Origin of the sequence: Nocardioides sp. (genome assembly GCF_031397825.1) — a bacterium.
GTDB lineage: Bacteria > Actinomycetota > Actinomycetes > Propionibacteriales > Nocardioidaceae > Nocardioides.
On record NZ_JANNML010000078.1, the window covers coordinates 1 to 57,671 of the forward strand.

At 72.7% G+C, this 57,671-nt stretch carries 49 protein-coding genes and 1 riboswitch (1 of these 50 running past the window's edge); of the genes, 33 read left to right on the forward strand and 16 right to left on the reverse strand.

Annotation, left to right across the window (positions count from 1 at the left end; translation table 11 throughout):
* The first annotated feature begins 86 nt into the window (after positions 1–86).
* A complete protein-coding gene (locus tag RMN98_RS06385) occupies positions 87–1,334 on the forward strand; it encodes an AGE family epimerase/isomerase (RefSeq protein WP_309647969.1) in 1,248 nt (415 codons plus the stop codon).
* Positions 1,335–1,359: 25 nt separating this feature from the next.
* Here RMN98_RS06385 and RMN98_RS06390 read toward each other — a convergent pair whose 3' ends face one another.
* A complete protein-coding gene (locus RMN98_RS06390) occupies positions 1,360–2,112 on the reverse strand; it encodes a BTAD domain-containing putative transcriptional regulator (protein WP_309647970.1) in 753 nt (250 codons plus the stop codon).
* Between the two features lie 305 nt (positions 2,113–2,417).
* Between RMN98_RS06390 and RMN98_RS06395 the strand changes: the two genes are divergently transcribed.
* The 5 genes from RMN98_RS06395 to RMN98_RS06415 are packed head-to-tail and all read left to right on the forward strand — an operon-like array spanning position 2,418 to position 8,991.
* Positions 2,418–3,935, forward strand: a complete 1,518-nt coding sequence (locus RMN98_RS06395) for a hypothetical protein (protein ID WP_309647971.1) — start codon at positions 2,418–2,420, stop codon at positions 3,933–3,935.
* Complete coding sequence (locus tag RMN98_RS06400; protein ID WP_309647972.1) at positions 3,925–5,517, forward strand: lipopolysaccharide biosynthesis protein; 1,593 nt, start codon at positions 3,925–3,927, stop codon at positions 5,515–5,517. The genes RMN98_RS06395 and RMN98_RS06400 overlap by 11 nt, the downstream gene beginning before the upstream one ends.
* Entirely contained in the window at positions 5,499–6,422 is a 924-nt protein-coding gene (locus RMN98_RS06405) for a sulfotransferase (protein WP_309647973.1), read from the forward strand. Before RMN98_RS06400 ends, RMN98_RS06405 begins: the two co-directional genes overlap by 19 nt.
* Complete coding sequence (locus RMN98_RS06410) at positions 6,419–7,765, forward strand: methyltransferase domain-containing protein (RefSeq protein ID WP_309647974.1); 1,347 nt, start codon at positions 6,419–6,421, stop codon at positions 7,763–7,765. The genes RMN98_RS06405 and RMN98_RS06410 overlap by 4 nt, the downstream gene beginning before the upstream one ends.
* Positions 7,762–8,991: a hypothetical protein gene (locus tag RMN98_RS06415; RefSeq protein WP_309647975.1), complete on the forward strand. Its 1,230-nt coding sequence runs from the start codon at positions 7,762–7,764 to the stop codon at positions 8,989–8,991. The genes RMN98_RS06410 and RMN98_RS06415 overlap by 4 nt, the downstream gene beginning before the upstream one ends.
* Here RMN98_RS06415 and RMN98_RS06420 read toward each other — a convergent pair.
* The 4 genes from RMN98_RS06420 to RMN98_RS06435 all read right to left on the reverse strand — a co-directional run bounded on the left by RMN98_RS06420 (position 8,977) and on the right by RMN98_RS06435 (position 14,442).
* On the reverse strand, positions 8,977–10,035 hold the full coding sequence (locus tag RMN98_RS06420) for a hypothetical protein (protein ID WP_309647976.1): 1,059 nt from the start codon (positions 10,033–10,035) through the stop codon (positions 8,977–8,979). The genes RMN98_RS06415 and RMN98_RS06420 overlap by 15 nt on opposite strands.
* A 324-nt stretch (positions 10,036–10,359) precedes the next feature.
* On the reverse strand, positions 10,360–11,382 hold the full coding sequence (locus tag RMN98_RS06425; protein WP_309647977.1) for a hypothetical protein: 1,023 nt from the start codon (positions 11,380–11,382) through the stop codon (positions 10,360–10,362).
* Entirely contained in the window at positions 11,366–12,286 is a 921-nt protein-coding gene (locus RMN98_RS06430; protein ID WP_309647978.1) for a glycosyltransferase family A protein, read from the reverse strand. Before RMN98_RS06430 ends, RMN98_RS06425 begins: the two co-directional genes overlap by 17 nt.
* Positions 12,283–14,442: a hypothetical protein gene (locus RMN98_RS06435; protein ID WP_309647979.1), complete on the reverse strand. Its 2,160-nt coding sequence runs from the start codon at positions 14,440–14,442 to the stop codon at positions 12,283–12,285. Before RMN98_RS06435 ends, RMN98_RS06430 begins: the two co-directional genes overlap by 4 nt.
* Positions 14,443–14,600: 158 nt before the next feature.
* Between RMN98_RS06435 and RMN98_RS06440 the strand changes: the two genes are divergently transcribed.
* From RMN98_RS06440 to RMN98_RS06450, 3 genes are read left to right on the forward strand one after another with little or no spacing between them, the layout of a single operon-like run.
* On the forward strand, positions 14,601–17,912 hold the full coding sequence (locus RMN98_RS06440) for a PKD domain-containing protein (RefSeq protein WP_309647980.1): 3,312 nt from the start codon (positions 14,601–14,603) through the stop codon (positions 17,910–17,912).
* A 7-nt stretch (positions 17,913–17,919) separates the two neighbouring features.
* Positions 17,920–18,729 (forward strand): hypothetical protein, encoded by an 810-nt coding sequence (locus RMN98_RS06445; RefSeq protein ID WP_309647981.1) that lies wholly within the window; start codon positions 17,920–17,922, stop codon positions 18,727–18,729.
* Between the two features lie 8 nt (positions 18,730–18,737).
* Positions 18,738–19,433: a LuxR C-terminal-related transcriptional regulator gene (locus tag RMN98_RS06450; RefSeq protein ID WP_309647982.1), complete on the forward strand. Its 696-nt coding sequence runs from the start codon at positions 18,738–18,740 to the stop codon at positions 19,431–19,433.
* A 160-nt stretch (positions 19,434–19,593) separates the two neighbouring features.
* On the opposite strand, the gene RMN98_RS06455 is transcribed toward RMN98_RS06450, so the two are convergent.
* The 6 genes from RMN98_RS06455 to RMN98_RS06480 all read right to left on the reverse strand — a co-directional run bounded on the left by RMN98_RS06455 (position 19,594) and on the right by RMN98_RS06480 (position 24,352).
* The gene (locus tag RMN98_RS06455; protein ID WP_309647983.1) at positions 19,594–21,048 is read right to left on the reverse strand and encodes a sugar transferase; all 1,455 of its coding nucleotides are present in this window, start codon (positions 21,046–21,048) and stop codon (positions 19,594–19,596) included.
* A gap of 11 nt (positions 21,049–21,059) precedes the next feature.
* A complete protein-coding gene (locus tag RMN98_RS06460) occupies positions 21,060–21,608 on the reverse strand; it encodes a glycosyltransferase (protein ID WP_309647984.1) in 549 nt (182 codons plus the stop codon).
* On the reverse strand, positions 21,605–22,054 hold the full coding sequence (locus tag RMN98_RS06465; RefSeq protein ID WP_309647985.1) for a UDP-N-acetylglucosamine--LPS N-acetylglucosamine transferase: 450 nt from the start codon (positions 22,052–22,054) through the stop codon (positions 21,605–21,607). Before RMN98_RS06465 ends, RMN98_RS06460 begins: the two co-directional genes overlap by 4 nt.
* 128 nt (positions 22,055–22,182) lie before the next feature.
* Positions 22,183–22,875, reverse strand: a complete 693-nt coding sequence (locus RMN98_RS06470) for a response regulator transcription factor (protein ID WP_309647986.1) — start codon at positions 22,873–22,875, stop codon at positions 22,183–22,185.
* Positions 22,854–23,741 carry a sensor histidine kinase gene (locus tag RMN98_RS06475; protein WP_309647987.1) on the reverse strand — a complete coding sequence of 296 codons (888 nt, stop codon included), beginning with the start codon at positions 23,739–23,741 and terminating at the stop codon, positions 22,854–22,856. The genes RMN98_RS06470 and RMN98_RS06475 overlap by 22 nt, the downstream gene beginning before the upstream one ends.
* A gap of 233 nt (positions 23,742–23,974) precedes the next feature.
* Positions 23,975–24,352: a response regulator gene (locus RMN98_RS06480; protein ID WP_309647988.1), complete on the reverse strand. Its 378-nt coding sequence runs from the start codon at positions 24,350–24,352 to the stop codon at positions 23,975–23,977.
* A 95-nt stretch (positions 24,353–24,447) separates the two neighbouring features.
* Here RMN98_RS06480 and RMN98_RS06485 point away from each other — a divergent pair, with 95 nt between their 5' ends.
* Positions 24,448–25,443, forward strand: a complete 996-nt coding sequence (locus RMN98_RS06485) for a response regulator (protein WP_309647989.1) — start codon at positions 24,448–24,450, stop codon at positions 25,441–25,443.
* The gene (locus tag RMN98_RS06490; protein WP_309647990.1) at positions 25,421–25,795 is read left to right on the forward strand and encodes a response regulator; all 375 of its coding nucleotides are present in this window, start codon (positions 25,421–25,423) and stop codon (positions 25,793–25,795) included. Before RMN98_RS06485 ends, RMN98_RS06490 begins: the two co-directional genes overlap by 23 nt.
* A 4-nt stretch (positions 25,796–25,799) precedes the next feature.
* On the opposite strand, the gene RMN98_RS06495 is transcribed toward RMN98_RS06490, so the two are convergent.
* Entirely contained in the window at positions 25,800–28,319 is a 2,520-nt protein-coding gene (locus RMN98_RS06495) for an ATP-binding protein (protein WP_309647991.1), read from the reverse strand.
* 141 nt (positions 28,320–28,460) lie between these two features.
* Here RMN98_RS06495 and RMN98_RS06500 point away from each other — a divergent pair, with 141 nt between their 5' ends.
* From RMN98_RS06500 to RMN98_RS06510, 3 genes are all read left to right on the forward strand, one after another.
* Positions 28,461–28,724: a hypothetical protein gene (locus RMN98_RS06500; RefSeq protein WP_309647992.1), complete on the forward strand. Its 264-nt coding sequence runs from the start codon at positions 28,461–28,463 to the stop codon at positions 28,722–28,724.
* On the forward strand, positions 28,721–29,812 hold the full coding sequence (locus RMN98_RS06505) for an acyltransferase family protein (protein WP_309647993.1): 1,092 nt from the start codon (positions 28,721–28,723) through the stop codon (positions 29,810–29,812). The genes RMN98_RS06500 and RMN98_RS06505 overlap by 4 nt, the downstream gene beginning before the upstream one ends.
* 120 nt (positions 29,813–29,932) lie before the next feature.
* The gene (locus RMN98_RS06510) at positions 29,933–32,188 is read left to right on the forward strand and encodes a SpoIIE family protein phosphatase (protein WP_309647994.1); all 2,256 of its coding nucleotides are present in this window, start codon (positions 29,933–29,935) and stop codon (positions 32,186–32,188) included.
* 25 nt (positions 32,189–32,213) lie between these two features.
* On the opposite strand, the gene RMN98_RS06515 is transcribed toward RMN98_RS06510, so the two are convergent.
* Positions 32,214–33,080 carry an oxygenase MpaB family protein gene (locus tag RMN98_RS06515; protein ID WP_309647995.1) on the reverse strand — a complete coding sequence of 289 codons (867 nt, stop codon included), beginning with the start codon at positions 33,078–33,080 and terminating at the stop codon, positions 32,214–32,216.
* A 179-nt stretch (positions 33,081–33,259) separates the two neighbouring features.
* Positions 33,260–34,021: a putative protein N(5)-glutamine methyltransferase gene (locus RMN98_RS06520; protein WP_309647996.1), complete on the reverse strand. Its 762-nt coding sequence runs from the start codon at positions 34,019–34,021 to the stop codon at positions 33,260–33,262.
* Positions 34,022–34,069: 48 nt separating this feature from the next.
* On the opposite strand from RMN98_RS06520, the gene RMN98_RS06525 reads away from it, so the two are divergent.
* The 4 genes from RMN98_RS06525 (at position 34,070) to RMN98_RS06540 (ending at position 38,399) form a co-directional block, all read left to right on the forward strand.
* Positions 34,070–35,242: an NADH:flavin oxidoreductase gene (locus RMN98_RS06525; RefSeq protein WP_309647997.1), complete on the forward strand. Its 1,173-nt coding sequence runs from the start codon at positions 34,070–34,072 to the stop codon at positions 35,240–35,242.
* Positions 35,243–35,381: 139 nt separating this feature from the next.
* Complete coding sequence (locus tag RMN98_RS06530; RefSeq protein ID WP_309647998.1) at positions 35,382–36,482, forward strand: diacylglycerol kinase; 1,101 nt, start codon at positions 35,382–35,384, stop codon at positions 36,480–36,482.
* Positions 36,479–37,285, forward strand: coding sequence for an SDR family oxidoreductase (locus RMN98_RS06535; RefSeq protein WP_309647999.1), 807 nt, complete (start codon positions 36,479–36,481; stop codon positions 37,283–37,285). Before RMN98_RS06530 ends, RMN98_RS06535 begins: the two co-directional genes overlap by 4 nt.
* A gap of 10 nt (positions 37,286–37,295) precedes the next feature.
* The gene (locus RMN98_RS06540; protein ID WP_309648000.1) at positions 37,296–38,399 is read left to right on the forward strand and encodes an MBL fold metallo-hydrolase; all 1,104 of its coding nucleotides are present in this window, start codon (positions 37,296–37,298) and stop codon (positions 38,397–38,399) included.
* A gap of 6 nt (positions 38,400–38,405) precedes the next feature.
* Here the strand turns inward: RMN98_RS06540 and RMN98_RS06545 are convergent, their stop codons facing one another.
* Positions 38,406–40,670 carry a hypothetical protein gene (locus tag RMN98_RS06545; protein WP_309648001.1) on the reverse strand — a complete coding sequence of 755 codons (2,265 nt, stop codon included), beginning with the start codon at positions 40,668–40,670 and terminating at the stop codon, positions 38,406–38,408.
* Between the two features lie 317 nt (positions 40,671–40,987).
* Between RMN98_RS06545 and RMN98_RS06550 the strand changes: the two genes are divergently transcribed.
* The 9 genes from RMN98_RS06550 (at position 40,988) to RMN98_RS06590 (ending at position 51,712) form a co-directional block, all read left to right on the forward strand.
* Positions 40,988–41,908 (forward strand): alpha/beta hydrolase, encoded by a 921-nt coding sequence (locus tag RMN98_RS06550; protein ID WP_309648002.1) that lies wholly within the window; start codon positions 40,988–40,990, stop codon positions 41,906–41,908.
* Positions 41,905–42,360 (forward strand): GNAT family N-acetyltransferase, encoded by a 456-nt coding sequence (locus RMN98_RS06555; RefSeq protein WP_309648003.1) that lies wholly within the window; start codon positions 41,905–41,907, stop codon positions 42,358–42,360. Before RMN98_RS06550 ends, RMN98_RS06555 begins: the two co-directional genes overlap by 4 nt.
* Positions 42,361–42,476: 116 nt before the next feature.
* Positions 42,477–42,584, forward strand: a riboswitch (TPP riboswitch).
* Positions 42,573–43,628 carry a thiamine ABC transporter substrate-binding protein gene (locus RMN98_RS06560; RefSeq protein WP_309648004.1) on the forward strand — a complete coding sequence of 352 codons (1,056 nt, stop codon included), beginning with the start codon at positions 42,573–42,575 and terminating at the stop codon, positions 43,626–43,628. Its footprint overlaps the riboswitch before it by 12 nt.
* Positions 43,629–43,644: 16 nt before the next feature.
* A complete protein-coding gene (locus RMN98_RS06565) occupies positions 43,645–45,288 on the forward strand; it encodes an ABC transporter permease subunit (protein ID WP_309648005.1) in 1,644 nt (547 codons plus the stop codon).
* Positions 45,288–46,286, forward strand: coding sequence for an ABC transporter ATP-binding protein (locus tag RMN98_RS06570; protein WP_309648006.1), 999 nt, complete (start codon positions 45,288–45,290; stop codon positions 46,284–46,286). The genes RMN98_RS06565 and RMN98_RS06570 overlap by 1 nt, the downstream gene beginning before the upstream one ends.
* A 34-nt stretch (positions 46,287–46,320) precedes the next feature.
* The gene (locus RMN98_RS06575; RefSeq protein WP_309648007.1) at positions 46,321–47,370 is read left to right on the forward strand and encodes a phosphatase PAP2 family protein; all 1,050 of its coding nucleotides are present in this window, start codon (positions 46,321–46,323) and stop codon (positions 47,368–47,370) included.
* Between the two features lie 289 nt (positions 47,371–47,659).
* Entirely contained in the window at positions 47,660–48,961 is a 1,302-nt protein-coding gene (locus RMN98_RS06580) for a C40 family peptidase (protein ID WP_309648008.1), read from the forward strand.
* A 34-nt stretch (positions 48,962–48,995) separates the two neighbouring features.
* Entirely contained in the window at positions 48,996–51,038 is a 2,043-nt protein-coding gene (locus RMN98_RS06585) for an acyl-CoA dehydrogenase family protein (RefSeq protein WP_309648009.1), read from the forward strand.
* On the forward strand, positions 51,035–51,712 hold the full coding sequence (locus RMN98_RS06590) for a class I SAM-dependent methyltransferase (protein WP_309648010.1): 678 nt from the start codon (positions 51,035–51,037) through the stop codon (positions 51,710–51,712). The genes RMN98_RS06585 and RMN98_RS06590 overlap by 4 nt, the downstream gene beginning before the upstream one ends.
* Positions 51,713–51,731: 19 nt before the next feature.
* On the opposite strand, the gene RMN98_RS06595 is transcribed toward RMN98_RS06590, so the two are convergent.
* Positions 51,732–52,235 carry an inorganic diphosphatase gene (locus tag RMN98_RS06595; protein WP_309648011.1) on the reverse strand — a complete coding sequence of 168 codons (504 nt, stop codon included), beginning with the start codon at positions 52,233–52,235 and terminating at the stop codon, positions 51,732–51,734.
* Positions 52,236–52,335: 100 nt separating this feature from the next.
* On the opposite strand from RMN98_RS06595, the gene dacB reads away from it, so the two are divergent.
* The 6 genes from dacB to ftsH all read left to right on the forward strand — a co-directional run.
* A complete protein-coding gene (gene dacB / locus RMN98_RS06600) occupies positions 52,336–53,751 on the forward strand; it encodes a D-alanyl-D-alanine carboxypeptidase/D-alanyl-D-alanine-endopeptidase (protein ID WP_309648012.1) in 1,416 nt (471 codons plus the stop codon).
* Positions 53,752–53,774: 23 nt separating this feature from the next.
* Positions 53,775–54,836 carry a zinc-dependent metalloprotease gene (locus tag RMN98_RS06605; RefSeq protein ID WP_309648013.1) on the forward strand — a complete coding sequence of 354 codons (1,062 nt, stop codon included), beginning with the start codon at positions 53,775–53,777 and terminating at the stop codon, positions 54,834–54,836.
* A complete protein-coding gene (gene tilS, locus RMN98_RS06610; RefSeq protein ID WP_309648014.1) occupies positions 54,833–55,819 on the forward strand; it encodes a tRNA lysidine(34) synthetase TilS in 987 nt (328 codons plus the stop codon). Before RMN98_RS06605 ends, tilS begins: the two co-directional genes overlap by 4 nt.
* Positions 55,820–55,823: 4 nt before the next feature.
* Entirely contained in the window at positions 55,824–56,375 is a 552-nt protein-coding gene (gene hpt, locus RMN98_RS06615; protein ID WP_309648015.1) for a hypoxanthine phosphoribosyltransferase, read from the forward strand.
* Between the two features lie 66 nt (positions 56,376–56,441).
* A complete protein-coding gene (locus RMN98_RS06620; RefSeq protein WP_309648016.1) occupies positions 56,442–57,419 on the forward strand; it encodes a ribose-phosphate pyrophosphokinase in 978 nt (325 codons plus the stop codon).
* Between the two features lie 141 nt (positions 57,420–57,560).
* Positions 57,561–57,671: part of an ATP-dependent zinc metalloprotease FtsH coding region (ftsH, locus tag RMN98_RS06625; RefSeq protein ID WP_309648017.1), annotated on the forward strand (this coding region is incomplete at its 3' end). 1,302 nt of the annotated region lie beyond the right edge of the window; the window shows 111 of its 1,413 annotated nt.

Genomic DNA, 57,671 nt, shown 5'->3' on the forward strand with positions numbered 1-57,671 from the left:
CGGCGCGATGTTGCACGCCGCAGTGCAACATCGCGTGACCTCGGGGCTCGCTTGCCGGAGCGGCCGCGCTGACGCAGGGTGGGGCGGTGGTCACCTCGGCACGTCCCGCTCCCGGCAGCCCCGCCTACCTCGCGGAACAGCGCGCCGACCTCCTGCGCTTCGCGGCGGGCTCGCGCCAGGAGCTCGGCTTCGGCTACCTCGACAGCCACGGTGTCGTCGACCCCGCTCGACCCGTCGAGCTCTGGATCACCTGCCGGATGACCCACGTGGCGTGCCTGGGACTCCTGGCCGACGAGCCACCGGCGGAGGGCGGCCCCGGACCGGCCGAGCTGGCCGCGCTCGCGGCCCACGGGGTCGCGGCGCTGGCCACGAGCCTGGCCGACGAGGAGCACGGCGGGTGGTTCGCGGCGGTCGGGCCCGGGGGAGTCGTCGACGACACCAAGCAGGCCTACGGCCACGCCTTCGTGGTGCTGGCGGCCAGCTCGGCGACCGTAGCCGGGATCGACGGTGCACCCGCGCTCCTCGAGCGAGCACTCGTCGTACTCGACGAACGGTTCTGGGACGACGCCGAGGGCCTCGTCGTGGACGCGTGGGACCGGGCCTGGTCCCGGCTCGACGACTACCGCGGCGTCAACGCCAACATGCACACCGTCGAGGCGCTGCTCGCCGCGGGCGACGTCACCGGCGACTCGACGCTGCACCGGCGCGCCGCCCGGATCGCCGCGCGCGTGGTGGCCTGGGCCCAGGACAACGCCTGGCGCATCCCCGAGCACTTCACGCCGACGTGGGAGCCCCTGCTCGAGCACCACCGGGAGGTGCCCGCGCACCCCTTCCAGCCCTACGGCGCCACGGTGGGCCACGGCCTCGAGTGGGCCCGGTTGCTCGTCGCGGTCGACCGGACCCTCGACGACGACGCACCGGTCGGGCTCGTCGCGGCCGCGGTGGCCCTGGCCGATCGTGCCGTCGCCGACGGCTGGGCCAGCGACGGCGAGGACGGCTTCGTCTACACCACCGACTGGAGCGGGGTCCCCGTCGTGCGTGCCCGCATGCACTGGGTCGCGGCGGAGGCGGTCAGCACCGCGGTCGTCCTGCACCGCGTCACCGGCGAGGAGCGGTGGCGCGAGGCAGGGGAGCGGTGGTGGACCTACGTCGACCGGCACCTCGTCGACCACGAGCACGGGTCCTGGATCCACGAGCTCGACGAGCTCAACCGTCCGAGCGACCGGACCTGGCCGGGCAAGCCGGACGTCTATCACGCCTATCAGGCCGCCCTGCTGCCGTGCCTGCCGACGGTGCCGTCGTTCGCGAGCGCGCTGCGCTCGCTCGGTCCGTAGGGCCGCCCGGCCGATCGGGGCCCGCTCAGCCGGTGAGGTGGTCGGCGCCGCCACGCAGGATCCGCAGGTGCAGCTCCTGGGTCTGTGCCGATGGGTCGGCACCGAGCTCCTCGGCCAGCAGGGCACGGTAGTGCTCGTAGACGCGCAGGGCGGCGGCGATCTCGCCGAGCTCGGCGTGGGCCTGCATCAGCGAGCGGTGGGCCCCCTCGGAGAGTGCGTCGAGGGCGACCGCGGTCGTGGCGAGCTCGAGGGCGTCGCGGGGCAGACCGATCTGCAGCGCGCACCGCGCTGACTCGGCCAGCATGCCCTGGCGGGCTGCCTGGAGCCGGTGTCGCTCTCCCCGGGCCCAAGGGCTGTCGTCGTCGCTCGCGTGGAAGTCGCCGGAGTAGAGGGACTCGGCGCGTGCCCCGATCACGACGGCCGCGTCGGGTCGTTCCTCGCGGGCAGCCCGGTGCGCGTCGCGGACGAGCTCAAGGAAGTCCACGACGTCCACCCGTGTGTCGATGAGGATCAACCCCTCGGGGTGGCGGGCCAGGCACGAGGCCCCGACCGTGCGTCGTATCTGGCTGGCGGCCGTGCGGAGGCTGCCCCGCCCGCGCTCCGGGGTCGCGGTGGGCCAGAGCTTCTCGATCAGGTGGGACGAGCGCACCGGACGGCCGGCGCTCAGGGCGAGCAGGCGCAGCAGGTCCTTGGTCTTGCGGGTGCTCCACTCGGCGGCCTCGACGGGGGTGCCGTCGGCGCGCACGACGTCGAACCCGCCCAGCAGGCGGATCCTCACCGGCTCGTCCTTGGACCCTGACATCGCCCCCACGGCCATCCCCCATCGACGCGACCGCGTGCTCGGCCGTGGGAGCCATGTTAGGCAGCCCTCCCTAGGTACCGCTGGCGAACGGGCGGACGGGACAGTGACCCGGGCCACGACCCCATCCCCAAATGTGGGGGTCATCGGCTCCGGGACGGGGTCCGGCGCCGGTTCGCGGTCACGATGGTGACCTCGACAGGGGGAAGTGGGGACCAGTGTCCAGCAGCAGACCAGATGCACGCACGCTCCGGCGACGGCCCGTGGGACGGGCGTTGCGGCGCGTGTCTCGTCGAGCCGCCGTCCTGGTCGTCCTGCTCGGGCTGCTGGGTGCTGCCGGCGGGACCTGGTGGGGCATGGGCCAGGCGGCTGTCCACGAGTCCACCGCCGTGATCCTGGTCAACCCGCTCGAGGGCAACCCCTTCAGCCCGGAGGGCAGCGGTGACGACCTGGTCAACCTCGAGACCGAGGCCCAGCTCGTGCGCTCCGACGCCATGGGCGAGCTGGTGGCCGAGCGCGTCGACGACGGCCGCACCTCCGACGAGCTCCTCGAGACCGTCAAGGTCTCGGTCCCGACCAACACCCAGCTGCTCGAGATCACCACGACCGGCTCCTCCGACGCCGCAGCCAACGCCAGTGCCCAGGCCTTCGCCGAGACCTACGTGGAGTACCGCCGCACCCGCACCGACGCCGCGGTCTTCGAGAAGACCGCCCGGATCAACGAGCAGATCGCCGACCGCAACCGCGAGCGCCTCGCGCTGCTCGCCCAGCTCGCGGCCCTGTCGCCGACCGCGCCACGCGCGCCGCTGCTCAACCAGCAGCTGGCGACGCTCACCACGCAGGTCGGGGAGCTCCGCTCGCAGCTGAGCGCCTTCACCAGCGTGGCCCGCGACCCCGGCCAGGTCGTGACGCCCGCGACGGCGACCCCCGGCGGCCTGCCGGGCGGGATCGCCACGGCCGCGGTGCTCGGACTGCTCGTCGGCGCAGCGCTGGGCCTGGTGCTCGCGCTGGCGCTCGGTCGCCTCGACAACGCCGTACGACGCCCCGAGGACCTCGCCGCCCGCGAGGCCCGCTACCTCGGCGAGCTCGACCTCGACCCGGCCGGCGACCCCGAGCAGGTGGCCCGGGTGCGCACCGCCCTGCTCGCGGTCGACCGCCGCCGCCCGCTCGTGGTCCTCACCACCACCCTCGGTGGTCCCGACCAGTCCGTCCGGCAGCAGGGACACCAGCAGGGGCAGGGCGGCACCGGCCTGGCCCTCGCGGTCGCCCGCTCGCTCGCGGCCTCGCACCTCATGACCGTCGTGGTCGAGGTGGTCGGGTCCGAGACCCGCCGCCAGCGCGGCCTCACCGACCTCCTCCAGGGGCGGGCCACCCTCGACCAGGTCCTCTCCTCGCCGTCCTCGCACCTCTCGGTGCTGCCGACGGGCACCGACCAGGCCAGGCTCGACGACCTCGCCGCCGCGCCTGCGACCGGTGCCCGGATCCGCGAGCTGGCCGACCGGGCCGACGTGGTGCTCCTGGCCTGCGGAGGCCCCGACGAGATCCGCACCCAGGCCCTGGTGGCCCTCGCCGACGTGCTGGTCCTCGAGGTCCACCAGGGCGAGGCCAGTGTCGACGAGGTCGACGCCGCCACCGCCGACCTCGCCAGGCTCGGCGTCCGCGACATCTGCAGCGTCTTCGTCCCCGCGCCCCGGCGCCAGCGCCGGCGCCCCGGCGCGGCGCTCGCCCGCGTGCGCCCGTCCGTGCCCGGTCGCAAGCCCAGGCTCGTCGGTCCGGAGACGGGCACCGACCGTGACGGCTGACGCCCCCGCCGCCCACCACCTCGGCCACGTCGCCCGCGGGGGGCTGCTCGGCCTCGCCGGCTCGGGCATCGCCGCCGTCGGCGCCTTCGCCCTGGCCCTGGTCGTCACCCGCGGCTTCGACGCCGAGACGGCCGGGTCGTTCTTCGCGACCACGACGCTCTTCACCCTGCTCGCCACGGCCTGCGGCCTCGGCGTCGACGCCGGCCTCGCACGCTTCCTGCTCCGGCTCGAGGCCCGCTCCGCGGTGCACGACGTACGCCGGACCCTGCGGCTGGCGATCGGTCCCGCCGTCGTCGTCGCGAGCCTCCTGGCGCTGGTCGGCACCCTGGTGGCCGGACCGCTCGCCGGCCTCCTGGGCCTCGGCGCCGAGGGTGACCGGCTCCTGAGGGTGGTCGCCGTCGCCCTCCCGTTCGCGGTGGCCGCCGACCTCTGCCTTGCCGCCACCAGGGCCCTGGGCAGGATCCGGACCACAGTGGGGGTGGACCGGATCCTGCGCACGGTCGTCCAGCTCGGCACCGCCGCACTCGTCGTGGCGCTGGGCGGCGACCCGGTGCTGCTGGTCGCCGGCTGGGCCGCGGCCTACCTGCTCTCGGCCGTCGTCGCCGTGGTGCTCCTGCGCCGTTTCCTCGCGACCCGGCCCACCGGGTCGCCCGCCTCTCCCGAGGAGACCCCCGACCCGGACCTGGCCCGGAGCTTCTGGTCCTTCACCTGGCCGCGCGGAGTCGCCGGGCTCGCGCAGGCGTCGGTGCAGAAGGCCGACATCGTGCTGGTCGCGGTGCTGCTGTCCCCGGCCCACGCGGCCCTCTACACCGCCGCCACCCGCTTCGTGGCCGTCGGCCAGATGGCCAACCAGGCGATCTACCAGGTCCTCCAGCCGCGGTTCACCGCCATCCTCATCACCGAGGACCGCTCGACGCTGCGCACCGTCTTCGGTGTCAGCACGACCTGGGGGATGGTGCTGATCTGGCCGTTCTACCTGCTGGTCGCGTGCAGCCCGGTGCTCTACCTCTCGCTCTTCGGCGACTCCTACGCCGACGCCACCAGCGCGGTGGTCGTGGTCGTGGTCATGGCGCTGACCATGCTGGTCTCGATCGCCTCCGGCCCGGTCGACACGCTGCTGCTGATGGCCGGACGCAGCGGGCTCAGCATGACCAACGCCCTCGTCGCGGTCGCCCTCGACATCGGCCTGTGCCTGCTCCTGCTGCCCCGCATCGGCATCGCGGGCGCCGCGATCGCGTGGGCCGCCGCCGTCGTCACCCGCTCGGGCCTGGCCTTCTGGCAGGTCCGCCGCCACGTCGGGGTCTCCCCGCAGCCCGGTCACCTGCTCGGGGTCGCTCTGGTGCCGGTCACCTGCTTCGCCCTGCCGGCGCTCGCGCTCTCCGCGTCCGGCTCGACGGCGGTCCTGCCCTGGGCCGCGGTCACGCTCGCCTCCGTCGTCGCCTACGCCGTGGCACTGCGCGCCCTGCGGGCCCGGCTGTCGCTCGACGACCTCGTCGCCGCCGTACGCCGTCGTCCGACGCCGGTCCTGCCCAGCACCTCTCCCACCTCAGCCCAGGAGCTCGCATGCGCCTCCGAGCGTTGACCCGTGCCCTCGACCGGCGACTCCCGGGTGGGGTGACCACCCGCCTGCGCACGCTCGCGCTGCTGTGGGGCCGCCTCACCTCGTGGGGTCGGATGACGCCCTCGATCATCGTGGTCGGCGCGCAGCGCTCCGGCACGACGACCCTCTTCCGGCTGCTCGAGGCCCACCCCCACCTGGTGCGCCCGACGCTCGACAAGGGCACCGGCTACTTCGACGACCACTACGGCCGGGGTCGCCGGTGGTACGTCGCGCACTTCCCGCTGCGCTCCGTCGTCCGGGCCCGGGCCAAGACAGCGGGCGTGGAGGGCCGCGTGCAGGCCTTCGAGTGCAGCGGCTACTACCTCTTCCACCCGCTGGCCGCCGAGCGCCTGGCCCGCGACCTGCCCGACGCGCAGGTGGTCGTGCTGGTGCGCGACCCGGTCGAGCGCGCGAGCTCCGCGCACCGCCACGAGGTCGCCCGCGGCTTCGAGACCCTGCCCCTCGGCGAGGCGCTCGATGCCGAGGACCTGCGCACCCGCGGCGAGTCGACGCGACTGAAGTCCGAGCCGGGCTACGCGAGCTTCGAGCACCGCCACCACGCCTACGTGCAGCGCGGCGAGTACGCCCACCAGATCGCCCGCTTCGTCGACGCCCTCGGCGAGGACCGCGTCCACGTGGTCGACGCCGACCGCTTCTTCGCGGCGCCCGAGCAGGAGTTCGCCGACCTGCAGCAGCGACTGGGGATCCCCCTCTGGTCGCCGCCGAGGGTGGAGCGCTGGAACGCGCGGCCGGCAACGGCACCCGGGGACACCACCGACCACGAGCTGAGGAGCCGACTGATGCGCCACTACGAGACCCACGACGCGGAGCTGGCCCAGCTCCTGGGCCGCGAGCCCTCCTGGCGCACGGCGGAGGTGGCGTCGTGATCACGCTCCTCTCCGGCCGGGGACACCGCTCCCGCCTCCAGGCCGCCCGCAAGCGCGCCGATCGCGCGGTCTCCGACCTGGTGCACCGCCTGGTCCTCCTGGCCCGGGCCCTGCCGATCCCCGAGCGGCTGCGACGCCGGTTGTCCTCGCTGGTCCTGTGGCGTCCGGGCACCGAGCGGGTCCCGCTCGCCCGGGTGCTCCTCGGTGGCCAGAACGGTCTCGACGCCGACGTCTTCGCCCACGCCACCGACGACCTGCTGTGGCCCTCGCGCCACGTCTCCGACGGCCCCCACGTGACGCTGCTGCGAACCGCGGCCGACCACGAGCTCAGCGACGAGGAGATCCTCGCCTCGCCCTACGCCGATCTCGCCCGCACCTGCATCGAGGCGTCGGGTCAGTACTTCGGCGCCACCGACGACGCCGGCATCCTCGCCCTGGCGCGTGACTTCGTGGCGCGTGACGGCTCTGCGACCTCGGCCACCTCGGGGGCCACCTCGGGGGCCACCCGCCCCCACCAGAGTGACCCCGGAGCGCCGGTCCTGCTCGCGCCTATCAAGGACTCCGACTGCTACCAGGTCGTCGACGGCCACCACCGCCTCGCCGCCGACGTCGTGGCCGGCCGCAGCTCGGTCGACGCCCGCGTGCGTCGCGTGCCCGTCGTCACGCCGCTGCAGGACGTGCTCGACCGGATGTCCTGGATCGGCGGCACCCACGAGCTCTACCAGCCGGTCTCGGCCCCCGAGCTCGACCGCAGCTGGACGACCGTGCGCCGCTGCACCGACCGGCTCCAGTCGATGGACCGGCTGCTCGGCACGCTCGGCATCGAGGCGGAGGTCTCCTCCTACCTCGACGTCGCGAGCTGCTACGGCTGGTTCCTCTCCTCGATGCAGGAGCGCGGCTTCGCCGTGCAGGGCGTCGAGCGCGACCCACTGGGCGCCACGCTCGGCGAGGCCGTCTACGGCCTCGACCGCTCCCACGTCCACACCGGCGACGCGGTCGACTTCCTCGAGGAGCGAGCCGACCGCGGCGAGCGCTTCGACGTCGTGTCGTGCTTCAGCCTGCTGCACCACTTCGCGCTGGGCCGGGCGAGCACGGACGCGGCCGGCCTGATGCGGCTGCTCGACGACGTGACCGGCCGGGTGCTCTTCCTCGACACGGGTCAGGCGCACGAGAGCTGGTTCCGCAGCTCGCTGCCCGAGTGGGACACCGACTACGTGCGGTCCTTCCTCGAGGAGCACGGCACCTTCGACCGGGTCGTCGACCTCGGCCCCGACCGCGACGCGGTGGGTCCCTACGCCGACAACTACGGCCGCCACCTCTTCGCCTGCATCCGCGAACGATGACCCGGGTCGACGCGCCCGGCACGACCCCGCTGGACACGCTCGGCGTCCTGCTGGAGACCGTGGCCGACTTCTGGCCGGAGGCGGAGGTCTCCGTCGAGTCCGGCCGACGGGCCCCCACCGGCGCCGACACGGTCAGCCTCGGGATCGCCCCGCGGCTCTCCGCCCCGCGGCTGCTGGTGCCGACCGGGTCCCGGCGGGCGAGCGCCCGGTCGCTGCGACGCTTCAGCGCCTCGGCGAGCGGTCGCGACGCCGTCACGCGGCTGGGTGCGGCCGGGCTGTCCGGGCTCCTGGGCCCCCGCGCGCTGCCCGACCGGATCGTCGTACGTCGGGCGGGTGGGGCATCGCTCGTCGGGCACCTCGGCGAGCTCTTCGGCCAGCCGGTGCAGGTGAGCATCGGGGTCGGCAACGCGCGGGTCAACCGCAAGCCGGTGCTCCAGGTCTTCGACGCCCGTGGTCGCGTGCTCGGCTGGGCCAAGATCGGCGAGACCGAGCAGTCACGGGCCGACGTGGCGGCCGAGGCCCGTGGTCTGCGAGAGGTCTCCGCCCGCACGTGGCAGCACCTCGAGGTCCCACGGGTGCTCCACGAGAGCACCTGGCGCGGCCTGTCGGTGCTGGTGATCTCGGCGCTCGCAGCCGGTCCGACGCAGGCGCTGCGCGACCCGTGGGCTCGGCCGGAGGCGGCCATGGAGGAGCTGTCCGCCGCGTTCGAGGAGCCCGCCCGCGCTCTCGGTGCGCTGCTCTGGTGGGAGGAGCAGCGCACCGTCCTCGGTCGGCTCGCCGACCCCGGGCTGCGCGCCCGCGCGCTCTCCTGCCACCAGGCGCTGGAGGAGAGTGCCGCGCGGCGGGAGTGGCGCGTGGGCGCCTGGCACGGCGACTGGACCCCGTGGAACATGGCGGCGACCCGCGGCCGCGTCCGGGTCTGGGACTGGGAGCGCTTCGAGACCGGCGTGCCCTTCGGCCTCGACGGGGTGCACCACACCCTCAACACCCACACCCGTGACCACGGGGCGAGCGCCGAGAGCCTGCACGCGGCGCTGGCCCGGCCCGAGCTTGTCGGGGACCCGGTGCTGGCCGACCTCTACCTGCTGGCGATCACCGTCCGCTACCTCGCGCTCGCCGAGACCAGCCGGGGCGAGCACATCGCCGAGCGGGGGCTCACCACGCTCGACGTGCTGGCCGACCGGTTGGCCGACCGCCTCCCGGGCCGCTCGTCAGGGCCTCGGTAGCCGCGCCCCGCGTGCGACGGTGCGCGTGAAGCTGGCGATCTTGGCCGGCGCCGTCAACGCGTAGGACGCCGTGGTGTTGAGCGGGCTGTCGAAGTAGGCGAACGCCACGCCGCCCTCCTGGCGCATCGTGCGGAAGCTGCGCTGGATCCACCGCGGTGAGGACCGGAACCCCTCGTTGGTGATGCCGGTCTCGGCCAGCCCCCACGCCACGTCGTGGCGACGTGCCCACGACGAGAGCGGCTGGAAGTAGTTGTGCCGCAGCCGCGGCCACTCGTCGATCCGGTAGCCGTGCTTGCGCACACCGAACTCGTTGTAGATGTCGAAGCCGGCCACGTCGATCTTGGTGTCTCGCGGCCAGATCTGCGACAGCGCGTAGTCCGGGCTGCCGAACATCTGGTTCCACCCGGTGAGGATCACGGTGAAGGCGACGTTGCGCGCGGTGCTGCGCACGATCGGCGCCAGGCGCTCCTGCATGCGGCGCCACGCATCCATGTCGCCGTCGCCCTCGGGCTCGTGGTGGAAGGCCAGCCACACCGGACCGTCCATGTCCGCGAGCTGCTCTGCAAGGTCCCTGGTCCAGGCATCGCCCTCGCCGGAGGCCATGTCCTCCCACGACAGCGGCAGCTTGAAGCTGATCCACGGCAGGCGACCGGCCGCGAGGTCCTGGCGGACCGTCGTCACGGCGTACTCCACCTGGTCGCCGCGGTAGTAGGTCCGGCGTACGCCGAGCTGGGTCCCTGCGCGGCGCTCGAGCGAGCTCGGGTCGTCGTTGCCCCCGTGGCTGGCGCCCATGTAGGCGCCACAGCCCGGCAGCCCCCGCGGCCCCACCCGGCAGCCGTTGCTGAGTCGACGCGCGGGTGCTGCCGCAGGCTCGGCGACGGGCTCGCTGCTCGGTTCCTCCGTGGGTTCCTCCCCCGGGGCGGGGGAGGGGGCCAGGGTCGGCTCCTCGGTCGGAGGCAGGCCGTTGACCTGCTGGGCGGGGCCGGTCGCGAGCGCCAGACCGACGACCAGGGTGAGGGTGAGCAGGGTGCTGCGTCGGGCCATCGGCGTCTCGAATCACTGAGTGTGCGGGGGGAGGTGCACAGGGGGTGTGAGAGCCAGGGTCGCCGCGGACGCCGACCGGCCGGGCCCCCCTAACGGGCACACCCGCCGTAGTCACAACGGGTGGTGCCGCTCGCCGATCACCCGCCTCCCCCGCGGGGTTTCGGCAATCCTTCCCCTATATGGGGGAAAGTCCACCTGGCCGAGCCGGCGCGATGTTGCAGCCCGTACGCCGAGCCGGCGCGATGTTGCAGCCCGTACGCCGAGTCGGCGCGTTGTTGCAGGCCAGGTGCCGGCCGACGGTGCACCATCGCGCCGAGTCGGCGGTCAGCTCGGGAGTCGCGCCCCCTGCGCCAGGACCCCGGCGAAGTCGGCGACCTTGGCGGGATCGAGCAGCTGGTAGGACGCCGGGGTGTTGAGCGGGGAGTCGAAGTAGCTGAAGGCGATGCCGCCCTCGGCGCGCAGGTCCGCGAAGTTCTCGCCGATGAGCCCGGGCTCGCGCGCGAAGGCCTCGTCGGTCACCCCGGTCTCCGCCAGCCCCCACGCGACACCCTCCTCGCGCGCCCACGCCGCCAGCGGGCGGAACCAGTCGTCGCCGAGGTCGGGCCACTCCGAGACGACGCGGTCGCCCTTGACGGTGCCGTACTCGGTGTAGATGTCGAAGGCCGCCACGTCGACGGTCGTGTCGCGCGGCCACGCCTCCTCCAGGCTCCAGTCGGGGTCCCCGAAGAGCTGGTGGAAACCGGTGAGGATGACCGTGAAGGCGACGTTGCGCGCGGCCGCCCGCACGATCGGCGCGAGGTGCTCCTGCATCCGTCGCCAGTCCTCGGTGTCGCCCTCGCCCTCGGGCTCGTGATGGAAGGCGATCCACACCGGTCCGGGCAGCCGGGACAGCGCCGTCGCGATCCCGAGCACCCACTCGTCACCGTCGCCGGAGGCCATCTCGTCCCACGACAGCGGCAGCTTGAAGCTGATCCAGGGCAGCCGACCCGCGGCGAGGTCCTCGCGCGCCGTGGCCACCGCGGCCGCGACCTGCGTGGGGCGCCAGAAGGTCCGGCGTACGCCGAGGGGCCCGCCCGCCTCGGCCTCCAGCGTGGCCGGGTCGGTGTTGCCGCCGTACGCCGCCCCGACGTAGGCGCCGCAGGTCGGCAGGCCACGGGGGCTGAAGGTGCAGCCGTTGCTGAGCACGCCACCGTGGGCCTCGGGACCGATCCGGAGCGGGACGTCGTCGTCCTGGTGGGTGAGGGCCACGGCGCCCCCGACAGCGAGGACCACGAGCACGGCCAGCAGGGCGACCAGGCGCAGCGAGCGCCGGTGTCGACCGGGCGGCCGCTCAGATCCCGCGGCCACGCTTGTGGGCGAGGTCCAGCACCCGCTCGGCCGAGACGAGGTGCAGGGCGACCGCGGCAGCGACGTAGCCGCGCCGCTCGCGCGGATTGGTGCGCAGGGTGGTGCGCGCGGCCCGCCAGGCGTCGGGGCTGCCGGACGCGGCGAGCGCGAAGGCCCGTTGCCCGAGCAGGCGCCCCAGCGCGCGGTGGTCCGCCCGGAAGGCCGGGTGCTTGTCGAGCAGGTGGTCGATCGCGGCGATGATCGTCGACCACTGCTTGTTGAACTGCGAGCCGCCCCAGCGCACCAGCACCAGCGGCTCGGGCACCACGGCGAAGCCACCGACGCCGGCCGCACGCAGGATCCAGTCGTAGTCCTCGCCGTAGCTGCCGGGGATCTCCTCGTCGACCAGCCCGATCTGGTCCAGCGCCGCGCGGCGCACCACGACCGACGAGGGGTGGGCGGCCATGACCCGGTGCCGCGCCAGGGTGGCGACCGTGAGGTCCTCGGCGGTGGGCACGCGCACGACCTGGCGGTCCTGGTAGTCGACCAGGATGCCCGTCACGGACGTGGGCGCGCCGTCGATCTCGAGCTGGCGGACCTGGCGCACCAGCTTGTCGGGGCGCCACTCGTCGTCGTCGTCGCAGAAGGCCACGAGATCACCCGTGCCGGCGACGATGCCGCTGTTGCGCGCGCCGGCCAGGCCGGGGGTGCGGGTGTTGGCGAGCACCTCGACGCTGCGGCCGGCGTGCTGCTCCTCGAGCGAGGTGTCGGGCGAGCTCTTGTCGTGCACGACCAGCAGCCGGATGGTGCCCCGGTAGGTCTGGGCCATCACCCCGGCGATGGCGCGGCGCAGCAGCTCGGGGCGCTGGTGGGTGGCGATGACCACGTCGACGCTGGGCAAGGTGTCCTGGGGCTGGCTGGTCATCGGACCCTCCTGGGTCGGGGTGCCCAGAGCGGGCGGCGGTGGGCGGATAGCCGGCGCACGGCGGCGACCCCGAGCAGCAGGCCGAGCGCGGCACCGGAGGCGATGGGCACCTCGGACTGACGGCGTACGGCGGTGGCGTCCTCGTGGCGCGCCACCCGGCCGATCGTCGCGGTGGAGGTCTCGAGGTAGTCGATCTGGGCGGTGACCAGCTCGCGGTCGTTGGCCAACGAGCGGACCGACGGGTCGAGCGAGGCGAGCTCGTCGCGCAGCTGCTCGACGAGCCGGTCGCGGCGCTGGATCAGGAACGCCTCGCGCTCCTGGAGGTAGGAGTCGGCGACTGCCCGCGCGCCGGCGTCGGCCCGCTCGGCGTCACCGGCGTCCACGGTGAGCACGAGGATCTGGGAGTTGGGCTCGGCCGTCACCGCGATCGAGTCGCGCAGCTCGAGGGAGTCGATGCCGGAAGCGTCGGCCGCGCGCCCGAGCGCGCGCTCGGACTCGAGCAGCGCGGCCTCGGTGTCGACGGTGATCTCGCGCGGGGGGTCCTCGTCGATCTCCTCGTCGTCGACCGCCGGCGCCCCGGTGTCGAGGTAGACGGGGGAGGGGGTGATCAGGATCGAGACCCGCGCCCGGAAGGTCGGCTCGGCGGTCGCACCGGCCACGCCTGCGCCGACCAGGCCACCCACGGCGGCCGGGGTCAGCACCAGGACCACCAGGTTGCGTACGCCGAGCGCACGGACCCGGGCCCAGCGACCGCCTCCGGGCTCCCGGCCCGCGCCGACCGCCTGCTCGCGCGCGACCAGACCGATCGCGATCATCGTGACGTAGAGCGGCAGGCCGAGCGTGTCGTAGATCGGCAGCTGGAGGATGAAGAAGCCCAGCACGAACAGGCAGACCGTCTCGTTGGTCGTGCGGCAGCGCCAGGTGCGCGACAGCGCGAGCGCCACGAAGCCGAGGAAGAACGCGAGGCCCAGCCAGCCCTGCGAGAAGAGCACCAGCCACAGCTGGCCCTGCGTCCCCATCGGGGGCACCCCGCACGCGGGGCAGTCGGGGGTCGCCGCGCCGGTGATGGAGGCGAAGCTGCCCTGCACGTCGCGGGTGCTGCCGAAGCCGAGCACCGGCGAGCCCTGGGTCACCGCCTCGGTCGTCACGGAGAGCAGCTGGCCGCGACGGTCGTTGCTGTGGCCGTTCTCCAGACGCCCCTGGTAGAGGTCCCCGAGCGGGCTGGCGAGCAGCGCCACAGCACCGAACGCGATGGCGACGACGAGCCCGAGTGCCATCGCCCGGTGACCGCGCAGCACGCGCAGGACGACCACGCCGAGCAGGCCGAGCGCCAGCGAGGCCCAGAGGCCACGGTTGAGCGAGTAGACGACGGGGACGAGCGCGGTCAGGGCGACCAGGGCGAGGAGGGCGCGCGTGACGTGGCGCCGCCGCAGGTCCAGTGCCGCCACGAACACCAGGCTGAGCGACAGCATGCTGCCCCACGTGTTGGTGAACGGGAAGGGCGCCTTGGGACGCGTCTCCGGATAACCCAGCACCAGCTGCACGTCAGCCGCCTCGGGGTGCACCAGCGAGGCGACGAACTGGTTGGAGCGGATGCTCGTCGGGAGCAGCAGCTCCAGGGCGGAGCTGAACGAGAACGACGGCGCGAGCAGGCCGAGCAGCCCGCCGGCGGTCGCGACGACGAACATCCAGGCGACGAGGCGCCGCACGTGCTCGTCGGGCAGGTCGGAGCGGCGCAGGTTGGCGACCCAGAGCAGCACGATGGTGCAGGCGGCGTACCACGCGATCCGGTAGGCGAAGAGCAGCAGCCGCGAGGAGTCGCCCCCCGGGACCGCGCCCGGGGCGTCGGCCCAGAGCAGCACGACACCCATCACGACCCAGACCAGGAAGAGGCACCAGAAGCCGAAGCCGGCGGGAAGCCGGAGGCTCCGACGACGCCACAGCTGGGCGGCCATCGGCGCGGCGAGCAGGAGGGGGAGCAGGGAGTCGATGCCGAGCACCCACCACAGCGGGAACCCCACGAACAGGGTGGTCAGCGGCCAGTGGGCGGGCCAGGACCCCGGACGGCGGGTGGGCTCTGCGGCGTCGCGGTCGTCGGACTCTGCACCCGGGGCGGGGGCGCCCGGGGCACGGGTCAGGACGGCCACCGAGCTCATGGCTCAAGCCAACCGGGTTTGGCGAGACGTTCCGTCACCAACTTTGAGGAAGTTGCGCCTCGAGCCCGGGGTGGGGGCTGATAGCGCTCCTAGTGTTCGAGGTCCAGAGCCCTGTGCCCGACGACGGGGCTCCCCACCGCCCCACCAAGTAGGCACACATGCGCAAGTCCCTGCTCCTGCTGCTCACCACCGCCCTGGCGCTGGTGGGACTGCTGGCACCCGCGTCGACGCCCGCCCAGGCCGACACCCCGGGCGGTCAGCTGGTCTCCGACGTCGCTGCTGCGGGCACGCCGCACGTGCTCGACGGCCAGGTCAACGCCGTCGCCAAGGTGGGAGGCGCCGTCATCCTGGCCGGCACCTTCACCCGGGCCCGCAACGACAGCGGCGACACCACCGCACTGGTGCGCAACGGGCTGCTCGCCTTCGACGCCGCGACCGGCAAGATCAGCACGACGTTCGTGCCCAACCCCAACAGCGGGGTCACCTCGGTCGTCCCGGCCGGGGACGGCTCGACGGTCTACGTCGCCGGCACGTTCACCTCGATCGGCGGCACGACCCGCCAGCGGATCGCCCGCGTGCGCGTCTCCGACGGCGCCGTGGTCACCGCCTTCGACGCCGGCGCGGTCACCGGGGCGGTCAAGGACCTCAACCTCACCGGCGGCCGGCTCTGGGCCGCCGGCGCCTTCACCCACATCAAGGGGCGCGCCCAGACCGCCCTGGCCACGCTCGACCCGACGACCGGCTCGCCGACGCCCTACATGTCGCTGCCCGTCGCCGGCGTGCACAACTCCGGTGTGACGCAGGTCCTCGACATCGACATCACGCCCGACGGCTCGCGCCTGGTCGCGATCGGCAACTTCGACACCCTCGCGGGCGTCAAGAGCCATCAGCTGTTGTCCCTCGACCTCACCGGCGCGACGGCAGCTCCTGGTCCGTTCACGACCGACTTCTACCTGAAGCCGTGCCTGACGAGCTTCGACACCTACATGCGCGACGTGGACTTCGCGCCCGACGGCACCTACTTCGTCGTCGGCACCAGCGGCGGCTACGGGGGGACCGACGGTGGCTGCGACACCATCGCCCGTTTCGAGACCGCCTCGACCGGCACGGTCGCGCCCTCGTGGATCGAGGTCACCGGTGGCGACACCACCTGGGGCGTCGAGGTCACGGACTCAGTGGTCTATGTCGGTGGTCACTTCCGATGGATGAACAACCCGACGGCTTCCGGCCGTGCGGGTCAAGGTGCCGTCTCCCGTGAGGGCCTCACCGCGCTCGACCCGGCCAGCGGACTCCCCTTCTCGTGGAATCCCGGTCGCGACAAGGGCATCGGCGTCTTCGACTTCCTGCTGGCCGACGAGGGTCTCTACATCGCCTCCGACACCGACCGGATCGGCAACTACCAGTACAAGGGCCGCATCGCCCGCATGCCGCGCGCGGGGCTGAGCTTCCCCGCCACGCGCACTCCGGTCCTGCCCAACGACGTCTACTCCGCCGGCCCGGTCGGCCAGGCCGCGACTGCCACCAACGCCCGCGTCCTCTACCGCGTCAACGCCCGTGGCCTCCAGCTCCCGGCCGGCGACGTGGCGGTCGCGACCGCGCGGCAGGAGGTGCTCGACACCGACCTGCGCCCGACGTCCTCGCTGACCCAGCGGCAGTGGGACTTCGCCGTGCCGCAGGGCACCGCGGTCGACGTCCGCCTGCGCTACACCGAGCCCGCAGGTGCCACCCGCCCCGCTGCCGCGGTGGTCGTCGAGGGCGCCAGGACCGGCACCGGCACCCGTGCCGCGGTGGCGCGCACCCGCGCCACGGGTGTGCGGGTCGTCCCGACGATGGACGCGGCGTCCCCGCGGGCCACGGTCCGGACCGTGCCGCTCACCAGCGACGGCAACGTCGATGTCACGGTCGCCAACGCCCTGCGCGGCCAGAAGGTGCGCGACCTCGCCGTCGTACGCACCGCGGCAGCACCCGCGGCCGCTGCCCCCGTCGGCAGCCTCAGCCGCCGCAGCTATGCCGACGGCTCGGTCGGCGCCAGCACGCTGGCGCCCAGCGGTGGCCAGGACTGGGACGCCGTGCGCGGCGCCTTCATGGTCAACGGCGACCTCTACGTCGCCAAGTCCGACGGCACCTTCGACAAGCGCACCTTCGACGGCACCACCTTCGGGCCGGTCACCCGCGTCGACACCGCCGACCAGCTCGTCGTCCTCACCGACTGGCAGAGCGACATCCGCGCTGCGACCGGGATGTTCTTCTCCAACGGCCGGATCTACTTCACCCGCGCCGACACCAACACGCTCTACTACCGCTACTTCAACCCGCAGAGCGGCATCGTGGGCGCGCGTCGGCTGACCGCGGCCAGCAACGTCTCCGGCTTCGACGCCCGCACGGTGCGCGGCATGTTCGCCACCGCATCTGCGCTCTACTGGGCCACCTCCGACGGTGCCCTGCGCAAGGCCACCTGGGCGCAGAACGCCCAGTCCGGCTACCCGGTGGCCGGCACCGCCCAGGTCGTCTCCGGGCCGGCCGTCGACGGGGCCACCTGGGGTGCCCGGGCCATGTTCGTCTACCAGGGCCCCTCGGGCTCGCAGGCGGTCTCGCCGACCGCGTCGTTCACCGAGTCCTGCACGACGCTGACCTGCTCGTTCGACGCGCGGGCCTCGACCTCTCCGGGTGCCTCCGTGGCGTCCTACGACTGGAGCTTCGGCGACGGGCAGACGGCCACGGGAGCCACGCCCACGCACACCTACGCCGGTCCCGGCACGCGCACCGTCACCCTCCAGGTCACCTCGAGCAACGGGCGCACCGGCACCACCAGCCACCCGGTCGCGGTCGCGGACGCGCCGGTCTCCGCAGTCTCGTTCGTGGGCGCCAACCGCTCGACGAGCAACGCCACCACCCACCGGGTGGCCGTGCCCGCCGGAGTCCAGCCGGGCGACACGCTGCTGCTCTACCTCACGCTCAACGACTCGACCGTCACACCGGCGGCTCCTGCGGGCTGGACGTCGCTCGACAACGTCTCGGCGAGCGGGGTGATCGGTCGCAGCTGGAGCAGGACCGCCACCGCGGCCGACGCGGGCAGCACGATCACGATCACGACCTCCGGCCTCGCCAAGAGCGACCTCGGGGTCCAGGTCTATCGCGGCAGCGGTGGCGCCAGCAGTGTCACGGCGCACGCCGCCGCGGTCGACCAGGTGAGTGGCACCACCCACACAGCGCCGACGGTCACCGCCGGTGCCGGCGACTGGGTCGTCACCCAGTGGATCGCCAAGTCGTCGGTCGACACGGCCTGGGCGACCCCGGCGGGCACCGTGCGGCGCAGTGGCACCACCGGGACCGGAGGGGGGCGACTGACCTCGCTCGGCGTCGACGGCGGCACCGGCGTCGCTGCCGGCACCGCCGGCGGGACGAGTGCCTCGAGCAGCGTCGCCGTCAGCAGGACCGTCATGTTCACCACCGCTATCGGAACGAGCTGATGAACTGATGCTGCGCAGCACCTGCCTCGCCGCGACCCTGGCCCTCGTGGGCGCCACCACCCAGGGCTGTGCGGGCGCGGAGCCCGTGTCCGCCCCGACGTCCCTGGAGCAGCCCAAGCCGAGGGTCAACCTCTTCCTCGCCTTCGACGACTCCGTCGGCGTCGAGGGCTCCGTGGTCCCCCGCGTGGAGAACACCGGCACCGCCCCGGTCGACATCGAGCTGGTGACCCAGTCAGGTGGTCGCATCGTGCGCGAGAACGGCCCGACCGAGGGCGCGGGGCGCTTCCCGGCGCTGGACCGGTCCAAGGCTGCCGCCGTGGTCGTCCGCAGCACCGGCCCCAACGACGCCCTGAGCCCCGGCACCCGCACGTTCCGCTTCGGCGCCGACTTCCGCCTCGACGCCGAGTCCGACGGACTGCCGACCGACAACGGGGACAACCTCGTCCAGCGCGGGCTCTTCGACGGCCCGGCCCAGTACAAGCTGCAGATCGACCAGGGCTACGCCTCCTGCCGCGTCGCGGGCGACCGTGGGGCGGTGCTGGCCAGGGCGCCCATGCCGGTCGAGACCGACCAGTGGTACCGCGTCACCTGCCTGCGCCAGGGCGACTCCCTCAAGCTCAACCTCCTCAAGGAGGACGACGGCGAGTGGGACTCCCTCGGTCCGTGGACCGCGTCGGGCCGCATCGGGCTGGTGCGCCTGGCGCGTGGCGCGCCGCTCAGCATCGGGGCCAAGACCCTGGCGGGTGGCGAGATCGTGCGGTCGGGTCCCGACCAGTTCAACGGTGCCGTCGACAACGTGCAGTTCAAGCTCTTCTGAGCAGACCGATGACCACCACTCCTCGTGCCCGTCCCCGGGTCGTCCTGCTCGCCGAGCCGCACCTGGTCGCCGAGTCGGTCTCCGTGGCGCTCAGCAGCCGCGGCATCGACTCGCGGATCCTGCGCTGGCCCGAGCCCGAGCAGTACGCCGCGCTGCGCCGTACGGTCCGGGCCCTGCAGCCGCGCGCGGCCGTCCTGCTCGGTGGCATGGACGAGCCCAGCCGGCGCGCGGCCGCCCGCGAGATCGTCCGCTCCGTGCCGATGCGCTGGCTGGTCCTGGTCGACCAGCCCGACAACGTCGAGTGGGGTGCCCTGCTCGACGTGGGGATCGCCGGCCTGCTGCCGACCTCGGCCGGGCTCGACGACCTCGCCAGCACGCTCACCCGGGTGATGTCCGGGCGCGAGCTCCTCACCCCGCTGGAGCGGGGACGACGCGTGGACGCCTGGGTGGCGTTCGAGGAGCAGCACCGCGTCCCCGCCCAGCAGCTCACCAGCCTCACCCCCCGCGAGCTCTCGGTGCTCGCGCAGCTCTACGACGGGGTGTCGGTCACCGGCATCGCCGAGCACGACCGCGTCTCGGTGTCGACCGTGCGCAGCCAGGTCAAGGCCGTCCTGCGCAAGCTCGGCGTCTCCTCGCAGCTCGAGGCCGTCGCGGTCTACCGCCGGGTCCTCGAGCACCTACCGATGGCGCTGCTCGAGCTCTGAGGACCGCGAGTCGGCGCGATGGTGCCAGCGCGGCGATTCTCCGGAGCCCTGGAGCACGGCGTGCTGCAACATCGCGCCGACTCGGCGTTCGGGCTGCAACATCGCGCCGACTCGGCGTACGGGGTGCAACATCGCGCCGCCTCGGCGGCTGCGGCCAGCTTCAGTAGGCGCCGCGGCGACTGAGCACCGCGCGGGCGGTGCGGCCCAGGATCAGCAGGTCCAACGTCATCGACCAGTTGTCGACGTAGCGCAGGTCGAGCCGCACGGACTCCTCCCAGGACAGGTCGGAGCGGCCCGAGACCTGCCACAGCCCGGTGATGCCGGGCTTGACGGCGAGACGGCGGTGGGTGTCGCCGACGTAGGCGGCGACCTCGCCCTGGAGCGGGGGTCGGGGGCCGACGAGGGACATGTGGCCGAGCAGGACGTTGATGAGCTGCGGCAGCTCGTCGAGCGACGACCGTCGCAGCAGTCGACCGAGGCGCGTGACGCGAGGATCCTCGCGCACCTTGAAGAGCACGCCGTCGGACTCGTTGAGCGCCACCACCGCGACCAGACGGGCCTCGGCGTCGTGCGCCATGGTGCGCAGCTTGACCATCGTGAAGGTCTGGCCGTCCTTGCCGACCCGCACCTGGCGGAACAGCGCGGGCCCCGGCGAGTCCAGCCGTACGGCGAGCGCCAGGGTCAGCAGGACGGGCGAGACCAGCAGCAGCGCGAGGCCGGCGGCCAGCCGGTCGGCCACCTCCTTGACGACCCGCAGCGCGCCGCCGAGCTCGGCATGACGCACGTGGAGGAGCGGGAGGTCGCCGGCCTGGTGCAGGCGGGCGCGTGTGGTGCCCACGTCCTGGAGCCCGGAGGCGACGAAGAGCTGGGTGCCTGCGGGCTCCAGGCGCCAGCCGAGCCGACGCAGGTCGGCCGGTGCGAAGTGGCGGCACGGCAGGACGACGACCGCGTCGGCGCGATGCTCCGCGACGGCGGAGACGATCCGCTCGAAGCCCGCGACCACGGGCACGTCGAGCCCGGAGGTCGAGGCCGCGGAGGGAAGGCAGACCCCGGCGACCGTGAAGTCGCCGCTGCGGCGCAGCGACTCGACCACGCCCGTGGCGGCACGCCGGTGTCCCACGACCAGGACGCGGGGAGGAGGGACCGCGCGGCGCAGTACCCCGGCTGGGGCGTGGGCCAGCCCGGCGCGCAGGGTGAGGCTCGTGACCGACGCGGTCGCCACGAGAGCGAGCATCTGGTGGGGCCGGAGATCGAGGAGTCCGAGGCTGACGACGACGAGCGTGAGGACGGACAGGACCGCGCCGGCACGGAGGACCCGGAGGACACCGTCCGCGTCGAGCCGACGGGGGCTGCTGTCATAGGCGCGGACACCCAGCAGCACCGCCACCCACCCCAGAGGTAGCAGGGCGAGCGCCGGGGCCGGCAGGCTGGACGGGTCGAGCAGGCGCACCGCGGTGGTCGCGACCACTCCGGCGACCAGGTCACCCGGGACCCGCAGCCAGGGGCGACGGTGGCTGCGGTCGACGAGGCGGGTGGTCGGATCCGCGTGCAGCGCGGTGGTCCACCGGGGCGCGATCAGGCCGCGCGGGCGGTCGAGCTCGACGGAGGCGGTCACGCGGCAGCCCGTCAGCGCCGGTGCACGAGCTGGTCGACGAGCCGACCGAAGCGGGCGGAGGCCTCGTGGGCGTGGTCGTCCTCGGTGCGCGCGATCCGGCCGTGGCGCAGCGTCTGGTCCAGGGCGGTGGCGAAGCCGCCCTGGTCCTGGACGAGGCTCACGAGGCCGGAGTCGGCGACGCGGCGCGCGAAGCGCAGCTGGTGGTCGTCCACGTGCTCCCCGAGCCCGGAGTCGCGAGGCACCACGATCGGCAGGTGGCCGGCCGCCCTGGCCTCCATGATCATCCCCGGGCCGGCATGGGTGACGACGGCGTCAGCCCGCTCGAGGAGCTCGGCCATGGCTGTCGCCGAGAGGATGCCCTGGCCCTCGAGGCTGCCGGGCAGGCTCGTGGAGCCGTGCTGGACGAACCAGCGGTGACGGCCCTGGGCGGCGATGGTGTCGGCCCAGCCCAGCACCCGGTCGAACGGGTGGTGGTCGGTGCCCACGAACACCACCACCAGGGGCAGGTCCTGGCGGGGGAGGGCCACCGGCTCGACGGAGCGGTGCGTGGTGATGCTCACCAGACCTCACCCAGCAGGACGCTCTCGCGGTAGAGCTTCTGCTGCTCTGGCCACTGGACCAGGAACAGGTCGGTGACCGGGCGGCACAGTCGGCCGGTGAGGGTCGGGGTGTCGATCCTGTCGAAGACCTCGAGGTAGACCGTCGAGGCGCGGAACGGACGCTTGAGCCAGAAGAAGGGGACGGCGACCGCAGCGCCGGTGGTCACCACCAGGTCGGGGCGGAAGGCGCGCATGGTGCGCATCGCCACCACGCTGTTGCGGGCGAGGTTCTTGACGCTGCGGGTGGTGGGGTGGTGCGCCCAGGTGACGTCCTCACCCTCGAGCTTGCTGACGGCATCCTCGGTCGGGAAGGTCACCCAGTGCCGTTCGTGCTCCTGCCACCAGGGCTGGAGCTGCATGAGCTGGGTGAGGTGTCCTCCGGAGGAGCACACCAGCAAGACCTTCATCCACGTTCCCCCTTGGCAAGGCGGTCGATGACCGCCCCTCAAACTTAGGGAAACCGGGTGATCACTTCATGCCTAAATGAGGGGATCTCCCAGCCTGGGCTGGGAGATCCCCTCATCGAGGGCGCGCCTCAGGCCCAGGTCTGCTGCTGCGGCGGACGCCATCGGACCGCGTTGGCGGCACCGACGGCGGCGAGCTGGCTGGAGACCTCGAGCTTGGACAGGATCGACTTGACCTGCGTGCGCACGGTCGCCTCCGAGACGACGAAGGTGCGGGCGATGTCGCGCACCGCGTGGCCCAGCATCAGGTGACCGAGCACCTCCTGCTCACGCGGGGTGAGGGCCTCGAGCCGCAGTCGTGTCTCGTGGTCGGAACGCTTCTCGTTGTGGAAGTGGTGGACCAGGGCGTCGCGCTCCTCGCGGGTCATCAGCGCCCGCCCCTCACCGACGCGACGGATGGTCGCGAGGATGGTGTTGAGGGACGAGGCCTTGTCGAGGACGGTGCGGGCGCCGTAGACCAGGCACTCGCCCCAGCGCGCACGGTCGCTGTCGCCGGTGACGACCACGACCGCTGCCCCCGATCGCACGAGCGGCTGGACCAGGCGCACGCCGGAGCCGGCCTCGCCGAGGTCGAGGTCGAGCAGCACGATGCGGGCCTGGGCGCGCAGCAGCGCGGTGAGCAGGGCGCTGCTGGACATGCCCTCGTCGAGCGGGACGCGGTGGACGTCGTGACCTTCGAGGGACAGCGCCACCTCGAGGGACTCTGCGAACAGCAGGTGGTCCTCGACGATGGCGACCCGGGTCAGGCCGAGTGCGCGTGGCACAGCGCGTCCATCCGCTCGGCGGGCAGCGTGAGCGCGAAGGACGCTCCGCGACGCTCCCGGGAGGTCTCGAGGCGCAGGTCGCCCCCGAGCTGGAGCGCGATCCGACGACCGGCGTGCAGGCCGATGCCGTGGCCGGGCGACTGCTCGGCGCGGTAACCGCGCTCGAAGATGCGACCGCGGGCCTCGAGCGGCACGCCGTCACCGGTGTCGCTCACGACGACTGCGACCTGCTCGTCGCGGTCCTCGACACGGATGCGGATGTCGCTGCCGGGCGCGTGCCGTGCAGCGTTCTCGAGCATGATGTGAACGACCTCGGCGACGTCGTCCTGCAAGGCGAGCGCGCGCAGTGCCGTGCCCCGCCACTCGACCGCGTGCCCGCGGGAGGTGAGCGAGACGACCAGCGGCGAGATCGTCTCGTGCAGGTCGACAGGGCCAGCCGGCGACTCGGTCGGGTGGCCCAGCAGGCGCTGGAGGCGTCCGAGCTCGGCCTGACGCATGTCCTCTAGCCGGGTCACGGTGTCCTGGCCCATCTCCCCGCGCCGCTCGCTGAGCAGTCGCGAGGCCATGGCGACGCCACCGACGGTGGCCTTGAGCTCGTGGAGGATCTCCTCCTGGCGCTCGTGGGCGGCCTCAGCAGCTATCACCCGGGCGCCAAGCAGGTCGACCAGGTCGGTCTGGGCTGCGCGCGCGCGGCGCCGGTCGAGCCGGATCACCAGCAGGCAGCCGAAGCAGACCATCGCGACGGCCAGGAAGGCGCCGGGCCAGGTGATGCGGACCACCGACCCCAGGACCAGCGCGGTGGCGGTCAGCAGTGATGCCGCAATCAGTGCGGCGACGATCTGTCTGTCGGACCTTCTGCCCCCCATGGGCAGCGTGGAAAGGTCCTGCAGTGGAACGTCAACGGTCGTGTCCCCGAAATTGCACGGTCGTTCATTCGCCATGTTTCCCCCTTGGCTCAGTCGCAAGTGAGTCAGTCCAGTGGCAAAGAAACGTCAAGGAAACGTCAAAAACGGCTCATCTGGGGGAAGAAATGTCCAGATAGGCCTTTCGCTTCCCTCATTTTCGGCTAGGGGAGTGCTAAACGTGAGCCGTCTCACCGTCATGCGATGCTGAGCTCGTCCCCGACGAGGCCGCGCACCCGCTCCACCAGGTCGACCAGGCCGAAGGGCTTGGTCATGTAGTCGTCCGCACCCACGTCGTAGCCCCGCTGCCGGTCGTCGCTGGCCCCGAGGGCGGTGAGCAGCAGGATCCGCATGGACACCGAGGGGTCCGCGCGGACGCGCTCGGTCACCTCGAGGCCGCTCATGAGCGGCATCATGATGTCGAGGACCGCGAGGTCGTGGTCGTTGGTGAGGCAGGCCGTCAGCGCCGCTGCCCCGTCGCTCGCGGTCGTCACGACGTGGCCGTCCCTCTGGAGCGCGAGCTCGATGAGTGCGCAGAGGTCGTCGTTGTCGTCCGCTACCAGGATCAGGGCCATGTGCCGACCGTGGCACTCGGTGCGTGTGGAAATGATGCCGGGTGGCTTGGACGATATGAACAACCCGTAAAGCCCCGACCCACTAGCCTCGAGGGGTGACCCGCGTCCTCGTCGTCGACGACGAGCCCCAAGTGACCCATGCGTTGAGCAGGGCACTCTCGCGCCAGGGGTACGACGTGCTAGTCGCGGCCGACGGTGAGCGTGCGGTCGACCTCGCCGCCACGTCCGAGCCGCACATGATGATCGTGGACCTCAGCCTGCCCGGACTCAACGGCCTCGAGGTCATCAAGCGGGTGCGCACGTGGAGCCAGTGCCCGATCCTCGTCCTCTCCGGGGTGACCCAGGAGCTCGCGAAGGTGCAGGCGCTCGACGCCGGAGCCGACGACTACCTCCAGAAGCCCTTCGGGCTCGACGAGCTGCACGCGCGGCTCCGAGCCCTGGAGCGGCGCGCAGCCCCGGCGGAGGAGACCTCGGGACGTCACGACTTCGAGGGGCTCCAGGTCAACCTGGTGGCCCGCACGGTCGAGGTCGGGGGTGCGGAGGCCCGGCTCACCCCGACGGAGTGGCGGCTGCTCGAGGAGCTGGTCACCCATCCCGAGCAGCTGCTCACGCACCGGTGGCTGCTCCAGCGGGTGTGGGACTCCAGCCACGGTGACGAGACCCGCGACGCCCTGCGCGCCCACGTGCGCTCGTTGCGCGCCAAGATCGGTGACGACGCCCACGCGCCGCGCTTCATCCGGACCGAGAGCGGCGCCGGCTACCGCTGGGTCGGCGTGGCCAGGACGGCCGAGACCGTGCTGCCCGACTGGGGCGGGTCGGTCACCGGCGAGCAGGATGCCGCCGAGCTCGCCGGCGTGGGCACCCGGGAGCTGGTCCACGAGCTCAACAACGCGCTCACGGCGATGCGGATGGCCGTGCAGCTCATGCGCATGTCCGACGGTGAGGTGACGGAGGACTCCGCCGCGATGCGGGCCTCGGTGCTGGAGCGGCTCGACGGGCTGGCGTGGCGCATCAGCGTCGTGGCCGTGGCTCTCGAGTCGCGGGTGGGGGACCGGAGGGGGGACGACGTTGGCTCTGATCCTGGTCGGTGAGGACGACCTCGACGTGACCGAGCTGCTGCTGATCCTCCTGGAGGACGCCGGTCACGAGACCGTGCACGTGGACAACGGGGAAGCGGCGGTCGAGGCCTACGCACGCTCACGCCCCGACCTGGTGCTGCTCGACGTGGCGATGCCCGGCGCGCTCGACGGTCTCGAGGTCACGCGCCGGCTGCGTGTCCTCGAGGGCGCGGGGGACCGCGGCCGGGTCCCGGTCATGCTGCTCACCGCCCGGGCCCTCGAGGAGGACCGTCGGTCCGGCCTCGCGGCCGGCGCCGACGCCTACCTCGTCAAGCCGTTCGAGATCGACGAGATGCTGCAGACGATCGACTCGCTGCTCGCCTGAGCAGTCATGCTGCGGGTTCCGCCTGCTCCTGGGACGTCGGCAGGTGCACGACGAAGGTGGTGCCCACGTCGGGGGTCGAGGTCACCTCGATGCTGCCGTCGTGAGCCTCGACGATGGCGTGCACGATCGAGAGGCCCAGCCCCGTTCCGGGGACGGCTGCCGCCGTCGCCGAGGAGGCCCGGAAGAAGCGGCTGAACAGGCGGTCCTGCTCCTCGAGCGGGATCCCCATGCCGGTGTCGCCGACCCGGAGCCGTGCCTCGTCGCCGACGTGCGTCAACGACACCTCGACCCGGCCGCCGTCGTCGGTGAACTTGATGGCGTTGGACAGCAGGTTGATCACCGCGCGCTCCAGCTGGTCCTGGTCGCCCCACACCCCCACGGGGTCGGCTCCCAGGTCGAGCTCCAGGGTGAGGTCGCGACCCCGCAGCGTCTCCTCCAGGGTCTCGAGGGCGATGACCACGACCTCGCGCAGGTCGACCGCCGCCTTGCGGAGGTCGAGCTCCCCGGACTCCAGGCTGGCGAGGGTCAGCAGGTTCTCCACGAGGTCCAGCAGCCGCCGCCCGCTCTTCTCGATCCGGGAGAGCAGGGCCCGCTGGCGCTGGTTGACGGGGCCGACCGCCTCCGTGGCCAGCAGCTGGGAGAAGCCCAGCACGCTGGTCAGCGGCGTGCGCAGCTCGTGGCTGGTGCTCGAGACGAAGTCGGTCTTGATCCGGTCGAGCTCGTGCAGGCGGGCGACCGCGAGCCGCTCGTGCTCGAGCGCGGTGCGCAGCGACTCCTCGGCCCGGCGGCGCTCGGTGACATCGGCGGCGATGCCGAGGTAGCCGTGGATCGTCCCGTCGACGTCGGTCCGCGCGCTGACGGTCAGGCTCACGACGATGGTGGTCCCGTCGCGGCGGAGGTAGGTCCAGTCGCGGCGCTCGGGGACGCCCGTGCGGCGCACCTCGTGGACGAACACCTCGAAGCCGGGCTCCACGGCGAGCTCCCGGGCCCGCTCGACGACCTCGCTCTCCAGGTGGAAGCGGGCAGGTGTCTCGCGGTCGACCATCTCCACCGAGCTGAACCCGAGCATCGCCTCGGCGCCTGCGTTGAAGAACGTGATCACGCCCTCGGTGTCGGTGCCGATGACGGCGGTGGCGGTCGTCGCGTCGAGGATCGAGCGCAGCAGGCCCTGGGTCTCGAGCTGCTCGGTGATGTCGCGCCCGGTGATCACGACCGGGCCCGTCGGGTCGTCGCGGTGCAGGGGTCGGCTGCTGGCCGTGACCGCGCGAGCCTGGCCCGAGGGTGAGCGCCAGACCTGGTGCTCCACCCCGTCGGGACCGTCCCCGGTCGGCTCCCCGCCGGAGAGGAACGTGTGCCGGAACCTGGCCGCCGCCCCCGGCATCAGCAGGGCCTCGTCGTAGGCCGAGCCCACCAGCCGCGACAGGGCCAGTCCGCTGATCCGCTCCACGGCGGCGTTGGCGCGCACGATCCGGCCCGCAGGGTCCACGACCACGATGAGCGAGTCGGTGGAGTCGAGCACGGCTGCGGTGAAATCGCGCTCGACCTGGAGGTCGCCACCGCTGCGCCTCAGGTCGGTCAGCGTCTCGCGTCTCTCCTGGAGCGAGAGGGCCAGCGGCATCGCCACCACGACGCAGACGACGAGGAACGACTGGACGAGGACCGCTGAGGTCTCCGGCGTCATGGCACCCGAGGAGATGAAGGGACCACCGCCCTCGTGGATGAGGACGTTGACCAGGGTCGCGATCGCGAGGATCTCCAGCGCGACCGCCCACGGAGGCAGACGGAGCGCCAGCCAGACGAGGAACGGGAGGCACAGGTAGACGAAGGGGCGGTCCTGGCCTCGGCTGAAGACCACCGAGACCACGGCCAGGGTGGCGATGACCTGCGCCCCGGCCTCGAGCGCCGAGGCCGAACCGCGCCACTCCCTCCAGCGGATCCCGGGGGAGACCCCGGGGAGCACCAGCAGTGCCACGGGCAGCACGATCAGGACGCCGGCGACGTGCGAGGCGAGGACGCGCTCCCAGGTCACGAGGAAGGCGCCGTCCTCCAGCAGGGTCACGGTGAGGGACGCCAGCAGGCCGATGGTGAGACCGCCCAGCACGCTGGCGGCCACGAGCCGGCGCATGTCGGCGGTGCTCCTCAGGGCCGGCCTCTCGCGGGCCGCACCGAGTGACCAGGCGATGACCACGGCCTCCGTGGCGTTGGCCACCCCGAAGCACAGCGCGACGAGGAGCGGTCGTCCCGCGGCGATGTTGGCCGTACCCGTCACCGCCACCAGGGCCAGCGCCAGGGACACCCAGGACCGCTGTGGAGAGAGTGCGACGAGCGCCGCCGAGACGCCGGCGGCCGGCCACCAGGCGGCGACCTGCGAGCCGGAGGGGGCGAAGACGACCGACCAGAAGCCCAGGGCGAACACCAGAGCAAGAGTCGCGGCCGTGACGGGCAGGACCACCGAACGCCGGCCGCCCGGCCACACGGCGGGCTGGACCGGGCGCTCGGGGACGCGCTCGGTCGAGGGGGGCATGCTGCTCATCGTCGCGTGTGTGGCGGTCACGGCACCCCGGTCCACCGTTTCTTTACTTTAGGACCCTGGTGCGACCCGGGTGTGACCCGGTGCGAGCCGTCGGGTGAGCGGCCCCTTGTGGCCGCCTGTCACGCTGGGGGCATGGACGCCGACACCACCTTCGCGTCCCGCTCCGTGCGTGAGCACCTGCTGCGAGGCGCGCTCGGACTGCCCCTCCTGGTGGCCGCCTTCGCGCTGATCCCGCTGACCGGTCCGGTCGCGCTGCTCCTGGCCGTGCCGGCCGTGGTGCTGCTGCGCGGCTGCCCCACCTGCTGGGCCCTCGGCCTGGTCCAGACCCGCGCGGTCTGCGCCCTGCCGGCGTCGCCGCGAACTTCTCAGGAGCCGGTGGCGTCACAGCGGGGGTGAACCCCTCCACGCCGACCCGTCTGCTCTGGCCCGACGTCGCCAAGGGCGTCTGCATCCTCCTGGTGGTGCTGCACCACGTCACGACCAAGCACTACGCGCCGCTGGTCGCCGACGGCCTCGGTCCTGTCGAGCACCTCTGGGTGGGCCTGAGCAGTGCGCTCAAGCCGGTCCGGATGCCGTTGTTCTTCCTCGTGAGCGGCTTCTTCGCCGCCGGTGTGGTCCACCGGGACTGGACCGACGTGCGCGCGCGGGTCCTGCGGCTCGCCTACGTCTACGTCGTCTGGCTGGTCCTGTTGTGGGGCGTGTTCACCCTCGAGGTCACGCTGCCGACCAACCGCACCCAGGGGTGGCTGGAGCTGATCCTCGACGTCCTCTACGCCTCCACGGGGCTGTGGTTCCTCTACGCGCTGGCGCTCTACACGGCGCTCGCCACCGTGCTGCGTCAGAGGCCGGTGCTGGTCGTCGTGGTCGCGGCCGCGGTGTCACTCCTGTCCTCCTTCCTCCCGCTGGAGGAGACCAACCGGGTCTCGGTGCTCTTCCACTTCACCTTCTTCGCCCTGGGCGCCTACGCCCCTCACGTCGTACGACGAGTGGCGCAGGCCGGTCTGTCGCTGCGGGCCCTCGTGGCGGCGTACGCCTGTCTCTCGTTGCTGCTGGTGCCGCTCGACCCGCCACGCAGCATCGAGCTGGTGCTGCTGAGCGTGGTCGGGCTGCCGGCCGGGATCACGGCGGCCGTCGAGCTCTCGCGGATCGCGCGGGTGGCCGAGCCGCTGGCCTGGCTCGGGCGGCGGACCCTGCCGGTCTACGTGCTGCACATGGTGGTCATCGCCGTGGTCCAGCACTCGGGGGTCGTGCTGGGCGAGGGGCGCACGGCGGCGTCGTTCGCGCTGACCGTGGGCTACCCGGTGCTGGTGACGGCGCTGGTGGTCACGGTCTGCCTGGTCGGCCACACCCTGGCCGTGCGGCACGGCCTCGGCTTCCTCTTCGCGCTGCCCGGCGCCGCCCCGACGGCGCCCGAGCGGCGGGCGGAGCGCCCGAGCCGGGCGATGCTCACCGCGCCGGGCCGAGGGTCCTTCACCGGACTGTGACCGGCTCTTCTCGTGGTCCGCCCCCGCGCGAGGGAGCGGTCTCGTAGGGTCGTGCCGGAAGAGACGGGAACGACGATCGCCATGGGGCATCGGCACCATCTCGGAAGGCGGTGCCCGGACGTGTCCACCCCGTCGACTCCCCCCGGGGACCACACGCCGGCCTACGACCCGGTCGACCTGACCACGTGCGACACCGAGCCGATCCACGTGCCGGGGGCGATCCAGCCGCACGGGGTGCTCGTCGCGGTCGACGACGACGCAGTCGTGGTGATGGCGTCCGCCAATGCCGGCGCGATGCTCGGCCAGGACGCGGAGGTCGTGGTCGGCCGCCCCCTCGGGGACGTCATCGGCAGCCGTGCCGCCGACCTCGTCGACCGTCGCGTCGCGCAGGGTTACCCCGACGAGCCCCTCGTGGCAGTCCTGGACGAGGTGCCGCTGGGCGGGCTGGCCGGTCGGGCGGTCGACCTGCACGTGCACCGCTCCGGCGAGCGGACGATCGTCGAGGTCGAGCCGGTCCAGCACGTGCGGGACACCTCGATGACCTACCAGTCGGCGCGCAGCGCCATGGGTCGGCTCGCGGCGGCCGGCTCCGTGGTGGGGCTCGCCGACCAGCTCGCGCGGGAGGTCCGCACGCTCACCGGCTTCGACCGGGTGATGGTCTACCGCTTCGACGACGACTGGAACGGCGAGGTCGTGGCGGAGGACCGTCGCCCGGACCTCAACTCCTTCTTCGGCCTGCACTACCCGGCCACGGACATCCCGGCCCAGGCCCGTCGCCTCTACACGGTCAACTGGCTGCGCCTGATCGTCGACATCGGCTACACGCCGGTCCCCCTGACGCCGATCCTCGACGCCGGCACGGGAGCGCCGCTGGACCTGTCGCACTCGACGTTGCGCAGCGTGTCGCCGATCCACGTGGAGTACCTCTCCCACATGGGCGTCACCGCCTCGATGTCGGTCTCGCTGCTCGTCGAGGGGGAGCTCTGGGGGCTCATCGCGTGCCACCACTACTCCGGCCCGCACCGCCCACCGCACGACGCGCGGTCGGCAGCGCAGTTCCTCGCCCAGGTCTCCTCGCCGATGATCGCCGACCGGGAGCGCGCCGACGACCGCGAGGCGGCCCTGTCGACGCAGGCCCTGCTGGCCGAGCTGACCGCCCGGGTGTCATCCAGCTCCGAGTCGCCTCTCGACGCGCTCATCTCCGACCCGGCCCTGATGAAGCTGATGAGCGCCAGCGGGGTCGCGATGAACTTCGACGGGACGATCCGCACGGTCGGGGTGGTCCCGGCCACCGAGGACCTCGTGCGGATCGCCGCGGTGACCGACGACCCGGGCCGCTACGCCACCCACACCGACCACCTCGCCGGGACCGACCCCGCCCTGGCGCACCTCGCGCCGGTCGTGTCGGGCGTGCTGCGGATCGGCGCCTCGTCCGAGCGGTGGCTCTTGTGGCTGCGCCCCGAGATCGAGCAGGTCGTCGACTGGGGCGGCGACCCGACCAACAAGCTGCTCTCAGCCTCGGAGGGCCGGCACGTGCGCCTCAGCCCCCGGCGGTCCTTCGACACGTGGCGCCAGGTCGTGCGCGGGCACTCGCAGGGCTGGGCGCCCTGGGAGCTCGAGGCGTCCGAGGTGATGGGCCGCCACGTCAACGGGCTCCTGCTGCTGCGCTCCCGCGAGCAGATCGCGATGGCGGAGTCGCTCCGGCGCAACGTGGTCCTCGACCGGGCGCCAGGCTTCGCAGGCGTCGAGCTGGTGGCGCGCTACCGGCCGGCGACGACCTACCAGCTCGGCGGGGACTGGTGGGACGCCTTCGAGCTGCCCGACGGGCGCCTCGCCCTGGTCATCGGCGACGTCGCGGGACACGGGGTGTCGGCGGCCTCCGCGATGACCCAGGTCCGCACGGCCCTGCGTGCCTACCTCTTCGAGGGCCACAGTGCGGCGTCGTGCCTGGACCATCTCGACCGGCTGATGGACGGCCTGCTCGACCTGAGCGTCGCCACCGCCGTGATCGCCCTGCTCGACATCGCGACCGGGCGGGTCGAGATCGCCAACGCCGGTCATCCGCCGGCGCTGCTCACCGGCCCGGACGGTGCCCGGGAGGTCGCGCACGACGCGCGCCCGTTGCTCGGCGTCGGGGTCGGTCAGGCCGACACCGTCGTGGTCGACCTGCCGGTGGGGGAGACGCTCCTGCTCTACACCGACGGGCTGGTGGAGCGTCGTGGGTACGACATGGACGAGCGCACCGACCGCCTGCGGGTGCTGGCCTCCTCCACCAGCGTCGAGGAGTCGCTGGACCGGCTCGCCGACCGGGTGCTGGCCCTGCAGGACGGCACCGAGGACGACGACACCACGCTGCTCGCCGTACGACGGCTGTGACGTCGCCAGGGCAGGCCCGCCGTCGTCACCGGTGGGGGACCGGGCAGCCCGGGGTGAACGTGCCCATCGCGGCGAGGTCGTAGCCCCCGGGGTAGCTCTTCACCTTGGCCAGGTCGTGCACGAAGATCGGCTTGCGGCGCGACGGCGCGTGCGCCAGGAGACGGGCTCGGGCCCGGAGGGCAGCGGTCGAGGCGCGACGCGCGGCACGGCCCGGATCGCCGTAGCGGAAGGCCGCCAGCAGGGGCGGGTCCATCAGCGCACGGCTGAAGACATCGACGCCCTTGGCGGCGGGGCGGGGGTAGAACGACGCCATCAGCGCCAGCGTCGCGTCCGCGACGCGACGGGCGCCGGGGTCGAAGGCGAAGTGCTCGGCCTCGTAGTCGTCCATCAAGGTGGCGAACCCGTCGTAGGTGTCCGGCACGTCGGTGATCGCCATGTGCCGGCCGAGCTCGCGGTAGTAGTTGACCGAGGCGCGCAGCTCGCCGTCCGACAGGGTGCGCCAGCCGAAGTCGTCGAGCCAGCGCTTCGGCACCACCACGAAGGTGGCGAGGACGTAGCGCAGGTCGTCGTTGCTGATGTCGTACATCCGGTGCATCTGGTTGATGCGTCGGATCGCGACCTTGCCGTCGCGGCTCGTGAAGCCGGACACGAGCGGGGCCTCCAGCAGGATGCCGGTGTCGTCGTAGCGCTTCTGGCACGCGCCGGTGAACTGCCCGGTGGCGTCGAGGAGGCTGCCGATGCTGGGCACGGCGTAGGTGCGGAAGAGAGCGAAGCCCAACGACTGGTTGAAGTCCCAGGGGAACTCGTAGAGCGTCAGGTTGCGGTAGATCTCCGCGTGGTCCGTCTCCGGGTCGAGCTGGGCGTTGCGATCGGCCCACAGCGTCTTCCGCATGACTCGAGAGCGTAGTACCTGACGGGCCGCCCGAGGGCGGGAAGAGGATGGTCGACGGCCCGTCACGGTTGCTGCGCGGGCCCCCCGGTCCTCGCAGCGTGCGCCAAGCCCGACAGGGCCGCCGACGTGGGATCTGTTTCCCGATCGGCCGGCTGCCAAACCTCGCGCGGTGCGATGGTCTAGACCTGACGGCCGGAGGTCGCGCAGCCATCGACGTCGCGAGCCCGGTGCTGGCGCGGCTCCAGGCCGGCGGTCTGCATCAGGGCGGCGGTGGTGGCTGCCTGGGCCGGTCCGGTCTCGACGACCAGCAGCCCACCGGGAGCCAACCAGCACGGGGCCGACGCGATCACCCGACGCTGTACGTCGAGCCCGTCGGCGCCGCCGTCGAGCGCGACGTGGTGCTCGTGGTCGCGCGCCTCGGGCGGCATGGTCGCGATCGCACCGCTGGGGACGTAGGGGGCGTTGACGACCAGCACGTCGACTCGGCCCGCGAGGTCGGTCGGCAGGGCGTCGAAGAGGTCCCCCTCGTGGACGCGCTCCGGGGGCAGGTTGCTGCGCGCGCAGGCGGTCGCTGCGGGGTCGAGGTCGGCGGCGTGCAGGTCGAGATCGGGGTGGCGGGCGAGCAGGACGGCGCCGAGGGTGCCCGAGCCGCAGCAGAGGTCGACGACCGTCTCGCGGCCGGTGCGCAGCTCGGCGGACGCGAGCCGGACGAGGAGCGTGCTGCGTCGACGGGGGACGAAGACGCCCGGGCTCATCCGCACGCGTACGCCGTCCAGCTCGGCCCACCCGAGGACCTGCTCGAGGGGGCGGCCGGCGACGCGTTCGGCCAGCAGGAGCTGGAGGTGCCGGTCGTCCTCCGCCTCGGCGCGCAGCAGCGCGGCCTCGTCCTCGGCGAAGACGCAGCCGGCTGCCCGGAGCGCGGCCACGGCGGCATCGGTCACGCCACCGATCGTGCCACGTCCAAAACTAGAACACGTTATCGTTCGGGGATGGCACCCGACGTCTTCGCACCCACCGCTCTCGGTCCGGTCCGGCTGCGCAACCGCACGGTCAAGGCCGCGACCTTCGAGGGCCGCGCCCCGCACGGCCAGGTGACCGACGCCCTGATCGACTACCACCTCTCCGTCGCGCGCGGCGGCATCGGGCTGACGACCGTGGCCTACCTCGCCGTCGCGCCGGAGGGTCGCACGCATGCCGAGCAGGTCGTCGTCGGACCCTCGACCGCGGTCGGGCTGGCCCGGCTGGCCGACGCGATCCACGAGACCGGCGCGGCGATCGCCGGACAGGTCGGTCACGCCGGCCCGGTGGCCAACGGCCGCTCCAACGGGGTTCGCGCCGTCAGTGCGAGTCGGATGCCCAGCCCGCTGTCGATGCAGATGGTCCGCGCGGCCTCCGAGCAGGACCTGACCCGCGTCACCCGCGCCTACGTCGCGACGGCGCGCACGCTGGTCGGCGCCGGCTTCGACGTGCTCGAGCTGCACATGGCCCACAGCTACCTGATCTCCTCCTTCCTCGCGCCCGGCCTCAACCGCCGCAGGGACCGGTGGGGCGGCTCGCTCGAGAACCGCGCGCGCCTGGCCCGCCAGGTCGCTCGCGCCGTGCGCGACGAGGTCGGCTCCGAGGTCGCCGTCACCGCGAAGGTGTCGCTCAGCGACGGCTTCCGCGGCGGTGTCACCACCGACGAGGGGCTCGAGCTGGCCCGGCTGCTCGAGGCCGACGGGTGCCTCGATGCCCTCCAGATGAGCGGCGGCAGCTCGCTGATGAACCCGATGTACCTCTTCCGGGGGGACGTCCCCCTGAAGGAGTTCGCGGCGTCCATGCCACCCGTCGTACGGCTCGGCATGCGCACGCCGATGGGCCGGGGCTTCCTCAAGCACTACGACTTCGAGGAGGCCTACTTCTGGGAGAAGGCGATGCGCTTCCGGGAGGCCCTGTCGATGCCGTTGATGCTGCTCGGCGGCATCAACCGGGTGGACACGATGGAGCGCGCCATGGAGGCCGGCTTCGACTTCGTCGCCATGGGTCGCGCCGTCCTGCGCGAGCCCGACCTGGTCAACAAGCTCGCCGCCGGCCGCGCCACCGCCGGTGCCTGCGTCCACTGCAACCGCTGCATGCCGACGATCTACTCCGGCACGCGGTGCCCGGTGGTGTCGCCGGCGTGATCGGCGCGGCGCAACTCATGTAACACGTCGTCTGCTCATCTTCTGGGCCGCTGCAACGACCTTCTAGATGGGTGGACGACGTGTTACATGAGGCCCGACCCCCCTTCCACAAATCTAGAACGTGTTCTAGGTTGGCCCCATGTCGCAAGTGAAGCCTGATCGCAAGCTCCGTGTCGTCGTCTGGTCGACGGGGACCATCGGCCGCCACGCCATCGCGGGCATCGACGCCCACCCCGACCTGGAGCTCGTGGGGGTGTGGGTGTCCAACCCGGACAAGCACGGCAAGGACGCCGGCATCCTGGCCGAGATGGGTCGCGAGCTCGGGGTGCTCGCCACCACCGACCGCGACGCCCTCATCGCGCTGAAGCCCGACGCGATCGTGCACACCGCGATGGCCGACGACCGGGTCTTCGAGTGCATCGAGGACCTGATCTCGTTCGTCGAGGCCGGCATCAACGTGACCTCCTCCGGGCCGGTGCTGCTCCAGTGGCCCGAGAAGATCCTGCCGCCGGAGTTCCTCGCGCGCATCGACGACGCCTGCAAGGCCGGCAACGCGAGCATCCACGTCAACGGGATCGACCCCGGCTTCGCCAACGACGTCCTGCCGCTGGTGATGACGAGCCTGTCCCAGCGCATCGACGAGGTGCGGGTCATGGAGATCTGCGACTACTCGACCTACTACCAGCCGGTCGTCATGAGCGACATGTTCGGCTTCGGCAGGCCGATGGACTTCAAGGCGATGCTCTGGGAGCCCGGCATCCTGACGATGGCGTGGGGCAGCGTCGTGCGCCAGATCGCCGCGGGCCTCGACGTCGTGCTCGACGAGCCGCTGACCGAGGAGGTCGACCGCCGCGCCGCCGAGGTCGACACGCCCTCGGTCTCCGGCGACGTCGCCGCCGGCACGATGGGCGCGGTCCGCTTCCAGCTGATCGGCAAGGTCGACGGGACACCGCGCGTCGTGCTCGAGCACATCACCCGTACGGCGCCCGACCAGGTCCCGGAGTGGGAGACGCCGCCGGCGGGCGGGGACGGCTGCTACCGGGTCAAGATCTCCGGCGAGCCGATGATGCAGGTCGACTTCACCCACCACGGCGAGCACGGCGACCACAACGTGTCCGGCATGATCACGACCGCCCAGCGCATCATCAACGCGCTGCCGGCCGTCGTCGCCGCCGAGCCCGGCCTGGTCACGGCGATCGACCTGCCGCTCGTCACGGGGCGCGGGCTGGTCTCCCGATGAGCATCCTCGACCGCTTCGCCGTCACCGACCAGGTGGCGATCGTCACCGGCGCGGGCCGTGGCCTCGGCGCCGCCACCGCCGTCGCCCTGGCCGAGGCCGGCGCCGACGTGCTGATCTCCGCCCGCACCGAGAAGCAGCTCGACGTGGTCGCCGAGCAGGTCCGCGCGACGGGTCGCCGCTGCCTCGTCGTGGCGGCCGACCTCAGCGACCTCGACGCGGTCGCGGGCCTCGCCCAGGCGGCGTACGACGAGTTCGGTCGGCTCGACACGGTCGTCAACAACGTCGGTGGGACCTTCCCCACCGAGTTCCTCAAGACCAGCAACGACTTCCTCAACGAGGCCTTCAGCTTCAACGTCACGACGGCCCACGCGCTGACTCGCGCCGCCGTCCCGCTCATGCTGCAGACGGCGCCCGAGGCGCAGAAGAGCGTGGTCACGATCTCCTCGATGATGGGCCGCACGGCCGACCGCGGCTTCATCGCCTACGGCACGGCCAAGGCCGCGCTGGCGCACTGGACCAAGATGGCGGCCCAGGACCTGTCGCCACGGATCCGCGTCAACGGCATCTACGTCGGGTCGATCATGACCAGCGCGCTCGAGTTCGTCGCCGGTCAGCCGGCGATGATGGACCAGCTCGAGTCCAAGACGCCGCTGGGCCGTGTCGGCGAGCCCGAGGACATCGCGGCCGCGGTGCTCTACCTGTCCTCCCAGGCGGGCCAGTACGTCACGGGCAAGCTCCTCGAGGTCGACGGCGGCATCCAGCAGCCGACCCTGGACCTCGGGTTCCCCGACGTCGGCGCGTAACGTCCCGCGCGTGATCCCCGACTCCGCACCCCCGCCCGACGCGAGCCGGAGCAGGGACCCCGGCGTGAGCACGGCGTACGCCGTCTCGCCGGACTCCGGTGAGCACTGGACGGCCGAGGGTGCCTGGCGCGTGGCCGACGGGATCTTCCGGATCCCGCTGCCGCTGCCGATGGACGGCCTGCGTGCGATCAACGTCTACGTGATCGAGACCGGCGACGGGCTGACGCTGGTCGACGGTGGCTGGTCGATCCCGGTGGCGCGCGACCTGCTGGACCGGTGCCTGGGCGAGGTCGGCTACGGCTTCGCAGACATCCGTCGCTTCCTGGTGACCCACGTCCACCGCGACCACTACACCTTGGCGCGGGTGCTGGGCACCGAGCTCGGCGTCGAGGTGTCGCTGGGGCTCGGCGAGCTGCCCGCGCTCGACCTGCTCACCAACGTCGGTCAGCTCAGCGCCAACCCGTTCGTCGCGGTGCTGGTCTCGGCCGGAGCGCGCGAGGTGGCCGATCAGTGGGTGCGCATGGAGGGCGACGAGCTGCCCGACCCCGCGATGTGGGCCTATCCCGACGTCTGGCTGTCGGGCGACCAGGAGCTCAAGGTCGGTAGCCGCATCATCGACGCGGTCCACACCCCCGGGCACACCCCGGGCCACTTCGTCTACGCCGACCAGGCCGCCGGGCTGCTCTTCGCCGGTGACCACGTGCTGCCGACCATCACGCCGTCGATCGGCTTCACCGTCCCGCCGACCGACCAGCCGCTGGGCGACTTCATGGGGTCGCTGGCCAAGGTGCGCGGCCTGCCCGACCTCACGGTCCTGCCGGCGCACGGCCCGGTCGCGCCGTCCTCCCACACCCGCGTCGACGAGCTGCTCGTGCACCACGAGCGCCGGCTCGCCGAGAGCCTGCACCTGCTCGCCGGTGGTCCCCGCACGTCGCACGACGTGGCGCAGGGGCTGGGCTGGACGCGTCACGAGACGCCGTTCGAGAAGCTCGACGTCTTCAGCCAGGGCATGGCCTCCATGGAGACCAAGGCCCACCTCGAGCTGCTCGTCGCGCGTGGTCAGGCCACGCGCGAGGAGCACCCCGACGGTGTCGTCTTCGCGGCCCTGACCTGAACGGCCTCAGCCGCCCGTGAGCGAGATGAACGACAACGCGTAGTAGTCGTCGGCCGCCAGCGGCAGGTAGAGGTCTCCGACGTAGACCAGCGACCCGTCGTACGGCAGGGCCAGCGAGGCCTGCCGACCGTAGCCGTCGAGCGGGTCCTCCACCGGCTCGCCGCTGACCGCGTCGAGGAAGCGGTTGGTCCAGCCGTTGGTCATGACGACCTCACCGAGCGCCGCCACGGTGCCGTCGTGGGAGAGCCGGTGCCGCGGCGGCCGGAAGAGGTCGCGCAGGTCGAGCGTGCCCGGCACCTCGCGGTCGAGCGAGAAGCGGGCCAGACCGGGCTTGGAGGCGTTGCCGTAGCCGGCCGTGCGGTAGATGCCGGCGGCGTAGACGTCGTCGCCCTGACGGGCGATGTCGTAGATCGGGCCGTTGGTCTGCGGGTCGAAGCCGTTGCGGACGTGGCCGTTGCCGGGACGCACGCGCAGCAGCGCCAGGTGGGCGGGCTGCCCGCCCGGCCGCGTGCGACGGAAGCTGCCCGCGACGAGCAGGTCGTTGCCGGCGGTGCCGAGCTCGGAGACGTAGCCCTTCAGCGGCAGCACGAAGCTGCGGAGTCGCTCACCGGTGCGCTGGGAGTAGGCGGTGATCAGGTTGCGCGGGAAGCGGACGTCGTTGTCGAGGCGCTGGGCGACGTAGAGCCGGTCGCCGAGGGTGGTCACCCCGCTCAGGTTCGGTACGCCGGTCACGGCGAGGCGATCGATCGGCTCGCCGGTGGTCGGGTCGAAGGCGCGCACGTCGAGGCGGGTGGGGGAGTACCACCGGCCACGGGCATCGTGCTCGAAGGCGTCGTAGCCGTGGAAGTTGGTGCGGGCGACGTAGATCGCCCGGTGACCGGGGACCATCGAGCCGAAGCGCAGCACGGGGTGCCCCCGGAAGGTGGGGCGGGGCAGCAGGGTGGCGGCGTCGAGGGCGGCGGTGTCACGGGCGCGGACCGAGCCGGCCATGAAGAACTGCCCGCCGACGTAGAGGCCGGGGCCTGACGGCTCGACCGCGTTGACCTGGCCGTCGAGGTGGTCGAGGGTCTTGCTCACGCGGGCGCCGGTGGTCACGTCGACCGCGGCGAGGTTGGTGGCCGGGGTGCCGCCGACGCTGCCGAAGAGCCCGCCGACCCAGAGCTCGTCGTCGACGACGCCGAGGTCGAAGACGCCACGGTCGGGGCCTTCCCCGAGGTCCGCGACCGCGGGGGTGAAGGCGGGGTCGCCGGCGCCGGTGGCCGGGTCGAGCGAGACCAGCGGGCCGGGCGTCCCGCCGAGGGCGCCGAAGCCGCCGCCGACGAGGAGCCGGTCACCGCTGGGCAGGATGGTGTGGACGACACCGCCGAGCTGCCCGTAGGGCGTTGCGGTGGGCGTGAAGCTCGGGTCGGCGGTGCCGGTGTCGGGGTCGAGCGCGATCAGGCCACGGCCGCCGACGTAGAGCCGCGTGCCGTCCGGGTCGGCCGCCAGGGCGCGGACCTCGCCGGGCAGCGACGCCTCGAAGCCGGTGTCGCGGGCGCCGGTGACGGGGTCGACGGCGATCAACGACCCGTCGCCGACGAAGAGCCGCCCGTCGCTCACGACGAGCTCGGTCACGCGCTCGGGCCGCGGCGCGAGGAAGGGCGTGACGTCGCCGGTGGTCGTGTCGATGGCCGCGAGGTTGCGGCGCTCGCTGTCGTCGACGGAGTCGAAGAGGCCGCCGACGAAGAGGGTGTTGCCGTCCAGCGCGAGCGCGCTGACCAGGCCGCGGACGCGTGGGGCGAAGGCCGGGTCGGCGGTGCCGTCGGCCGCCACGTGCAGCACGCCGCCGAAGCGGTGACCGTCGACGTTGGCGGTGTTGCCGCCGACGTACCAACCGCCGGCACCGTCCGCGACCACCACCGACACCTGGCCGTCGAGCGCCGGTGCCTCGGTGCGCACGCCCGTCGTCGGGTCGAGCGGCATGCCGGAGCCGGTGAACCGGCCGATGCGGGTGAAGTCGCCGCGCACGAAGAGGGTGTCGCCGCGCCGGGCGAGGTCGGTGACGTCACCGTCCGTGACGATCGCGTACGACGGCGGGGCAGGCTGGAGCGGCGCCCGCCGTTCGTCGCGGGTCAGCGCCGCCGACCCGACCTGGGCGCTGCTCGGCGTGACGCCGGCCGTGGCGGTGAGCGCGATCGTCAGCGCGGCGACCGCGCAGGCGCGGCCGGCGGCGGTGATGGAGGCGGCGGTGATGGAGGCGGCGCTGTCGGATGCGGCTGGGGGTATCGGCACGGGCTCAACGTAGGACCGCACCGACGCGCCGTCCGGGTTTGTCGCCAGGAGGCCTCACTGGTCTGGACGCCGGGCTGGTGTCGCCCTGCCGAGGCGGCGCAATGTTGCTCCGGGTAGGCCGAGTCGGCGCAGTGTTGTCCCGCGTACGCCGAGTCGGCGCAATGGTGCAGCGTGCGCCGCCCCCGCCTGCACCATCGCGCAGTCTCGGTCCCGCGTCTGCAACATCTCCCCTAATCGGCCCCGCGTCTGCAACATCGCGCCGACTCGACCCCCCGTCTGCAACATCGCGCCGACTCGGCTGTGGAAGGCTCCTCGCCATGCCGAGCCGTCGCCATGCCCTCCTGGCCTTTGTGATCCCCAGGATCCGCCGCTCCAGCGACCTGGACAGCCCGGAGCAGGAGCGGGCGCGCATCGAGGCGGTGCACGCTGCGTGGGGGCAGGTGCAGCCCGACCTGCCGAGCAAGGGGATCCGTGGATTCGCCAAGGACGTCGCCGTCGTGACGGAGACGGTGAGCGGTCCGGCGGGCGACTTCCCTGCCTACGTCCTGACGCCCCGCGGCGTGAGCATCACGCGCACGCTGTTCTACGTGCACGGCGGCGGGTTCGTCGCGCCGATGGACCGCACGCACGTGGTCTATGCGACCCGGCTGGCCCGCGAGCTGGGCGCCCGTGTCGTGATGCCGGCCTACCCGTTGGCTCCCGAGCACACGGTGCACGACTCCCACGAGGCCCTGGCCGACCTCGCCTCCCGCTGGGCGGCCGAGGGTCCGCTGGTCCTCGCCGGCGACTCGGCGGGTGGGGGCTACGCCCTGGCGCTCGCGCAGACCCTCCGCGGTCGCGGCGGCCCGCAGCCCTCGCACCTGCTGCTCATCTCCCCGTGGGTCGACCTGACGACCAGCACCCCGGAGACCGAGGCACTCGACGCGATCGACCCGTGGCTGTCGCTCGCCAAGCTCCGGTCGTACGCCGAGTGGTGGGCCGGGTCGTCCGACACGCTCGGCAGCCCCGAGGCGTCGCCGGCGCTGGCCGACCTCGACGGACTGCCTCCGGCGCTGATGCTCTGCGGGACCCGCGACCTGCTCGTCGCAGGGTGCCGGCTCCTCGCCGAGCGCGCCGCGGGGTCGACCTGGGACCTCACCTACGTCGAGGCGCCCGACCTGATCCACGTCTACCCGATCCTCCCGCTGATCCCCGAGGCCAAGGCGGCCTTCCGGCGCACGGTGGAGTTCCTCCGGTGAACATCGCAGCCATGCCCTTCGCGGCCCTCGACTCCGCCACGGCCTACGCCGTGTGGCGGCTGCGCCAGGAGGTCTTCGTCGTGGAGCAGGAGTGTCCCTACCCCGACCTCGACGGTCGCGACCCGGAGCTCGGCACCCGCCACGTGCTGCTGCGCGACGGCAACGGCGACGACGGAGACGACGCTGCGCTCCTCGGTTACGCCCGGGTGCTCGACGACGTGACGGTGTGGCGCATCGGCCGCGTCGTGCTGGCTCCCGCGGCCCGTGGCCGCGGTCTGGCAGCGCCGCTGATGGAGACCGCGCTCAGCGTCTGTCCCGACCGAGCGGTCGTGCTCGACGCGCAGTCACCCCTGCGCGACTTCTACGCTGGCTTCGGGTTCGCCGTGGACGGAGAGGAGTTCCTGGAGGACGGCATCGCACACCTGCCGATGCGGCGACCGCACCACGCGTGACCGCCGCGCCGACTCGGCGTACGCCGTGCAACATCGCGCCGACTCGGCGTACGCCGTGCAACATCGCGCCGACTCGGCCGGGTGAGCGATGACACGCACGAGGTCGCTAGTCTGGAGGTTCACGACAGGGGAGCAAGCGCGAGCTTGCTGAGAGTGCGGAAGAGCCGCAGACCCTCGAACCTGCTCCGGTTAGCACCGGCGAAGGGAGTCACATGAAGTCTATTTCTGCTGTCCTGCTCACGTGCGCGTTCGCGACGGCCTCCTGCTCACTCATCGGCACCGGTGACGACGAGGAGCGAGCCACCGCCCAGGCCGGGGGTGAGGTCGTGCTGGTCACGCACGAGTCCTTCGTGCTGCCCGACGAGGTCCAGGCGGCCTTCGAGGAGCAGTCCGGCTACGAGCTCGTGGTCCGCGCGTCGGGGGATGCCGGCTCGCTGACCAACAAGCTGGTCCTCACGAAGGACGACCCGACGGGCGACGTCGCGTTCGGCGTCGACAACACCTTCGCGTCCAGGGCGCTCGAGGAGGGGGTGTTCGACGGCTACGAGCACCCCACCCCCGCGGGCGTGTCCGACTTCGAGCTGCCCGGCGACGAGGAGCACGCGCTCACCCCGGTCGACAACGGCAACGTCTGCGTCAACGTGGACGACACGTGGTTCGAGACCGAGGGGATCGCCCCGCCGGAGACGCTCGAGGACCTGACGGACCCGACGTACGAGGACCTCTTCGTGCTGCCCTCCGCCGCCACCAGCTCGCCCGGCCTGGCGTTCCTGCTCACGACGATCGCCGCCAAGGGTGACGCGTGGCCCGACTACTGGGCCGACCTGATGGACAACGGCGCGCTGTTGACCAGCGGCTGGTCGGAGGCCTACCAGGGCGACTTCACCCAGGGCGGCGGTGAGGGCGAGCGCCCGATCGTGCTGTCCTACGACTCCTCCCCGGCGTTCACCGTCGACGGCGAGGGCGGCACGAGCACCAGCGCTCTGCTCGACACCTGCTTCACGCAGGTGGAGTACGCCGGCGTGCTGGCCGGCGCCGCCAACCCCGAGGGCGCCCGCGCGCTGGTCGACTTCATGACCGGCCCGGAGGTGCAGGCGGCGCTCCCCGACAGCATGTACGTCTTCCCGGTGGTCGACGACACCCCGCTGCCCGAGGACTGGGCGACCTTCGCGCAGCAGCCGACCGACCCGTGGGCGGTCGACCCGGCCGAGGTCGCCGCCAACCGCGACGACTGGCTGACGCAGTGGCGCGACGTCACCACCGGCTGACGTCGCGGCTGATCGCGTGAACACCTGGAGACGCCCGGTCACCCTGCTCGCCCTGGCCCTGGTGCCGGTCGTGGTGCTGGGCGTCTTCTTCGTGCTGCCCGTCAGCGGCATGGTCGCGCGGGGCTTCTGGCCCGACGGCGCCTTCGCCCCCGGCGAGGTGCTCGACGTGCTCACCCGGCCGCGCACCGGTCGGGTCGTCTGGTTCACGGTGTGGTCCGCCGGGGTGGCGACGCTCCTCGCCGTCGCGGTCGGGCTGCCGGCCGCCTACGTCCTGCACCGCCTGGACTTCCCGCTGCGGCGGGCGGTCCGGGCGGCGCTGCTGGTGCCCTTCGTGCTGCCCACCGTCGTCGTCGGCGTGGCGTTCCGCCAGCTGCTGGGGGAGGCCGGGCCGCTGGGCTTCCTCGGCCTCGACGGCACGCCGGTCGCGATCGTCGCCGGCCTGGTCTTCTTCAACGCTGCCGTGGTGATCCGCGCGGTCGGCGCCTCCTGGGAGTCGATGGACGCCCGACCGGCCGAGGCCGCCGCGGCCCTGGGTGCGAGCCCGCGCCAGGTGTTCCTCACCGTCACGCTGCCCAGCCTGCGACCCGCGATCGTGTCGGCCGCGAGCGTCGTCTTCCTCTTCTGCGCCACGTCCTTCGGCGTCGTGCTCACCCTCGGCGGCACCCGCTACTCCTCGGTCGAGACCGAGATCTACCTGCTGACGACCGACCTGCTCGACCTGCCGGGAGCAGCGGCACTGTCGATCGTGCAGCTGGTCGCGGTGGTCGTCCTGCTCGCGATCGCCGGACGACTGCGGGCGAGCGCCGACCCGAGCATCGTGCGGGTCCCCGCCCGGCCACGCCGCCCCCGTCGCAGCGACCTCGGGCAGCTGGTGGCGACCGGTCTGCTGCTGGCCTTCGTGGCGGTGCCGTTGCTGACCCTGCTCGCCGGGTCGCTCCAGGTCGGCGACGCGTGGAGCCTCGACAACTACCGCGCGCTCACGACCACCGGCTCGGAGCAGGCGCTGCTCGCGCCGGTCACCGAGGCGCTCGTCACCTCGCTGCGGACGGCGCTCGATGCGAGCTGGATGGCCCTCTCACTGGGGCTCCTCGTCGCCCTGGCGGTCACGCGCCGGTCGCGCTCCCGGGCCGAGCGCCGCGTCCGCGGGGTGCTCGACGGCTTCTTCATGCTGCCGCTCGGGGTCTCCGCGGCCACCCTGGGCTTCGGTTTCCTGATCACCCTCGACTCGCCCCCGCTGGACCTGCGCGACTCGCCGCTGCTGGTGCCGCTCGCGCAGGCGCTGGTCGCGCTGCCGCTCGTCGTACGCACGCTGGTGCCGGTCCTCGACGGCATCGACGACCGGCAGCGCCAGGCAGCTGCATCGCTGGGGGCCGGGCCGCTGCGGGCGGTCGTGACCGTCGACCTGCCGGTGCTGTGGAAGCCGCTGCTCGCCGCGTCCGGCTTCGCGTTCGCCGCGTCGCTGGGCGAGTTCGGCGCGACCGCCTTCCTGGCGCGCGACGACCACCCGACCCTGCCGGTGGTGATCTTCCGGCTGATCGGCCACCCGGGTGCGATGAACTACGGCATGGCGCTGGCCGCCTCCGTCGTCCTCGCCGCCACCACCGCCCTCGTCATGGCGGCGGTCGAGCGGTTGCGCGTGCCGTCGCTGGGAGCGATCTGATGAGCCTGTCCCTCGCGCACGTGTCGGTGGACTACGACGGGGTCCCGGCCGTCGTCGACGTCTCCCTCGAGCTGCCCGCCGGGCAGGTGCTGGCCGTGCTCGGGCCCTCCGGCTCGGGCAAGTCGACGCTGCTGCGTGCGGTCGCCGGTCTCGAGCCTGCGCGCGGGCTGGTCGCCTGGGACGGCCAGGACCTCGCCCGCGTGCCCACCCACAAGCGCGGTTTCGCGCTGATGTTCCAGGACGGGCAGCTCTTCACCCACCTCACCGTCGCGCGCAACGTCGGCTACGCGCTGCGGCTGCGGCGGGCCCGTGACGTCGACGGCCGGGTCCGCGAGCTGCTCGCGCTCGTCGGCCTCGAGGGCTACGGCGACCGGCTGCCGTCCACGCTCTCCGGCGGAGAGCGCCAGCGGGTGGCCCTCGCCCGGTCCCTGGCCGTGGAGCCGCGGTTGCTGCTGCTCGACGAGCCGCTCTCGGCACTCGACGCGGGTCTGCGCGAGCGGCTGGCCGGTGAGCTGCGGGAGATCCTGGTCGCGGCCGGCACCACCGCACTGATGGTCACCCACGACCACGAGGAGGCCTACACGGTCGCCGACCGGCTCGCGGTGATGCGCGACGGGCACCTCGTGCAGAGCGGCGCGATCGACGAGGTCTGGCGTGCACCCGTCGACCCGGCCACCGCCCTGTTCCTCGGCTACGCGCGGGTGCTCGAGGGTGCGACCGCCGCACGCCTGCTGCGTGCCGCCGGGCTGGCACCGGCCCGCGCGGTCGCCGTACGACGATCGGCGCTGACCGTCGACGTCTCGCAGGCGGCAGGGCGCGCCGACCAGCTCGTCGGGGTCGTCGTCTCCGCGCGTGTCACGCCCGACCAGGTGCGGCTCGTGGTGGACGTCGAGGGGCTCGGGGAGGTGGACGCCGTCGCAGCCGTCGACACGCACCCCAGCGCGGGGGAGCCCGTGCGGCTGGCGGTGGACCGGTCGCGGCTAGCGGTGATCGGATGAGGCTCCTGCAAGAGGCTTCTCTACACTGACCCCCGTGTATCGCCGCGCCTATGTCCTCCTCGTGGGCACTGCCCTCGTCATGGGCGTGCTCGCGTTCGTCGTGTCGCGCCACTACGACCGGCCGTTGCTCGACCCCGAGGGCTCGTTCCTCGGCCCGTCGTGGCTGCGGCTGCCGCTGCTGCTCTTCGGCGCCGGCCTGCTCGACCTGCTGCCGCGCACCCTGTGGTTCTCCAAGCTGCGGCCCCGGGAGATGCCGCCCATCGTGCGCGAGCGGATCCGCACCCACTGGAGCCGTGAGCGGATCACCCTGGTGGCGCTCGGGATCGTGTCCTTCTACGTCACCTACGTCAGCTACCGCAACCTCAAGTCCTGCCTGCCGATCGCGCGGCCGGGCGTGGAGTACGACCGCGAGCTGATGTACCTCGACCGCGTCCTCTTCTTCGGCGCCGACCCGCCGGTCGTGCTGCACGCGATCCTCGGTCAGGGCGTCTCCGCGCACTTCCTGTCCACGATCTACGTGTGGTTCCTGCCGCTGGTGCCGCTCGCGCTGACGGCGTGGCTGGTGTGGTCGCGCAACATCTCCTTCGGCTACTGGTTCGCCACGTCGCAGTGCATCGCCTGGTCGCTCGGCACCCTGTCCTACTACGCGCTGCCCACCAAGGGCCCCGGCTTCGAGTACTTCTCCCGCTACCAGGGCCTCGACCGCACCCCCACCACCGACCTGATGAACGCCCTCGCGGCGGACCGTGTGGACGTCATCCACGGTGGCGTCACCGGTGTCGTGCAGTCCGTCGCGGGTTTCGCCAGCCTCCACACCGCCATCACGCTCCTGATCGCGCTGATGGTGCAGTTCACCCTGCGCAGCCGGATCCTCAAGATCGTCTTCTGGGCCAACTTCGCGATCACCATCGTCGCGACGCTCTACTTCGGCTGGCACTACCTCGCCGACGACATCGCCGGCATCATGATCGCCTTCGTCGCCTTCTACCTCGGCGGCATCGCCACGGGGCAGAAGTTCGAGCGGCGGAGCCTGGTCTCGCACCCCACCACCACGACCTCGGCCATCCCGGTCGAGAAGGTCTGACCGCTGGTCCGGGCCGGTCCGCCCGCTGGTCGGCGTCCTGGCCGCACTTGTAACACGTCGTCCACCCATCTACCCGCCCGCTGCAACGGTCTCGTAGATGGGTGGACGACGTGTTACATGGGCTGCCTGCGCCCACCTTGAGGCGCCGTGAAGCAGAATCACATTGGTGTGGTTTGCAAGCCGACACGCCGGCAACCCCTGAGAAAGTTGAGGAAATTGTGGCGTTTGTGACTCATGAGCACTAGCGTGCTGCGAGTTGCTCGATTCCCCGACATGTCTGGAGACCGCCGTGCGCTCCCGCGCGACAGCCGCCACCGCCCTGTGCCTGATCCTGGCCGCGGGTGCTGCGACCGCCCAGGTCGCCCATGCCGACGAGGACGTCCCGAGCCGCGCCGAGGTCCGTGAGGCCGAGCGTGCGGTCGCCAACGCGGATGCCGACGTCGCCTCGGTCCAGGCCGCGCTGAGCGCCGCCAACGAGCGGTTGCGCGTTGCGGCGATCACCGCGGCCCAGGCGGCGGAGGCCTTCAACGGGGCCCGCTACGAGGCGGCCCAGGCCCGCATTGCCGCGCGCAGGGCGGCGCGCGCCGAGCAGGTCGCGCTGGCCGACCAGGAGCGCCTGCGCGACACCTACGCCGAGTCGGTCGTCACGTCCTACGAGGCGATGCCCGAGCTCAACGCCCTCTCCGGCGTCATGGAGTCCGAGGGCATCCTCGAGGTGGTCGAGCGCGTGGGCACGATGAACGACACCCAGCAGGCCCTCGACGGCAAGTACGACGACTTCCGCGTCGCCTCGAGCGCCGCCGAGGTCGCGAGCAACCTGGCCGCCGACGCCCGGGGCGAGGCCGAGACCACCGAGACCGCCGCTCGCGAGGCGCACGACCAGGCGCAGGCCGCTGCCGACGGTGCCGCTGCCGAGGCTCAGGCGGTGGCCGCGGAGAAGACGACGCTCCTCGTGCGGCTCGCCGACCTCCAGGACATCAGCGTCGACCTCGCCACCCGGCGACAGGCCGGTCTGGAGCGGGCAGCAGCCGAGGCTGCCGCGGAAGCAGCCGCCCAGGCAGCCGCCCAGCAGGAGCAGGAGCAGGCGCCCGCGCCCACCCCGACGCCGTCCCCGGAGCCCGAGCCCGCCCCGCAGCCGGAGCCCACCCCCGAGCCCGAGCCCGAGCCCGAGCCCGAGCCCGAGCCCACCCCCGAGCCGGCACCGGCCGACGACCCGCCGCCGGCGGCGGCCGGCGCGCAGGCGGCCATCGCCTTCGCGCGCGACCAGATCGGCGAGCCCTACGTGTGGGGCGCAGCGGGGCCGGGCTCGTGGGACTGCTCGGGCCTCACCATGGGTGCCTGGCAACGCGGCGGGACCTCGCTGCCGCACTACTCCGTGGCGCAGTACGACGCCTCGACGCCGGTCGACGCGGGCGACCTCGTCCCGGGCGACCTGCTCTTCTGGGGCTCCTCGAGCGACCCGTCGTCGATCTACCACGTCGCGCTCTACATCGGCGACGGCCAGATGATCCACGCCCCGCGCACGGGCCAGCCCGTCCAGGAGGCCTCCATGTACTACTGGACGCCGCCCAACTTCTTCGCCCGACCCTGACCCCAGGCCGGCACCGACTCGCTAGCGTTGGTGCATGGCCACCGACACCGCACCGCCGCAGGCATCGGCACCTCAGGGCACCGAGGGCGTCTACGTCCAGCCCGAGGTCGACGTACCCGCGCTGCAGACGCTCCTCGACGGGCGCTACGCCGAGGTCCGCAACCTCGTGCGCAGCAACCTCGACGACTACGCCGGCGTCCTCGAGGAGGCCGAGACCCTCTCGCGCGACGACTTCCGCGAGCGGGTCAAGGAGATCGTGGTCGAGATGGCCGCGACCGGCCAGACCGGCATGGGCTTCCCGCAGGAGTACGGCGGCGGTGGCGACATCGGCGCGTCCGTCGCGGCCTTCGAGACGCTGGCCTTCGGCGACCTCTCGGTGCTGGTGAAGGTCGGCGTGCAGTTCGGCCTCTTCGGTGGTGCGATCCTCCAGCTCGGCACGAAGGAGCACCACGACGCCTACCTCGCGCCGCTCATCACCGGTGAGCTGATGGGCTGCTTCGCGATGACCGAGTCGGGTCACGGGTCCAACGTGCAGGCGCTCGGCACCGTGGCGACCTACGACCTGGCGACGCAGGAGTTCGTGATCACCACGACCACCGACGACGCCCGCAAGGACTACATCGGCAACGCCGCCAAGCACGCCGAGCTCGCGGTCGTCTTCGCGCAGCTCGAGGTGGCGGGCGCCTCCGAGGGCGTGCACGCGTTCGTCGTGCCGATCCGCGAGGGCGGCGAGCCCTGCGCCGGCGTACGCATCGAGGACGACGGCCTCAAGATGGGCCTCAACGGCGTCGACAACGGCCGCCTCTGGTTCGACCAGGTGCGCGTGCCGCGCACGGCGCTGCTCAACCGTTTCGCCGACGTGACCCCCTCGGGTGTCTACGAGAGCGCGATCGCGAACCCCAACAAGCGCTTCTTCACCATGCTCGGCACCCTCGTGCAGGGCCGGGTGTGCGTCGGGGGCGCCGGCATCAACGCGTCCAAGGTGGCGCTCGCGATCGCGACCAAGTACGCCCTGCGCCGCCGGCAGTTCGAGGCCAGCAGCGAGGACGAGGAGGAGCTGATCCTCGACTACGGCATGCACCAGCGCCGGCTCTTCCCGCTGCTCGCCGACACCTATGCGCTGCACTTCGCCCAGGAGGTCGTCGCCTCGCGCCTGCACGACGTCTTCAGCGGCATCACCGACGACGAGCACACCCGCCGCGAGCTGGAGTCGCGGGCGGCCGGCACGAAGGCCTACGGCACCTGGCACGCGACCCGCACGATCCAGGAGTGCCGGGAGGCGTGCGGGGGAGCGGGCTACCTCTCGATCAACCGCTTCGCCTCCCTCAAGGCCGACACCGACGTCTTCACGACCTTCGAGGGCGACAACCACGTCCTGCTCCAGCTGGTCGCCAAGGGCCTGCTGACCGACTACTCCAGCGGTTTCTCCGACCTCGACCAGTTCGGGATGGTGAAGTTCGTCGCCGGGCTGGCGGTCGAGACGGTCCTGGAGCGTACGGCGGTCCACAAGCTGTTGGAGCGCATCAAGGACGTCCTGCCCGGCGGTGACGACGGCTGGGACCAGGAGGCGGGGCTGCTCGACCCCGACTACCAGCTGGCGATGCTGCGCTTCCGCGAGGAGCACATGCTCGGCGGCGTCGCTCGGCGGCTCAAGCGCGGGATCGACCAGGGGATGAACCCCGGCGTGGTCTTCTCCCGGGTGCAGGACCACGTGATCGGCGCGGCCCGCGCCCACGTCGAGCGCCTGGTCCTCGAGGCCTTCGTCGAGAAGACTCGGCAGCTGCCCGAGGGTGACCTCAAGGTGGCGCTCAACCTGCTCTGCGACCTGCACGCCCTGTCGACCATCGAGGCGGACCGGGCGTGGTTCATGGAGCACGGTCGTCTGACCAGCCAGCGCAGCAAGGCGATCAGCCGCGAGGTGTCGTCGCTGTGCCGCAAGATCCGCCCGCTGGCCGGCGACCTGGTCGACGCCTTCGGCGTGCCCGACGCGATGCTGCGCTCGCCCGAGCTGGTCGGGCCCGTCGGGCCCGCCGGGTCCGCCGCACCCGCCGCACCGGTCGCACCGGTCGCCCCGTGAGGCTCCCCCTGCTCCCGCGGTTCGGGCTCGGCGGCTGGTCCGACGACCCGCTGTGGGGCACGGTCTACGACTGGACCGTCGAGCACCCCCGGGTGGGCGGTGCGCTGTGGGCGGTCGCGATCCAGAGCGACCTGCGCAGGCTCTACGCCGCCGCCGCGGAGACCGGTCGGCTGCCCGCCGGCAGCGCCGTGCTCGACGTGCCGTGCGGTGGCGGGGTGGCGCTGCGCGGCCTGCGGCCCGGCCAGGGCGTGCGCTACGTCGCCGCCGACATCGCCCAGAAGATGCTGGACCGCACCGTCGACGCGGCCTACGAGCGCGGGGTCGAGGACCAGGTCGAGCCCCGGCTGGCCGACGTGGGGGAGCTGCCCTTCGCCGACGGCGAGTTCGACCTGGTGGTGTCGTTCACCGGGCTGCACTGCTTCCCCGACCCGGCGCGCGCCGTGGTCGAGATGGTGCGCGTGCTGAGCACCGGGGGCGTCATCACCGGCAGCACGATCCTCAACGACACCGGGCTCCAGCACGAGCCGATGCGCCAGATGGGCCGGCTCGCCGGTCTTCTCGGCCCCGGGTGCACGGGCGATGAGGTCCAGCGGTGGCTCGGCGGCCAGCGGTGCGTCGACGTCACCCTCGACCGCTCGGGTGCCATGGGCTACTTCCGGGCGGTCAAGGGCTGAGCCACCGCTCGAGCAAGGATCAGTGGTGAGGCGTGCCGCCGGTGTCCTTGAAGCGCTGGAACGACGCGTGGACCTCGGCCTCGGCCTCGGTGCGGCCGACCCAGTCGGCGCCTTCGACGGACTTGCCGGGCTCGAGGTCCTTGTAGACCTCGAAGAAGTGCTGGATCTCCAGCCGGTCGAACTTCGGGACGTGCGCGATGTCGCGCAGGTGCTCCTGGCGCGGGTCGGTCGAGGGGACGCAGAGGACCTTGTCGTCGCCTCCGGCCTCGTCGGTCATGCGGAACATGCCGATCGCGCGGCAGCGGATCAGGCAGCCCGGGAAGGTCGGGGCCTGGAGCAGCACGAGAGCGTCGAGCGGGTCGCCGTCCTGGCCGAGGGTGTTCTCGATGTAGCCGTAGTCGGCGGGGTACTGCGTCGAGGTGAAGAGCATCCGGTCGAGGCGCATGCGACCGCTTTCGTGATCCACCTCGTACTTGTTGCGCTCCCCCTTGGGGATCTCCACCAGTACGTCGAACTCGAGCACGTCATCCTCCGGAATGTCTGTCGCCAGCGATGGCCCCGGCGAGGCCGGGCCCATTGTCCCGCACAATGGCTCCACACACGAAGGCGGGAGGGGACAAGGGGTGCGACGCACGTTCATCGGGGTGCTGCTGCTCGCGCTCGTCGTGGCCGGTGTCGCCACGTGGCGCTACGACCTGGTCGAGCGCTACCTGCGTGACGGCGAGCCCGCCGCGGACGCCGACCCCGTCACCATCGCCCCCCCGACCGGCCTCGAGCTGCCACCCGTCCAGCCCCCCGCCGCGGTCGCAGCCACCGCCTCGTCGGCGCCGCTCAGCGAGGCGAAGGTGCGTCGCGCGCTGGCGCCGTACCTGGCCGACGAGGACCTCGGGCCCCACGTCCTGGCCGCCGTCGCGCCGCTGGCGCCCGGCCCTGAGACCCTGGTCCGCGGCAGCGGAGACGCGATCCCGGCCTCCACGACCAAGCTCGTGACCGCCAGCGCGGCGCTGCTCGCCCTCGGTCCCGAGCACGTCTTCACGACCCGCGTGGTGGCCAGCGGTCCGGCGAGGCGGCCGCAGGTCGTGCTCGTCGGTGGCGGAGACCCCTACCTCGCCAGCGCCCCGCCGGCCGCCGACGACGAGCCGCCCTACCCGCCGCGGGCCGACGTCGTCGACCTCGCCCGCCAGACGGCGCGCGTACTGAGGGCGCAGGGTGCGCGGCGCGTCCAGCTCACCTACGACGCGTCGCTCTTCACCGGTCCGGCCGACAACCCGGCCTGGGAGCGCGACTACGTGCCCGACGGGGTGGTGTCGCCGATCAGCGCGCTCTGGGTCGACGGCGGCCGCGATCCGAGCGGCTTCGGGCGGGTGGCCGACCCGGCCCTGCGGGCGGCGACCGTCTTCGCCGACGCACTGCGGGCCGCCGGCGTCCGGGTCGAGGGCGAGCCGGTGCCCGGCCCTGCGAGTGCCGGCGCCCAGGTGCTCGCCAACGTCACCAGCGCGCCCCTGGGCGAGATCGTCGAGCACCTGCTGCAGGTCAGCGACAACGAGGCCACCGAGGTGCTGCTGCGCCACGTCGGCCTGAGCGTCGCGGACGACGCGTCGTCCATCGGTGGGCGCAGGGGCGTCACCCGCACGCTGGGCGCCGAGGGCGTCGACCTCACCGACACCCTCCTGTACGACGGCAGCGGGCTCTCGCGCCGCAACCGGATGGCCCCCACCACGCTGGTCGACGTGCTGCGGCTGGCGACCACGCGCCCCGAGCTCGGCCCGGTGCTGACCGGCCTTCCGGTCGCCGCCTTCAGCGGCTCGCTGGCCGACCGCTTCACTGCCGGCGACCCGCAGGGCCGTGGCAGGGTCCGGGCCAAGACCGGCACGCTGACCGGCGTCGCGTCGTTGGCCGGCATCGTGACCGACGCCGGCGGCCGACCGATGCTCTTCGTGCTGATGGCCGACCGGGTCGCCCCGATCGACGGCACCGACGCCGAGGTGGCCCTCGACGGGGCCGCCGCCGCGCTCGCCGCCTGCCGCTGCGGTCGCTGAGACCCCCGGGCTAGATTCGCTGCATGACGAGCCAGCCCAGCAGCGGGTCCAGCCAGGCAGACACCATGGTCGACTGGGACTTCGCGGTGTCCCTCGGTTCCCGCATCGCGGGGGAGGGGCCGGCGGTGAGCCGCGAGGAGGCCGCCGAGGCGGTCGAGGAGCTGCGGGCGGGCGCCAACCGGTCGACCGGGCTGGTGCGCGAGTTCACCGGGCTCGTCGCGCGTGACCACACCGCGCCCGTCCTGGTGGTGGACCGCGCCGGGTGGGTGCAGGCCAACGCCGACAGCTTCCGGGTGCTGATGACGCCGCTGGTCCACAAGCTCACCGACAAGAAGCCGCCCACAGGGCTGGCGCTCAAGGTCGGCTCGCGGGTCACCGGCGCGGAGGTCGGCGGGCTGCTCGGCTTCATGGGCAGCAAGGTCCTCGGCCAGTTCGACCCGTTCTTCGAGCCCGACGGCCGGCTGCTCCTGGTCGCACCCAACATCGTCCACGTCGAGCGCGAGCTCGGCGCCGACGCGCACGACTTCCGCTTGTGGGTCTGCCTGCACGAGGAGACCCACCGGGTGCAGTTCACCGCGGTCCCGTGGATGCGCGGCCACCTCTTCTCCGAGATCGAGGCGATCGCCGACACCGTCGAGCCGACCAAGCTCCTCGACGACGGTCTCGCGCGGATCATCGAGGGCATCAGGAGCGGTGCCCGCGGCGGCAGCCTGATGGAGCTGATGAGCACCCCCGAGCAGCGCGAGATCATGGACCGGGTCACCGGCGTCATGTCCCTGCTCGAGGGGCACGCCGACGTCGTGATGGACGGCGTCGGACCCTCGGTGATCCCGAGCGTCGACAAGATCCGCGCGACGTTCAACGAGCGCCGCAAGGGCATCGGCACCCTCGACCGGATCCTGCGCCGCCTGCTCGGCCTCGACGCCAAGATGGCGCAGTACCGCGACGGCGCCGCCTTCGTCCGCGGCGTCGTCGACAAGGTCGGGATGCAGGAGTTCAACGCGGTCTGGGAGTCGCCCGCCAACCTGCCCAGCAAGTCCGAGATCGCCGACCCGGAGGCCTGGGTCACCCGCGTCCTCGGATGAGCCTCGACCCGGCGGTCGCCGCCGTCCGCCTCGCCGTACGACGGATGCTCGCGGAGGCCGGACACGGCCCGGTGGTCGTGGCCTGCTCGGGCGGCGCGGACTCGCTGGCGCTGCTGGCGGCGACCGTCTTCGAGACGCGGCGAGCCCCCCAGCGGGCCATCGGCGTCACGGTCGACCACGGCCTCCAGGACGGCTCGGCCGAGCACACCGCCCGCGTCGTGGCGCAGATGGCCCGGCTCGGGGCCGACGAGACCGGGTCGGTGCGCGTGCAGGTCCAGACCGACGGCCACGGCACCGAGGCCGCAGCGCGCGAGGCGCGCTACGCCGTGCTCGAGGAGATCGCCGGGCGGCTGGGGTCCGGCACCGTGCTGCTCGGTCACACCCTCGACGACCAGGCCGAGACCGCGCTGCTCGGCCTCACCCGCGGCTCCGGCGGCCGCTCGATCGCCGGCATGCGGCCCGGCTTCGGGATCTTCCGACGGCCCCTGCTCGGGATCCGCCGGGCCCAGACCGAGGCGGCCTGCGCGGCCGAGGGCATCGACGTCTGGACCGACCCGCACAACAGCGACCCCCGCTTCACCCGCTCCCGGGTGCGCCACAGCGTGCTGCCGGTCCTCGAGCGCGAGCTCGGACCGGGGGTGGCCGAGACCCTCGCCCGCACCGCGGAGCAGCTGCGCCCCGACATGGAGGCGCTCGACCGCCTCGCCGAGGTGGCCCTCGCCCAGCACCTGCACGCCGAGCACGGCTTCGACGTGCGTGAGGTCGCCGCTCTCGAGCAGGCGGTCCGCACCCGGATGCTGCGGCTGGCCGCCCTGGGCGCCGGCTGTCCGTCGAGCGAGCTCTTCGCGGTGCACGTCGATGCCCTCGAGCAGCAGGTCCACAACCGTGACAAGCTGCCCAAGCAGATCCAGCTCCCCGGCCACGTCACGGCGTACCGCCAGGGAGACCACCTGTGGTTCGGCCCGACGTCTGTGGAATCCTGACGGCATGGATGCGGCCCACGTGGAGAACGACCTCGTCAACGTCCTCTTCACCGAGGAGCAGATCCTGGAGCGGATCGGCGAGCTGGCCCAGGAGATCGAGACCGACTACGACGGCAAGGAGCTCCTGATCGTCGGCATCCTGCGCGGTGCGGTCATGGTCATGGCCGACATGGCCCGGGCGTTCACCCGCCACGTCGAGATGGACTGGATGGCGGTCTCCTCCTACGGCTCGGGCACCAAGAGCTCCGGCGTCGTCCGCATCCTCAAGGACCTCGACACCGACATCTCCGGGCGCCACGTCGTCATCGTCGACGAGATCATCGACACCGGCCTGACCCTGTCGTGGCTGACGTCCAACCTGAGCAGCCGCAGCCCCGCGAGCGTCCAGATCTGCACCCTGCTCCGCAAGCCGGAGGCCCTCCAGATGCCGGTCGACGTCAAGTACGTCGGCTGGGACATCCCCAACGAGTTCGTCGTCGGCTACGGCCTCGACTACCGCGAGCGCTACCGCAACCTGCGCGACATCGGCACGCTCGCCCCGCACGTCTACTCCTGACCCTCGCCGCCCGGTCCCGGGCGGGCTACGCTCGGGCCCCCGAGCGCCTCGACCGGAAGCAGCCACGTGCGCGAGATCGTCGTCTTCAGCGGTAGTGCCCACCACGGCCTGGCCACCGGCATCTGCGAGCACCTGGGGATCGAGCTCTCGGCCGTCGAGCTGACCCGCTTCTCCAACGACTGCCTCCAGGCCCAGCTCCAGGCCAACTGCCGCCAGCGCGACGTCTTCCTCGTGCAGCCCCTGTCGCCGCCGACGCAGGAGCACCTGATGGAGCTGCTCCTCATGATCGACGCCGCCCGGGGGGCCTCGGCCGCGTCGATCACCGCTGTCGTGCCCTACTACGCCTACGCGCGCTCGGACAAGAAGGACGCCTCCCGGATCTCCATCGGGGGCCGTCTGGTCGCCGACCTGCTCGGGGCCGCCGGGGTCGACCGGGTCATCACGATGAACCTCCACGCCCCGCAGGTCCACGGCTTCTTCTCGGTGCCCGTCGACCACCTCACGGCGCTGGGGGAGCTGGCCGACCACTTCCTGGGCCAGGACCTGACCGACGCCGTGGTGGTCTCGCCCGACTTCGGCAACGCCAAGACCGCCACCCAGTTCGCCCGCCTGCTGGGGCTGCCGGTGGCGGCCGGCAGCAAGAAGCGCCTCGCTGACGACAAGGTCGTCATCGACGCGATCGTCGGCGACGTGGCCGGCAAGCGCGCGATCGTGCTCGACGACGAGATCGCCACGGGCGGCTCCATCCTCGAGCTGCTCGACCGGCTGAACGACGAGGGCTGCACCGAGGCGGCCATCGCCTGCACTCACGGGCTCTTCGTCGGCAAGGCCATCGAGCGTCTGCGCGGTCACCCGATGATCTCCGAGGTCGTCACCACCGACACCGTGCCCGGCCCGTCCGGGTGGCCCGAGCTGCGCACCCGCTCCGTCGCCGGGCTCTTCGCCACGGCGATCCAGCGCATCCACGCCGGAGAGTCGGTCAGCAGCCTCTTCGACGGGGTCGACCCGGCCCACGCCTCGCCCCAGCCCCGCCTCTTCGACTGAGCGGAGTGCGGGGGAACGTCCGCGCCCGCGGGCTCGTTCCACCCATGTGCCTGAGACACTAGGGCCCGTGGAAGGCGTGTACCGTCGAGAGTTCCGTCCTGGGCTCATGCCGGCAGGCCCAGTACAAGCGAAGAGAAGTCTGTGAAGCGCATTTTCAAGGGTCCCTGGGTGTGGATCGCGTTCGCCGTCGTGGCGGTGCTCCTCGCCCTCCAGTTCCTCGCCCCCGGTGGCGGCTACGACGAGGTCTCGACC

What these genes read in the sequence shown, in the direction of transcription:
- RMN98_RS06465 (WP_309647985.1), bottom strand. Translation starts at nt 22,054, where the DNA reads ATGAAGGTCTTGCTGGTGTGCTCCTCCGGAGGACACCTCACCCAGCTC.
- RMN98_RS06445 (WP_309647981.1), top strand. Translation starts at nt 17,920, where the DNA reads ATGCTGCGCAGCACCTGCCTCGCCGCGACCCTGGCCCTCGTGGGCGCC.
- RMN98_RS06450 (WP_309647982.1), top strand. Translation starts at nt 18,738, where the DNA reads ATGACCACCACTCCTCGTGCCCGTCCCCGGGTCGTCCTGCTCGCCGAG.
- RMN98_RS06525 (WP_309647997.1), top strand. Translation starts at nt 34,070, where the DNA reads ATGGCACCCGACGTCTTCGCACCCACCGCTCTCGGTCCGGTCCGGCTG.
- RMN98_RS06500 (WP_309647992.1), top strand. Translation starts at nt 28,461, where the DNA reads ATGGACGCCGACACCACCTTCGCGTCCCGCTCCGTGCGTGAGCACCTG.
- RMN98_RS06415 (WP_309647975.1), top strand. Translation starts at nt 7,762, where the DNA reads ATGACCCGGGTCGACGCGCCCGGCACGACCCCGCTGGACACGCTCGGC.
- RMN98_RS06430 (WP_309647978.1), bottom strand. Translation starts at nt 12,286, where the DNA reads ATGACCAGCCAGCCCCAGGACACCTTGCCCAGCGTCGACGTGGTCATC.
- RMN98_RS06570 (WP_309648006.1), top strand. Translation starts at nt 45,288, where the DNA reads ATGAGCCTGTCCCTCGCGCACGTGTCGGTGGACTACGACGGGGTCCCG.
- RMN98_RS06475 (WP_309647987.1), bottom strand. Translation starts at nt 23,741, where the DNA reads ATGGGGGGCAGAAGGTCCGACAGACAGATCGTCGCCGCACTGATTGCG.
- RMN98_RS06560 (WP_309648004.1), top strand. Translation starts at nt 42,573, where the DNA reads ATGAAGTCTATTTCTGCTGTCCTGCTCACGTGCGCGTTCGCGACGGCC.
- RMN98_RS06480 (WP_309647988.1), bottom strand. Translation starts at nt 24,352, where the DNA reads ATGGCCCTGATCCTGGTAGCGGACGACAACGACGACCTCTGCGCACTC.
- RMN98_RS06495 (WP_309647991.1), bottom strand. Translation starts at nt 28,319, where the DNA reads ATGCCCCCCTCGACCGAGCGCGTCCCCGAGCGCCCGGTCCAGCCCGCC.
- RMN98_RS06530 (WP_309647998.1), top strand. Translation starts at nt 35,382, where the DNA reads ATGTCGCAAGTGAAGCCTGATCGCAAGCTCCGTGTCGTCGTCTGGTCG.
- RMN98_RS06405 (WP_309647973.1), top strand. Translation starts at nt 5,499, where the DNA reads ATGCGCCTCCGAGCGTTGACCCGTGCCCTCGACCGGCGACTCCCGGGT.
- RMN98_RS06585 (WP_309648009.1), top strand. Translation starts at nt 48,996, where the DNA reads ATGGCCACCGACACCGCACCGCCGCAGGCATCGGCACCTCAGGGCACC.
- RMN98_RS06605 (WP_309648013.1), top strand. Translation starts at nt 53,775, where the DNA reads ATGACGAGCCAGCCCAGCAGCGGGTCCAGCCAGGCAGACACCATGGTC.
- RMN98_RS06440 (WP_309647980.1), top strand. Translation starts at nt 14,601, where the DNA reads ATGCGCAAGTCCCTGCTCCTGCTGCTCACCACCGCCCTGGCGCTGGTG.
- tilS (WP_309648014.1), top strand. Translation starts at nt 54,833, where the DNA reads ATGAGCCTCGACCCGGCGGTCGCCGCCGTCCGCCTCGCCGTACGACGG.
- RMN98_RS06535 (WP_309647999.1), top strand. Translation starts at nt 36,479, where the DNA reads ATGAGCATCCTCGACCGCTTCGCCGTCACCGACCAGGTGGCGATCGTC.
- RMN98_RS06515 (WP_309647995.1), bottom strand. Translation starts at nt 33,080, where the DNA reads ATGCGGAAGACGCTGTGGGCCGATCGCAACGCCCAGCTCGACCCGGAG.
- RMN98_RS06550 (WP_309648002.1), top strand. Translation starts at nt 40,988, where the DNA reads ATGCCGAGCCGTCGCCATGCCCTCCTGGCCTTTGTGATCCCCAGGATC.
- RMN98_RS06420 (WP_309647976.1), bottom strand. Translation starts at nt 10,035, where the DNA reads ATGGCCCGACGCAGCACCCTGCTCACCCTCACCCTGGTCGTCGGTCTG.
- RMN98_RS06435 (WP_309647979.1), bottom strand. Translation starts at nt 14,442, where the DNA reads ATGAGCTCGGTGGCCGTCCTGACCCGTGCCCCGGGCGCCCCCGCCCCG.
- hpt (WP_309648015.1), top strand. Translation starts at nt 55,824, where the DNA reads ATGGATGCGGCCCACGTGGAGAACGACCTCGTCAACGTCCTCTTCACC.